The following is a 55,399-nucleotide window of genomic DNA, read 5'->3' on the forward strand; positions in this document are numbered from 1 at the left end:
CCGGCCTCGCCGCGGCCAACCGCCTCGACACCCTCGCCCGCGCCCAGCGCAGGACCGACCCCGAAGAGGCCCGCACCCTGCCCCAGCTGCGCGCCGACGCCCTCGCCAACCTCATCCTCACACCCCCCGCCCCCACCCCAACGGCCGCGCCGGTCGTGGCGGAAGCGCCTGAGCCCTCGGCCGAGATCGTCGTGCACATTCCCGCCGCGACCCTGCTCGGGGCCGGCGAGGAGCCCGCGACCCTCGAGGGGTACGGCCCGATCGACGCCGGCACCGCCCGCGCCCTCGCCGCCGCGGCCCCGACCTGGCAGCGCCTCTTCACCGGCACCGACGGCGTGCCCCTCGCACTCGGGCGCACCGCCTACCGCCCGCCCAAGGGCCTGCGACGCTACATCGAATACCGCGACGGGACCTGCCAGTTCCCCGGCTGCGCCCGCCCCGCCCGCACCGCCGAGCTCGACCACCTCATCGAATGGCAGGACGGCGGCACCACCGACGCCCAGAACCTCCACGCCCTGTGCACCAAGCACCACGCCCTCAAAAGCCTGCGACTGTGGAACCCCGCCCGCCTTCCCGCCGGCCCCGACGACGCCATCGCCGACACCCTCTGGATCTCGCCCCTGGGCACCCGGACCGTCACCGGACCAACCGGCCACCAACTCCACCCCCCGCCCTCGGACCCACAACCTCTCGAACCACCAGCGGTCGAGCTCCCACCGCCACACCGCGGTGCGCCACCCGAAATTCGGGTGGGCGGCAGCCATGCCGCCAGCCCACAATGCGCCTCGCGGGACAGCAGCCCACCACCAGACCCCGGCCACCCGGTCGGTAGCCCGCCACCCGAGCCTGGTCCGCGGGACACTTCGGGTGATCGATCGGGCGACACTCCATTGGACAGCCGCTCGCCTGAAAGCGACCCAACCGCACACGGGTGCGAAGCGGGGCAGATGCCGAGTGAAATCGAGTCGCCGCCTTTTTGATCCCGTCTGGGGTCGGACCCAGCGCAGCCCAGCGCAGCCCTGCCCAGGCGCGCGCCTCACCTCACGCCGTCAGGCGCGCGCCTCACCCCACGCCGTCAGGCGCGGTCGCCGAGCTCGCTCGTCTCCCGCACCGGGTGCCGCACGTGCGGGACGTAGCGCGGGATGTAGCGCCGAAGTATCCCCGCGCCGAGGAGCGCGAGAACGCCGATCGTCCCCGCCGCGACAGGCAGCGAGGCGGCGGCGGTGAGGACGGAGACGAGCACCGGTGCGGCGGCTTGGCCGCCGTCGCCCGCGAAGCGCCATGCGCTGAGGAACGGCGCGGGCCGGCCCCGCGGCGCGAGGTCCGCGCCCAGCGTCATGATGATGCCACTCCCGAGCCCGTTGGCGAGAGAGAGGAAGAGGACGACGGCGACGAACCACCCCTCCCGCTGAGGGACGTCGTGCAGGAACGCGAGCAGCACGAAGCCCGTGCCGAGGCCCAGCATGCACGGCATGACGCTCCACAGCCGGCCCCACCGGTCCATGACGTGCCCGCTCGTGTAGAAGAGCGCGAACTCGACCCCGCCCGCGATGCCGATGACGAGCGCGGTGTTCGCCTCGCCGAGCCCGATGCTGAGCGCCCATAGCGGCAGGAGCGTGATGCGCGCCGACCTCGCCGCGCCGACGAGTGCCGCGCCGCTCCCCATCCGCAGCAGGACGGTGCGGTGCGCCCAGATGGCGCCGAAGAGTCCGTGCGCGCGGTGAGCGCCGTCGTCGTCCGCCTGCCCGCGCCCGGGCGAGCCCGTGCCGTGAGAGCCCGTGCCGTGCGGGGACGATCCGGTCCCGCGGACGGCGGCCCGGTGCCCGCGCTCGGGGTCCGGCAGCGCGATGAGCGAGATCGCGGCGAGGACGCACGCCACGGCGAAGATCCAGAACGCGGACTGCGGCGTCCCCGTTGCGGTGATGACTGCGGACGCGATGAGCGGACCGATGAACCAGCCGCCCCGGAACACGCCCCCGAGCGTCGAGAGCGCCCGCGCGCGGTAGCGAAGCGGAACGTGCGTGGTCATGAACGCGTGCCGCGCGAGCGCGAAGACGGCCGTCGCGAGGCCCTCGAGGAAGACACCGACCAGCAGGACCCAGGGATTCGGCGCGAGGAGGCTCACGAGAATCCCCGCCAGTGCGACGAACGACGCGACGATCATCGATGTGCGCTCGCCGATCCGCGAGACGATCCAGCCGCTCGGGATATCGCCTGCGAGCGTGCCGACCGTGACCATCGAGGACACGAATCCGGCCAGCGCGAGCGTCGCGCCGAGATTGTGCGCGGCAATCGGGATGATCGGCAGGATGGCGCCCTCGCCCGTCGAGAACAGGAGCGCCGGAAGGAAGACGGGCAGAGCGACCGAGCGGAAGGAGAAGGGCTTGTCGTCTGCTGTCATCGCCTTCCTACCCTACGCCTCCAATCCGACTCTTCCGCCGCTCCGAATTCCTCCTGCAGGCGGGCAACAACCGTGCCGGCGAGCGGAGCTTTGTGACGGAGGGCCATGGGTGGACGTGAGACAGTTGTCTACATGCCAGACCGTGACGCCGGGGGTACCCCGGGCCCGGACATCGATGAGCTCATGGCGCGCGTGGCGCGCGGCGACCAGGGCGCCTTCGGGAGCCTCTACGATGCGCTGGCTCCGCTGGTCCATGGGCTCGTCCTCCGGGTCGTGAGGGATCCGGCTCAGAGCGAAGAGGTCACGCAAGAGGTATTCCTCGAGGTGTGGCAGCAGGCCAAGCGCTTCGACGCCGATCGGGGCCGCGCGCGGGCGTGGATCACCGTCATGGCCCACCGCCGAGCGGTGGACCGGGTCCGTGCCGCGCAGGCCGCTGCCGACCGGGACCTCCGCGAGGGCATCAAGGAGTTCCGCGAGAGCTACGACGACGTCGAGCACCGGGTCGAGGTTGCCCTCGAGAGCGAGCGGGTGCACAGGGCACTCGAATCGCTCACCGAGGTGCAGCGGCAGGCGATCCGTCTCGCCTATTACGGCGGCTACACCTACGGCGAAGTCGCCGACGCCCTGGGCCTGCCCCTAGGGACTGTGAAGACCAGAATTCGCGACGGAATGATCCGTCTGAGAGACGTGTTGGGAGTGAGCCATGGATGATCAGCTGCACCTGCTGACGGGTGCCTATGCGCTCAACGCGCTCGACGACGATGAGCGGCACCGCTTCGAGCGTGCCCTCCCGTTCGGCCACCCGGTCGCCGAGGAGGCGCGCGAGCTGAGCGAGACCGCGGCCCTGCTCGCCGCGGGCGCCACGCCCGTCGCCCCGCCGCCCGGCCTCAAGGCGCGGCTCATGGCGCAGGTCGCCGTGACGCCTCAACTCGAGGTTGCGCCACAGCCGGAGGTCGCGCCACGACTCGAGGTCGTGCCGCAGCCTGAGGCCGAGAGCCCCGCGAGCAGGCCGGCCGGGAGTGCCACCGAGGTTTCGCGCGAGGAGGTCTCGCCCGTCGAGACCGCGCCCGCCGAGGGCCCAGCCGGGCCCCTCGCCAGCGTGGAATCAGGACGCTTCGGCGAGCGTCGTCGTCGTGCGTTTTCCGTCGGCAGCCGGTGGCTCGCCGCGGCCGCCGCGGTCCTCCTTGTTGCGGCAGGCGGGGCCGGACTGTGGGGCCTGCGCGCCCAGCAGCAGCGGGACGATGCCGTGCGTGCGCTGGCCGCTGCGCAGTCGGGGAGGTCGGCGGTCATGGACCGGATCCTGTCCGCCCCGGACGCGAAGATCCAGGAGGTGGCCGTCCCAGGGGGTGCGACGATGCTCATCGCGCGCTCGAAGGAGGCCCAGCTCGCCGGAGTCGTGACGATCGGGATGTCGGCGGCGCCTCAGGACAAGGACTACGAGCTGTGGCTCATCGATGCGGGCGGGACGGCGAAGGCCGCCGGGCTCGTTGCGGCCGGCGACGGTTCCACGTGGAACGAGCTTTCCGGCGGGATCGACGGGGCGTCCTACCTCGGGGTGACAGTCGAGCCCAAGGGCGGCTCCCGTCAGCCCACCACGAAGCCGATCCTGCTCCAATCCCTCGCCTGAGACCGCTTTCGAATCGGGTCCAATCCGGTTCAGCGGCGGCTCCGAAGTGTCGGTGCGGGCACACCGCACCGACACGGTCGGAAGCTCCGGCAAGGCGTGGGACCTGGCTCCCTGGGACTGGCTCCTCTGGGACTGGCCTCGAAGGCGTCAGCCGGAAGACAAGTTAGGAGCAGTCATGTCCACCAACGCCATCACGCATCGCGCCCCAGTCCAGCTCGCCGCCATGGTGGTAGGCGCCGTCTTCCTCTTGGTGGGGATCCTGGGCTTCATTCCCGGCATCACCTCAGGGGGCATCGGATTCGCCGGGCTCGGCTCGCACGCCATGCTCTTGGGCCTCTTCCAGGTCTCCGTGCTCCACAACATCGTCCACCTGCTCTTCGGCATCGCGGGCATCGCGCTGGGCCGCACGGCTGGCGGCGCGAAGGGGTTCCTGACGTGGGGTGGCGCGATCTACCTGGTCCTCTTCGTCTACGGGCTCGTCTTCGGTGGCGATTCCGCGGGCAACTTCGTGCCGGTCAACATGGCCGACAACATCCTGCACCTGCTGCTGGGCGTCGGCATGCTCGTGGTCGGCCTCGCGCTCGGTCGCGGCGTCGCGGCAGCGCGCCGCTGACGGGAAGAAGCGCGCCGCCGAGGGAACCAACCCGCGGCTGACGAAAGAAAGCGGGCTCCGTTCAGAACCTGAACTGAGCCCGCTTTCGGCGTGCCGTCCGGTCACTGGGTCGGCAGCAGTTGCGGCATCGGCGGGGCCTTGGGGTCTCGCAGCCACGTCTGGAAGAAGGCGGTCAGATCCGAGTTGGCCACCGACTCGGCGGCGTGGATGAAGTCGTCCGTCGTGGCATTGCCGTAGCGGTGCGCGGCCGCGTAAGTGCTCAGGATCCGGAAGAACGCGGCGTCGCCCACGCGCAGTCGCAACGCCTGAAGGGCCATCGCGCCCCGGTTGTACACGCCGCCCGTGAAGAGGTCCGACGCCGGCGGCGAGATCGGTGCTGAGGACCGAGCGTCCTCGAGGTAGCTCGTCGCGTCGGCCGAGCCAGGCTTCACGCCGAGCAGCCCCAGCGCCTTGGCGGACGTGAGCCCGCTCGCTGAGCTGAGGCCCATGGCGGAGAGGATCTGCGCGTCGGGCACGGGGTGGCCGTCGGGCTGGAACAGTCGGCGAAGGATCGGCAGGATCTGTTCCGGCGGCAGGTCCGAGTGGTTGAGCAGCGTCGCGTAGTCGGGCGCGTTGAGCTCGTAGCCGTACTGCGTGGTCATGAGGCCCGTGAGGAAGTCGCGCTGGCCGGAGTGCTCGAGCCACAGCCAGCTCAGGTACGTCGCGAAGCCTTCGTTGAGCCAGATGTCGCTCCAGTTGCTCGGGGTCACGGAGTCGCCGAACCACTGGTGGGCGAGCTCATGCGAGATGCCCTCGGCCGCCGTCTCCTGGTTCATCGTCAGCACTTGGCTCCCGTACACAGGGCGGGTCTGCGTCTCGAGCGACCACCGGAAGCCCGGGCTGACCACGATGGCCCCCGCCGTGTCGAACGGGTACGGGCCGAGGAGGCTCTCGAAATACGAGATCATGTCCGGCAGCTGCGCGAACCGTTCCCGCGCGCTCGCCGCGAGGTCAGGCGGCGCGTACACGGTGATCGGCAGCCCGTGGGGCCCGCTCGCGTCGATCGCGACGAAGCGCCCCACATCGACGGTGGCGACATAGCTCGCCACCGGCGCCGTGGCCTCCCACGCGAACGTGCTCCCCGAGCCGTGGGGCGTTTGGCCGCGCAGCGTCCCGTTGGCCACGGCCGTGTAGCCGGCGGGCACCGTGAGGGCGAACGAGTACGTGGCCTTGTTCCTCGGGGTGTCATTGACCGGGTACCACGTCCGTGCCCCGGAGACCTCGCTCGCCACGTACACCTCGTCCCCGTCGTGATGCCATCCGACCTTGTCGGCGCCCGTTCGGTTCCCGCTCGCGTCGGCCATGGGCTGCGGCGTCCCGCTGTACGTCACCGCGACGGTGAAGTGCGCTCCCGACGAGACCGGGCGGGCCGGCACAACCACAAGTTTGTTCCCCTGCCGGCTCTGCGTCGCAACCTGGCCGCCGACAGTCACCCCCTGGACGTCGAGGCCCACGAGGTCCAGCGAGAATTTCGGCAGGTCCGCGGTCGCGCGGGCGTCGATCGTGGCGGTTCCCGAGAGCGAGCCGCGGACCGGGTCGATGTCGAGGCTGAGCGCGTAGTGATCGGCCTCGTAGCCCGCGTTGCCGAGGTCCGGGTAGTAGGAGTCGCCGGCGCCCGGCATCGTCGGCGTGGCGCTGACGCCTGTTCCAGGACTGCACGCCGAGAGGGCCAGCACCGCAGCGAGCGCCGCACCGCCGACCGTGAGCCACGGACGACGGCGCGTGCCCGCCGCCGTCCGCAGCCGACGAGGGTTTGCGTCGGCCGCCGCGAGCCACGGACGACGGCGGGTATGGGCTGCCCTGAGCATGGAACCTGCCTCGACGGCTCAAGCGGAACGGACTTCCAGCGTAACCGCGCGGCGCCTGGCGGACGAGGGCACGACGACGCCCCAAGGCCTTGACCATAGCATCGGTAAGTTGTAACTTACTGTTCGTGACAACTTACCGAGGACCGTCGGACGGGCAAGCGAGGGACGTCCGGTCCGAGGACGTGTGGGACGCCATGGGTGATCGCACCCGACGCGCCATCCTCGAACGCCTCGCCGAGCATCCGTGTCCCGTGGGCGAACTCGCCGCGCAGCTCCCGGTCAGCCGGCCGGCGGTCTCCCAGCATCTCAAGGTGCTCAAGGAGACCGGCCTGGTCAGCGACGAAACGGTCGGCACCCGAAGGATCTACCGGCTCAACCCTGCCGGCGTGGAAGCGCTGCGGGACCAGCTCGACATGTTCTGGAATCGTGCGCTGGCCAACTACGGAGCGGCCGTCCGCGAGGACGCCGGGTCGCGTGACGACCAAGGGCACGAGCCCGGGATCGAACCAGAGATTCAATCCGAGAAGCACACGGAGAAGAAGAAGGAGAAGGAGAAGAAATGACCTTGGCTTCAGAAACTGTGGTCCGCAAGGTGATCACCGTCGAGGCCCCCGTGGAGCGGGCTTTCGAGGTCTTCACTCAACGCTTCGACGAGATCAAGCCGCGGGACCACAACTTGCTGACGGTCCCGATCGCCGAGACCGTGTTCGAGGCCCGCGTCGGAGGGCACATCTATGACCGCGGCGAGGACGGGAGCGTGTGCCGCTGGGCCCGCGTCCTCGCCTTCGAACCCCCGGCCCGTCTCGTCTTCAGCTGGGATATCGGGCCCACGTGGCAGCTCGAGGCCGACGAGGCCAATGCGAGCGAGGTTGAGGTGCGCTTCGTCGCCGACGGGCCCGATCGCACGAGGGTCGAGCTCGAGCACCGCAACATCGACCGTCACGGCCCGGGCTGGGAGAGCGTCTACGCGGGCGTCGACAACGAGGGCGGCTGGCCGCTCTACCTCGCGCGCTACGCCCAGCTCGTGAACGCCAGCTAGTCACGCCGGCTAGCGTACGACCAGGCGCCCCAACGGATCAGGCTCGGCCACGCCGGGCCTGGTCCGTTGCTGCGTGGGGCCGAGCGCGGAGGGCACGCCTCAGGCGTGCTCGGCCTCGTAGCGCACCTTGATGGCGCCGCGCTTGACCTTGACGTCGAGGATCCGCACGTTCGCGAGATCGGCGAGTGAACGCACGTGCGTCCCGCCGCACGGCTCGGCGTTGACGCCCTCGATCGTCACGGTGCGGTGGCCGCCGTCGTCAACGGACGCGCTCACGGCACCGCCTCGCGCGAGCGTCGCGTCCATCGCCGCCTGCAGTTCGGCGCGCACCGCCTCGCGGAGCTCGGGAGTCGCGAGCTCGGCCTCGTGCCCCTCGGGGTCGAAGTCGAGCCGAGCCTGTCCGGGGAAGTGGCTGTGGCCCGAGTGCTGCCAGCCGCGGGCCTCGCCCAGGGCGCCGAGAACGTGCCCGGCCGTGTGCAGGGCGGCGTGCAGGCGCCGCTTCGCGGGATCTACCGAACAGACGACGGCGGCCCCCACCTCGAGCGTGGGTACACGGGCGAGGACCACGAGCCCCGCGTCGTCGCGCGCCGGGGTGACAGCAGCGCCGTCGACCGTTCCCTCGTCAGACGGCTGCCCGCCGCCCTTGGGATGGAAGATGTTCGGGGTCACGGCGATCCAAGCCGCGCCGCCGTCGGCCGTGCCGCCCACCTCGCCGTCGGCCGTGCCGCCCGCGGCAATCACGGTTGCGGTGACCTCGGTCAGGTAGGTGTCGCCGTAGTAGGCCTGCTCTTGCTGTGGATGCTGGGCGGGCGCCACGTCAGCCGCGCCAGCGCAGCGTCATGAGGAACCCCACGATCGCGACGCCGAAGCCGATGAGGATGTTCCAGTTGCCCAGGACGGGGACCGGGAACTGGCCCTGCGTGACGTAGAAGACGATGATCCAGAGCAGTCCCACGACCATGAGCGTGAACATCAGGTACTTGTACCACTGGGGAGTCGGACCCGCCTTGGCAGTGCTCCGCTTCTTCTTCAGCGCCTTGCGCTCGGCGGCCCTCGAGGACTTCTTCTTCGAGAGGGTCCTGTCCGCGCTCTTGTGTGCGCGCGCCGTGGTCTCGGGCTTGTCCGGGGATTCGGGCACTGCTCCTCCTTGGGGCCGCCTTCGGCTGCGCGGGGGCCCGCTTGGTATCCTGCAAGCACCGCCGACGCGCCGGGGTGCCGCTGCTTGACTGGTCACTGGTACTGGTAGCCAAGTCTAGCCGCCCGGGGAGTCGGCCCAGCCCACTCCACGATTGGCCGAACCGCACATGAGCACCCGCATCCTCGTCATCGACAACTACGACTCCTTCGTCTACACGCTCGTCGGCTATCTCCAGCAGCTCGGCGCCGAGACGACGGTGGTCAGGAACGACGACGTCTCCCTCGCCGAGGCGGTCGAGCTCGCCGCGGCGCGCGATGGCGTCCTCGTCTCGCCCGGTCCGGGGAACCCCGCCGAGGCCGGCGTGTGCATCGAGCTCATCAAGTGGTGCGGCGAGAACACGAAGCCCATGCTGGGCGTGTGCCTGGGCCACCAGGCCCTCGCGGAGGCGTACGGCGGGGTCGTGACGCATGCGCCCGAGCTCATGCACGGCAAGACGTCGCTCGTGGAGCACGACGGGCGTGGTGTCTTCTCCGGGCTTAAGTCGCCCCTCACCGCGACGCGCTACCACTCGCTGGCCGCCGTCGCGGAGACCATCCCGGACGTCCTCGAGGTCACGGCGCACACGAATTCCGGCGTGGTCATGGGCCTCCAGCACCGCACGGCGCCCCTGTGGGGAGTGCAGTTCCACCCCGAAAGCGTCCTCACCGAGGGCGGCTACCAGATGCTTGGGAACTGGCTCGAGTCGCTCGGCCTCGCGGGCGCGGCGGACAAGGCGTCCACGCTGAGCCCGCTCATCCACGCCGACGCGTAGCGGCTCGCCGGGCTCGTCCTACGGGAAGGTGATCCCGTTCCCGTTGCCGTTCCCCTTCTTGTCGGACGAGGACGGGCTCGGCGAGGGGCTTGACGTCGCGCTCGGCGACGGCGGGGGCGGCGGGGCCTGGGCGACCGTGAGTACCACGGTCCCGCCCTGATCGATGAGCCCGTTCGCCGCGACGTTCTGGTCGGTCACGGTGCCTGCCGGAGCGGTCGTCGATACTGCTTGGCTCACCTGCGCCCCGAGGCCGAGGGCGGCAAGGGCCGCCTTGGCGTCGTCGACCGTGCGGCCGCGGAGGTCGGGCACCGCGACCTTGCCCGTCGAGATGGTCAGCGTGACCTGCGAGCCGATCGGCACGGTCTGGCCGACGTCCGGCGAGACGCTGATGACGTGCCCGGCGGGCACGGTGGCGCTGTTGGCGGACTTCGACTGGTCAGCAGGCACGAGCCCGAGCGAGCGCAGCGTGTCCCGCGCGCCCGCCTCCGTATTGCCGAGGATGCTCTGCGGGATGACGGCCGTGGACGGGCCGCTCGAGATCTCGATGACGATCTTCGAGTTCTTCGGGAGCTGCGACCCGGCCGCCGGAAGCGTGTCGATCGCGAGGCCCTTCGAGATGTCGGCACTCGGCTTCTGTGAGAACTCCGGCTGGAGGCCGAGCTGCGTGAGCTTGGTGAACGCGTCGGTGTCCTTCATGGACGCGACGTTCGGCACGCCCACGTACACGATCGCGGGCGGCTGGTTGAGGAACGTGTAGAGCCAGTACCCGCCGCCGCCCAGGACGAGGAGCGCCATGAGCAGGAGGATGGCCATCCAGCCGCGGTGCCGGCGCGGGCGCTCGTCCTCGGCCTCGTCCGCTGCGTCGAACCCGAGCAGTTCTTCCGCGTCCGACGGCGGGACCGCCGGGAATTCGCCCGTGTCGCCGAGGTGGGAGTCGGCTGCATGCTTGCCCTCGCCGTGGCCGCCATGCGCGTCCGCTGCCGCGACGAGGCCGGCCCCGGCAGCGGCGACGGCCAGCGCCTCGGTCGCGTCCCCGCCGTCGTTCGCAGCCCCCGCCGAGGGGAGCGCGCGCCCGGCGCCCGCCGCCCGCAGCGCGCGCCGGAACGCGCCCGCATCCTGGAAGCGCCTGTCCGGGTCCTTCTGGAGGGCGCGGTCGAGGACGCTCTGCACGGCGTCCGTGACGTCGGGGTTGAACTCGCGGGCCTTGGGGGCCTCGACCTGAACGTGCTGATACGCCACGGAGACCGCGGACTCCCCGAGGAACGGCGGTCGGCCCGTGAGGAGTTCGTACAGGAGGCAGCCGGTCGAGTACAGGTCGCTGCGCGAGTCTACAGTGAGGCCCTGCGCCTGCTCGGGCGAGAGGTACTGGGCCGTGCCGACCACGGCCTGCGTCTGGGTCATCGTGGCCCCGGACTCGGCCGCGGCGCGCGCGATCCCGAAGTCCATGACCTTCACGGTCCCGGTCTCGCTGACCACCATGACGTTGGCGGGCTTGATGTCGCGGTGCACGATCCCCGCGCGGTGGCTGTACTCGAGCGCCGAGAGCACGCCCTGGACGTACTCGAGGGCCTTCTCCTGCGTGACCGAGCCCTCATGCACGAACTCGCGGAGGGTCCTGCCCTCCACGAGCTCCATCACCATGAACGGCACCTCGACGGATGCCGGATTCAAGGGGTCTGGACCGCGCTCCCCGGTGTCGTACACCGCCACGATATTCGGATGGTTGAGCGCCGCGACCGCCTGCCCCTCGCGCTCGAACCGCACGCGCAGCTGCCGGTCGCGGGCCATGTCCGGCCGCAGCATCTTGACTGCGACTGTGCGGCCCAGGCGCGTGTCCTGGGCCTCGAAGACGTCCGCCATGCCACCCCGGCCGAGAAGCCGCCCCAGCACGTAGCGGCCCGAGAGCACGACGGGCTGTGGCATGGGCTCGTCCTCTCGTTCCAGCGACGTATGGGTTGGGTGCGTCATGTCCTCACTTCCGGGCCGTGTTATCCAAGTGTGGCCCTACTTGGAGGCAGAAGGCGTGGAGGTGGGCCCTCTTGAGGGTGTCGCGGCTTGGGTCGGCGTCGGGGTCGGCGTGGGCGGGTTCACCACGGCGTACGTGACGGTCACCGCAGTGCCCAACGGGAGGCGTCCCGTGGGGGACAGCGAGAGGACGGAGCCCATGATGCCCTGCGACTGCTGGACCGGGTTGAGCTGGACCTGGAGCCCCAGATTCTCGAGCTCCTGCTGGACTTGGGTGTAGTTGCGGCCCACGTAGTTCGAGGCCACGACGTTGACCGAAGCGGGCGCCTCCGGCGTTGTCTCGGTGGGCGTCGGGGTGGCGCTCGAGGTGGTCGGCGTGGGCGACGGGGTCGAGGACGTGGTGGCGGTCTGCGCCGGCGCCGGGGAGAAGAGGCCCGAGTTGCTGAGCCAGATTCCGAGCAGCACGAAGAGCAGGAGCAGCACGAGGGCGACGAGCGGCCACGTGAGCGCGCTGCGCTTCTTGCGGCGCTGCTCTGGGGCGACCTCCTCTTCCTCGTCGACCCCGGCGTACCAGGGCGAACCGCCATCGGGGTGGTCGCCCTGGATGGACGAGGCGCCGTGGCCCAGGACGGGAAGCGCGGCCGTGGAGGGCGACGACGCGTGCGCGGCCTGGGCGCCCGCCGCGGCGGCCCCGAGACCGGCCCCCACGGCGGCACCGCCCACGACGGCGGTCGGCGCGGTCTGCCCGCGCTGCTGGGCGATCGGCTGGGTCGAGTCGAAGTCCTCGTGGAGGAGCATGCCGGGCACCGCAGCCTGGGCGGCGCGGATGTCCCCGCGGCGGATGGCCTCCGACGCCTCGGCGAGCTTGATCGCGTTGGCGGGGCGGTTCCGCGGATCCTTCGCGAGCATCGACATGAGCAGCGCCCGGACCGGGGCAGGGACCTGCTCGGGCAGCGGCGGCGGGGCGTCGTTGACCTGGGCGAGCGCGATCGCGATCTGGCTCTCGCCCGAGAACGGCCGGTGGCCCGTGAGGCATTCGTAGCCGATGACGCCGAGCGAATAGATGTCGCTCGAGCCCGTGGCCTGCTGGCCCGTGGCCTGCTCCGGCGCGAGGTACTGCGCGGTGCCCATGACCTGTCCGGTCTGCGTGAGCGGAACCTGGTCAGCGAGGCGCGCGATGCCGAAGTCCGTGACCTTGACCCGGTTGTCCGGCGTGATGAGCAGGTTGCCGGGCTTGATGTCGCGGTGCACGAGGCCCCGCGCATGGGCCACGGCCAGGGCGCGCGCCGTCTGGGCCATGATGTTGAGCGTGCGGTCGGGGGAGAGCACCTTCTCGCGCTCGAGGATCGAGCTCAGGGGCTCGCCCGGCACGAGTTCCATGACGAGGTAGGCGGAGCCGCTGTCCTCGCCGTAGTCGAACACGTTGGCGATTCCGGGATGGTTGAGCAGCGCGGTGTGCTGGGCCTCGTTGCGGAACCGCTGGAGGAAACCGGTATCGCCCGCGTACTCCTCCTTGAGGATCTTGATCGCGACGTTCCGTCCCAGCACCTGGTCGCGAGCGTTCCACACTTCGCCCATTCCACCGATGGCGATCCGGCTCTCCAGGTGGTACCTGCCGCCCAAGGTGATGCCCGACGTCGGTCTCACTTCTTCAACACCGCCTCAAAGATCTTGCTCGCGCTTGGACTGGTCAGTTTGGCGCCGGTCGCAACGTCGACGCCTTCCATCACGATGGTCACCTGCACCTGCGGATTGTCTGCCGGGGCAAATCCGGTGAACCAGGAGTTGTTCAGGCCGCTCGTGCCGAGCTCGGCGGTTCCGGTCTTGCCGGCCACCTGCACGCCCGGCACTGCGGCGCCCTTGCCGATGCCGTTCGAGACAACGTCCGTCATCCACTCGGTGATCTGCCGGGAGATGTCAGGCGTCGTGGAGGTTCTGAGCACCTCTGGCTTCGGCTCGTCGACAACCCGGAGATCCGGCGCCCGCACCGTCTTGACGAGGGACGGCTTCATCTGGACGCCGCCGTTCGCGATAGCGGACGTCATGAGCGCGATCTGGAGGGGGGAGGCAGTCGTGTTGAACTGGCCGATTGACGCCTGGGCGAGCTGCGACTGGTCGAGGTTCTTGGGCCAGACGCCGCTCTGGTAGTCGAGGTGCAGGAGATTTCCTGCGTCCTGGCCGAAGCCGTACGCGGCGGCCTGCTTCCCGATCGCGTCCTGACCGAGGTCGAGGGCGATCGAGGCGAACGGCGTGTTGCAGGACTGCTCGAGCGCGAACGCGAAGCTCGCCTGGGTCTGCGTGTAGCAGTTGCCGCCCGCGTAGTTCGGAAGCTTCGCGCTGCTGCCCGGCAGCGCCATCTCGGCCGGGTTCGGCAGGACGCTGTCCTTGTTGTACTTGCCGGAGGCGAGGGCCGCGGTCGTGTCCACGAGCTTGAACACGGACCCCGGCGCAAGAAGCGCGCCCGTGGGGCCGCCCACGCTCTGGTTGAGGTTGATGCCCTGGATGCCCTGGAGCTTGGCCATCGCGGCCTGTGCTGCGGCCTGATCGTGGGTCGCGAGCTGGTTGGGGTCGTAGCTCGGCTTCGAAGCCATTGCGATGATCGCGCCGGTCTTCGGGTTCGTGACCACGATCGAGCCGCGCTGGCCGTCAGGGATGAGGCTGTACGCGAGCTGCTGGATCGCGGGGTCGATCGTGAGCTCGACCGACGCGCCCTGCGGCTGCTGCCCGAGGAAGAGCTGCTTCATGCGGTCGAGGAGGAGCTGGTCCGACTGCCCCGTGAGCGCCGCATTGACGCTCTTCTCGAGCCCCGTGGAGCCGAAGATGTTCGAGTAGTAGCCCGTGAGGCCCGCGTAGAGCTGCGGCTGGAGGTACTGCCGTTGGAACTTGCAGCTCTCGGAGCCCGTCGGCACGGACTGGACGATCGGCTGGCCGCCCACCACGATCGTGCCGCGGTCCTGGCAGAACGTCTGCAGGATCGCGCGGTTGTTCCACTGGTTCGACGTGAGCTCGTCGGCGCCCACCACCTGGACGTAGCTGATCGAGCCCAGGATGAGGGCGAACATGGCGGCGATGGCCACCCATGCGTTTCTGATGGCCTGATTCACTGCTGCTTCACCACCTGGGTCTTGGTCGTCTCCGCCGGGCCGCCGCGGTGGGCCGAGGGCGCGGACGACGGCGGAATGGCCGCGGGCGTCTCGTCAGGCCCGAGCGGCGTCGTGTCGATGGGCCGGCGCGCGGCGTTCGAGATCACGAGGATGAGCGCCGCGATGATCCAGTTGGCGAGGAGGGACGAGCCGCCGGCCGCGAGGAACGGCGTCGTGAGGCCCGTAAGCGGGATGAGCCGGGTCACGCCGCCCATCACCACGAAGCACTGGAGGCCGATCCCGGCGGAGAGCCCGCACGCGAGAAGCTTCCCGAAGGCGTCCCGGGCGCCGATCGCCGCGCGCATGCCGCGCGTCACGAGGAGCGCGTACAGGACGACGATCGCGAACAGGCCCACGAGCCCGAGCTCCTCGCCGAAGGCAGCGATGATCATGTCCGAATGCGCGAACGGGACCAGATCCGGGCGGCCCTGGCCCATGCCCGTTCCAATGAGGCCGCCGTTGGCCATGCCGAACAGGCCCTGCACAATCTGGTAGCTGCCGCCGTACTGGCGGCCGAACACCTCCGGGTCGAAGGCGTTGATCCATCCGTCGATCCGGAGGCGGATGTGCGGGAAGATCTCGCTCGAGGCCATGGCGCCCAAGAACATGAGCACGATGCCGAGGATCGCCCAGCTCGCGCGGCTCGTGGCCACGTAGATCATCGAGATGAAGATCCCGAAGAAGAGGATCGACATGCCGAGGTCGTGCTGGAAGATGAGGATCCCGATGCTCGCGAGCCACGCGACGATCATGGGGCCGAGGTCGCGGAACCGCGGGAGCTGGAGCTTCCCGAGCCGGCGCCCGGCGAGCAGGATGAGGTCGCGGTTGGTCGAGAGGTAGCCCGCGAAGAAGATGCCGATCGTGATCTTCGCGACCTCGCCCGGCTGGAACGAGGCGGGGCCGATGCGGATCCACACCTGGGCGCCGTTGACGTCGCCGGCGGTGATGCCCGGGACCAACGGGAGGACGAGCAGCACGGCGCTGAGGATGAGCGAGATGTACGTGAACCGCCGCAGCATCCGGTGGTCCTTGAGGAACAGGATCACGCCGATCGCGAGCGCCATGCCCACCACCGTCCAGCGCGCCTGCACGTCGCCGTAGTCCGCCACCGGGGTGCTCGCCGTGTCGAGCCGGTGGATCATGGCGACCCCGAGACCGTTGAGCGCTACGACGATGGGCAGGATGAGCGGGTCCGCGTACTTTGCGCGGAAGCGCAGCGCGATGTGGACCGCGAGGGACGCGACGGCCATGATCGCGGACTGCATCCAGAAGTCGTTTCCGAGGCTCAGGCCCTGGTTGATCGACGTCATGGCGTTCGCGCCGATGCCCACGACGAGCGCGAGGACCAGGAGGACGAGCTCGATGTTGCGCCGCGGCCGGGCGGCGGCTTCGACAGCGCTCACTACTGGCCTCCCAGGCACGGGTTGGTGGGCGAGGGGCTGCTCGACGGCCGCGCGGAGGCGGAGCCCGAGGGTGGCGGGGCGGGGCTCGGCGAAGCCGGCGGGACTGCACTGGGCGACGGGACTGCACTGGGCGACGCGGAGCCTCCCGGCGTCGGAGCGGCCGACGGCGAGTTGAGGCAGCTCTGCGGGTTGCTCTGGAGCAGCGCGACGATCTCCTGGGCCTCCGAGAGACTGTTCACGGGAATGCCTGCACGGAGGCGCTGCTGCTGGAAGTCGGGGAGCGAACTCATGGTGATGTCGGTGGTCGAGGCCACCTTCGAGAGGGCGATCGGCCCGAGCGTCTGGGAGATGCCGTTGTAGATCGCCACCCGGTTGTCGGAGGCGCCCACGTAGTAGCGGGTCTGCGTCCAGGCGTAGCCGAGCCACAGGCCGAGCAGGATCGCGACCGCGACGATGGCGGCGAGGATGAGCCGGACCCAGCGCCGGAACTGGCGGCGCGTTCCTTCCGCCTCGGTCTCCGGCTCCTCGGCCTCGACGTCCGCGGCGGTGGCGCGATGGGTGAGGAGCGCCGCAGCGCGGCGCGCGGCCGTGCGGCTCGCGACGGACGGCAGCGAGCCGCTCTCGGCCGCCGCGGCCGCGGCACCCACGAGCTCGTGCGGGCGGCTGTCCAGTTCGCGGCGCAGCACCTCGGCGGAGAGGTGGGCGCCCAGGTTGGGGTCGGTCGGCATCTCGAGCCGCGGTTCGTCGGGCTCGCCGGGAGGCGTGGGTGGGGCGTCCGCGCCGTCGGCCCCGTCGGCCCCGTCGGCCCCGCCGTCTCCGTGGTCGCCGGAGTCGTCCCCAGCGCCGGGGGACGCGGCCGCGTGCGGCGAGGCCCCGCCGTCGTTCGCGCCATCGCTGCTCCGCGGCGACGGTGCGTCGGACGCCGGCGATTCCGCCCGGGCCGCCGAGGAGACCGGAGTGCGCGCGGCCGCGGAGGCCGTGATCGACGCGGCGGCCGCTGGCGACGCGACTGGCACGTCGTCGTCGCCCGCGTCGGTCGCCATGATGTCCGCGACGACGACCGTCACGTTGTCAGGAGCGCCCGCGGCGAGCGTGAGCGAGATGAGGCGGTCGGCGCATTCGCCGACGTCCTCGATGCCCTTGACCGTCTGCTCGACGATCTCGTGCGGAACGTAGTTGAGGCCGTCCGAGCACAGGAGCCAGCGCTCGCCCTCCTCGACATCGAACGAGGTGAGGTCCAGTTCAGGGCTCGCGTCGACATCGCCCAGGACGCGCATGAGCACGTTCTTGTGGGGGTGGGTCTCCGCCTCCTCCGGGCGGAGCCGACCCTCGCTGATGAGGCGCTGGACGAACGTGTGGTCAACGCTCATCTGCTCGAAGGTCGCGCCGCGCAGGCGGTAGGCACGGGAATCGCCGATATGGGCGAACGCGAGCTTCGAGCCGTTCAGCAGGAGTGCCGTGACCGTGGTGCCCATGCCGGCGAGCTTCGGGTTCGCAGCGACGAGCTCGGAGAGGAGGGAGTTGGCCGTCTGGATCTCGTCCGCGAGGACCGTTCCCGCATCCCCGGCGTAGCCGCCGTGGTCGAGGTGCACCAGATCGAGCACCGTCGACGCGCTCGCGACGTCGCCGCCCGCGTGCCCGCCCATGCCATCCGCGACGACGGCAAGATGACGGCCCGCGTAGGCGGAGTCGTCGTTCTTGGCCCGTAGCCGGCCCACATCGGAGCGAGCCGCGTACCGCAGGATCAGCTGGGTGTCCGGCAAGATCAGGGCCTCAGCTCGATCACGGTCTTGCCGATCCGGATCGGCGCGTTGAGCTCGACGGGCTGGGCGCGCGTGAGCTGACGGTCAGCGAGGTACGTGCCGTTCGTGGAGCCGAGGTCCTCGATGAACCAGCGGCTTCCCTGCGGGAAGAGGCGGGCGTGGCGGCCCGACGCGTAGTCGTCCTCGAGCACGAGGGTGGCCTCCTGCGCGCGCCCCAGCAGGATCGGGCTCTCGCCGAGCGGCATGCTCGTCCCCGCGAGAGGGCCTTCGACCACCACGAGGTGGTGGGCCTGCTGGCGCGCCGGCGGCTCGGCCAGCTCAGGGTTCTTGCGAACCTGACGCGGCGTCGGCGCACCCGTCTTGTTCCGGCGCCCGACGGCGAGGTCCCGGCGCATCGCGCCCACGATGCTGAACACCAGCACCCACATGAGCACGAGGAAACCGAGGCGCAGGAAGGTGAGCGTCAGTTCGTTCACGCAGATCCTCCAAGGGGGGCCGGCAGCATGCGGAACGTGATGCGCGTGCGGCCCATGCTGATCACCGAGCCGTCCAGCAGCTCGGCGGAGCCGTCCACGCGCTCGCCGTTGACGTAGCTTCCATTGGTCGACCCGAGGTCCACCGCGTAGAAGCGGCCCTGGCTCCGCCGGACCTCGACGTGCCGGCGCGAGACGCCGGTGTCGTCGACCACGATGTCCGACTCGGAGGAGCGGCCCAGCACGATCGAATCGGCGTTGAGCGAATAGCGCTGGCCGTCGATCTCGAGGACCGGGTGCAGGTGCACGGGCTGGCGGGTCGGCGCCGCTGGGACTCGGGGCCGGCCTGGCGCTGCGGCGGCGGATTCCCCCTTCTCCGAGCGCGCGGCGACCTCGAAGGCGCCGGGCTTGAGTTCGCCGTCGTGCTTGAAGGAGAAGCGCACTGGGCCCTGGAGCGTGTAGCCCTGGGAGCGCGCGTGCTGGACGGCGACGTCGCACAGCTCCTCGGCGAGGGGCTGGCCCCACTGCTGGACGCGATCGAAGTCGGTGTCGCCGAGGCGGGCCTCGAAGACGTTCGGGGCGAGAGTGCGCCCTTGGGAAATGGAAATGGCCTGGTTGTCCATGACGCGGCGCAGCCGGCTCGCGATCTCGACGGGCTGGACTTGGGCATTGGAGCCCCTCGAGAAGACGCCGTGCACGGCCTTCTCGATGCCAAGCTCGAGGCGGTCGAGCAGTCCCATGGCCGTCCTCCTCTCTCGGGTAGCCGTCCGGCAGGGGGCGCGGCGCTGCACGCCTGATTGGCACGCACACGTGCGACGCTTCTCCGATACTACTGGTCGGGTTCCAAAAACCTGCCCTCGGGTTTTCGCGAGGCTCCGTATGCCTCCGTATCGATTTCATATCCGTGATGCGCTCGGCTATGCTTGTTCTCGCTGCCTTCGCGGGTTTGGGCGTTGTTCCGGGCCTGTCGAGCGGGTAAGCGCGAGTGGCGGAACGGCAGACGCGCTGGCTTCAGGTGCCAGTGTCCGAAAGGGCGTGCGGGTTCAAATCCCGCCTCGCGCACGGTGCAGGTCCCGGAACCGATGAGGTTCCGGGACCTTTTTCGTTCTCCCTCGCCGACGCCCTCGCGGCCTCCCTCGCTGGGCGCCCGTCCCACCTACCGCACGGCCCCCTTCACCGCGGGCCAGTCCCGCCTACCGCACGTCCTTGAGCTGCACCGGCCGGATGAGCACGCGCAGCGGCGTCACGACCCAGCGCTCGCGCGTGTCGCGGAACTGCTCGCGGGTCGAGAACTCGTAGAGCGCGTTCCGCACGCGCACCCACCGCGGTGGCGCGCCGTCGAACGGGTCCGCGCGCAGCAGGCGAAGCGTCGCCGGGTCGGCGTCGAGGAGCTTGAACAGGAACGCGTAGAACCACTCCTCGTGGACCGTGCGGAGGGGGAGGAACCACATGAGCCAGTCGAGCCGCAGGTGGTACGGCGCCCACTGCCGCGGCAGCCGGCCCGGCTCGCCGGGTTTGCCCTTGAAGCGGTATTCGCGCCATTCGGCTTCGTCGGTCGGGACCTCGTCGAGCGTGCCCTCCACGACGATCTCGACGCGCCGCTTCGTGACGGAGCCGAACGCGCCGTACGTGTTGCCGAGCTGCCAGCGGTTGAAGCTCGCGTTCATGAGCTGCCGTTCCGAGAGCAGGTTCCTGGCGGGCCGGTATCCGAGCACCGCGAGCAGCACCGCGGCGGCGAGGGCGACGGCGGACCACGCCCACGCGAAGACGTCCCCCGGGTAGCCGGTCGGCTCGCCGAGCCCGCCGGCGAAGAGCCCGCCAGACCACACGGCGTGGTTCTCCGCAGCCGCATCCGCCCAGGACGCCGAGGTGTAGCGGAGCGGCATGAACGGCAGGAGGGCGTGCACGGCCCGATCGCCGACCGCGCAGAACGCGAGCACGATCGCGGACCAGTTGAGCCACGCGAAGTTCCCTGAGAGCACGAGCCACAGCTGGGTGATGATGATGAGCCCCGCGGCAATGGTCGCGAGCGGCTGCGGCGCGAAGAGGAAGAACGGGACCACGAGCTGGGCGAAGTGGTTCCCCACGACCTCGGCGCGGTGCAGCGGCTTCGGCAGGAGGTGGAACTGGCGGCTCAGCGGCCCGGGCATGGGCTGCGTCTCGTGGTGGTAGTACAGCGCCGTGAGGTTGCGCCACTCCTCCCCGCCGCGGATCTTGATCATCCCCGCGCCGAACTCGAGCCGGAACACGAGCCACGCCGTGAGCAGGAGCATCGCGGTGGGCGGCGGGCTCTGGTCGGAGCCCAGGAACGCGACCGTGAACCCGGCTTCGAGCAGCAGCATCTCCCAGCCGAAGCCGTAGAAAGTCTGTCCCACGTTCACGATCGACATGTAGAGCACCCACAGCAGGAGGAACCCCACGAGCGGCACCCAGGGCGGCCCGAGCTGGGGGACGCCCAGCACGGTGAGGCCCGAGACCGTCAGGCCCACGCCGCACAGCCAGCGGAACCGGCGGTCGGTATAGCCCCAGCGGAACAGCGTGGGCCGGCGCAGGCGGTGGAACGCGCCGAGCAGTTCGGGAACGGGCAGGAGTCCGCGCTCGCCGAGGAGCGCGGGGAACTGGTTGAGGCTCGAGAGGAACGCGACGAAGAACAGGGCGGCGACGCCCCGCTGCAGCACGATGCGCGCCAATTGGTAGTCCGGCGCGCTGAACCAGAGCAGCCAGTCCATGCGTCCACGCTACGCCGGGGCGCGGGAGCGCGGTACGAACCGCGATGCCGTGTGCGCGGCTGCTTGCCTGGTCCCGCCGTGTCGGAGAGGCTGTGCGCATGAAGCGGTTGATCTTCGTGGGGGCGCGCTTCTTCTTCGCGGCCCTGACCTTCGCAGCAGTCGGCACCCAGTTCGTGGTCGGCGTGGTCGGTAAGGGCTTCGACGCCGGCCACTACTTCAGCTACTTCACCAACCTCTCTAACCTGTTCGCCGCCGTCGTCCTCTCCGTGAGTGCCTACCGGGTGTTCGCGCGGCGCCCGCCCACCGAGGCCGACGACGTCGCGAGGGGCAGCGCGGTCGTCGCCATGGCCGTCGTCGGACTCGTGTTCGGGGTCCTCCTCGCCGACCAGGACCTCGGCGGCCTGCTTCCGTGGGTCAATACCGTCACCCACATCGTCATGCCGCTGGTCATGGTCGCGGACTGGCTGGTCCAGCCGCCGCTGGCGCGCCTGCGGGCCGTCCACGTCTGGTGGTGGCTCCTGTATCCGATGGCCTATCTCGCCTACAGCCTCATCCGCGGCGCGATCGTCGCGTGGTATCCGTACTGGTTCATCAACCCCGCGCTCGCGGGCGGCTGGGGCGGGGTGGCCGTCTTCGCCGTCGCGATCTCGGTGGGCTTCGTTGTAGTGAGCCTCGCGATGGTGTGGCTCGGGAACCGGCTGCCGCGGAGGGTGGACTTCGGGCAGGCCGGGCCGGTTAGCGTGGTGCCATGAGTGCAGACAGGCCCTTCCAGAACGTCACGTTCCCGTCCGCGGGCCGGGAGGCCCACGGCTATCTGGCCCGCCCGGCGTCGGGCTCGGGGCCCGGTGTCATCGTCATCCAGGAGTGGTGGGGGCTCGTCGACCACATCCGCGACATCGCCGACCGCCTCGCCGCAGAAGGCTTCGTGGCCCTCGCGCCGGACCTCTTCGGCGGGCGCGTGGCGCATGACGGCGCCGAGGCCGCCCGCATCATGCGGGACCTCCCGGAGCAGGAGGGCGCGCGGCTGCTGGCCGGCGCTGTGGACTACCTCCTGAGCCTGCCCGAGGTCACGAGCTCGACCGTGGGCACGATCGGCTTCTGCATGGGCGGCGGCTTCGTGCTGCAGCTCGCGGCCCAGCAGGGCGAGCGCGTGAGCGCCGCGGTTCCGTTCTACGGCGTGGGGCAGGGCGTCCCGAACGACTTCTCCGGCGTCCGCGCCGCCATCCAAGGGCACTACGGCAAGCACGACCGTGGCTATCCCGTCGCGGAGGCGCGCAAGCAGGAGGAGCAGATCCGGCGCGAGTCCGGCGCCGAGGTCGAGTTCTTCTACTACGACGCCGGGCACGCCTTCGCCAACGACTCCAACCCTCAGGGCAACTACCGCCCCGAGGCGGCGAAGCTCGCGTGGTCCCGCGCGGTCGAGTTCCTCAAGCACAAGGTGCGCTGATCCTGGCCCTGCCCGGAGTTCACCTCGCGCGCGGGACGAGGGCGCGGCGGACGACGGCGGCGGCCACCAGCATGAGCACCGCGCCGATCGCCGCGGTCACCCCGACGCCCGAGTCGAACGCGTGGCGCGCGGAGTCCACCAGCCCCGCGGCCGCTGGCCCGGGAAGGAGGGTGGCGGCGTCGACCGCTCCGCCAAGCGTCTCGCGCGCCCGGGCGGCAGCCTCTGCGGGGAGTCCTCCCGGGACGACGACGTTGAGCCGGTACGCCGCGCCCAGCACGCTCCCGAGGATCGCCGTGCCGAGGACCGCCCCGAGTTCATAGGCTGTCTCCGAGATCGCGGAGGCGGCGCCGGCCTTCGCGGGCGGCACGCTCGCGATGATGAGGTCGTTCGAGAGCGTCTCGGCGAGGCCCACTCCCGCGCCGACCACGGCGAATCCAGTGAGCAGGGTCGGCAACGAGCCGTCGCGGCCGAACGCGAGCACGGTGCCGTAGCCCAGGGCGTTGAGCAGGAGGCCGGCGACCATCACGGTCGGCGCCGAGAACCGGGCGGCGAGCCGCACGGCCGCGAGGCCGGTCAGGATCGTGAGCCCGAGGCCCGGCAGCATGAGGAGGCCCGAGCGGAGCGGCGATTCCCCCGCGACGAGCTGGAGGTGCTGCGAAAGGAACAGCACGAAGCCGACGAGCGAGAAGATGCTCAGCAGGTTCGTGACGAGGCCCGCGCTGAACGCCGGCGTCCGGAAGAGCCGCACGTCGAGCATGGGTTGACCGCGCCGCAGCTGCCTCCGCACGAAGGCCCACCCGGCCACGAGCCCAACGGCGAGGACGACCGCGGCGGGGGCGCCGCCGTCGTGCGCGAGCTCCTTGACCCCGTAGACCACCGCCGTCGCTGCCGCGATGACGAGGAGGATGCTTGGCGCGTCCACGGGCGACGGCGCGGCGTCGCGCGATTCGGGCACGAGGAACGGGGCGAGCACGAGGAGCGGGACGAGCGCCGGCACCGCGAGGAGGAAGACCGAGCCCCACGCGAAGTGCTCGAGCAGCGCGCCGCCCACGAGCGGCCCCAGCGCGGCGCCGCCCGAATACGCCGCGGCCCAGATCGCGATCGCGAGGCGGCGCTCGGCGGCGTCCGCGAAGATGTTCCGGATGAGCGAGAGCGTGGCAGGCATGATCATCGAGCCGAAGACGCCGATGAGCGCGCGGGCCGCGATGAGCTGGCCCGCGCTCGTGGCGAACGCCGCGGCCGCGGAGACGAGGGCGAAGCCCGTGGCGCCGATGAGCAGCATGCGCCGGCGGCCGAAGCGGTCCCCGAGGCTGCCCATCGGTACGAGGAGGCCGGCGAGGACGAGGGCGTAGACGTCGACGATCCACAGGAGCTCCGTGCCGCTCGGCTGGAGAGCGAGCGAGATGGCGGGCAGTGCGAACGCGAGCACGGTGTTGTCGACGGCGATGAGCAGCACCGGGAACATGAGCGCGGTGAGCGCGAGCCAGCGGCGCGCGGCGGTGGATGCCAGCGGATGGGCGGCGAGGGTCTGTGAGGTCTGGACCATGGTGGTTCCTGCTCTCGGAGGGGTTTTCAAGATAACTGTACCGTCTGGACGGTTTAGTATCAACGCCGCGTACAGTGGCCCTATGCCCAGACCGCCCAAGGCCCGCGAGGCCCTTCTTGCCGCGTACCGAGACCTCCTCGTGTCCGAGGGGGAGCGCGCGGCGACCATGGACGCCGTCGCGGCCAAGGCGGGAGTCTCGAAGGGTGGGCTGCTGTACCACTTCAAGAGCAAGGACGCTCTCGCCGAGGCGCTGCTGGGGGCGCTGCGGGCCGCCGCGGGGGACGATCGGGAGCGGATGGCGGCGGATCCGGAGGGGCCCTCACGGTACTTCGTGCGCACGTCCGTCAACTCGGGTACGGACATGGACGCCCTCTTCGTCGCGACGGTTCGGCTGGCGCAGTCCGGGCATCCCGACGCGCTCGCCGTGCTCGAAGAGCTCGACGCCGCCTGGCTCGAGCTCATCCGTCGCGAGATTGACGACCCGGCCGTCGCGACCGCCGTCATGCTCATGGGCGAGGGGCTGTACCACTACTCGTCGCTGGCCGGGACGTGGCCCGAGCAGTCGTTCGGAACGTCGCTCGGGGAGCTCCTCGCGGTCGTGGACCGGCTGAGCGGCCGCGCGACCGGCTAGGCCGGCCGATTCCGACCGGGACTGGCCGCGGTTCGACGGCGTGTCGTGAGGACACGCCGCGGCCGAGGCGAATCTGGCGGCAGAGCTGGTCGGAATCTCCGGCCCGGGATGCACAGCTAGATTGGCTGGCCCCTTGACCTTGACGCTGCGTCAACTTCTACGCTCTAAGAAGCAAGGAGGGAACGCATGGACTGGAGCATCCAGGAGGTCGCCAAGTTCGCCGGCACCACGAGCAGGACGCTGCGCCACTACGGCACGATCGGCCTGCTCGAACCGAGCCGCGTGGGCCACAACGGCTACCGCTACTACGACGAGGAGTCGCTCGTGCGGCTCCAGCGCATCCTCCTACTCCGCGAGCTCGGGCTTGGCCTGCCGGCCGTCGCGGAGGTCCTCGAGAACCAACGGGACCAAGCCGCCGCGCTGCGCACGCACCTCGCGTGGCTGCGGCAGGAGCAGGAGAGGCTCGCGCGCCAGGCGCGGGCCGTCGAGTCGACGATTCAGCAATTGGAAGGAGGCGGCCAACTCATGGCACAGGACATGTTCGATGGGTTCGACCACACGCAGTACAAGGAAGAGGTCGAGGCCCGCTGGGGCGCAAAGGCCTACGCCGACAGCGACAAGTGGTGGCGTGGGCTCGGCACCGAGGGCCAGCAGGAGTGGAAGGGGCGCGTCGCGCGTCTTATGGACGACTGGCGCGCCGCCGCCGCGAGCGGCGCCTCGCCCGAGAGCGACACGGCCCAGACCCTCGCCGCCCGACACGTCGAATGGCTCGGCTCCATCCCGGGCACACCGGGCTACCCCGAGGGCACCGCGAAGGCCTACGTGCTCGGCCTCGCCGACATGTACGTCGCGGACGAGCGCTTCGCCGCCAACTACGGAGGCGCCGACGGTGCGGCGTACGTGCGGGACGCCCTCCACGCGTACGCCGAGCGCGAGCTCTAGGCCGCCCGGGGCGCGAGGCGGGCGCACGAGGCGGGGGGGTCACGCGGCACGGGGCCGGTTGCGCGGACGACGGCGGGTGGGCGGACGACGGCGGGTGAGCGGACGACGGCGGGTGAGCGGACGACGGCGGGTGAGCACCCGCCGTCGTCCGCGGTCTGCTCGCCCAACCCAGCCGCATTCAGGGAAGCGGCGCTACACTCGCCGCAGATCCTGGAGGAGAAGTGACGAGTGCTGACGCGACCGATACGCCGGAGTCCGCACCGGAGGGCGGCTCGCGGAGCGGGGCTGGCGTCGCCGGAAACGAAAGGCTGACGGCGCTGACTGGTGCGGTCCTGCTCGTGCTGTTCGCGGTGGAGATCGTCACGCTGATCCAGTTGCGCGGCCTCATGCCGCTGCACTTCTTCGTCGGAGTGCTCCTGATCGGCCCGGTTGCGGTCAAGACGGCGTCGACCGGGTGGCGGTTCGTGCGCTACTACGCACGGCATCCCGCGTATCGGCGCAAGGGCCCGCCGAACCCCGTGATGCGCGTGCTCTCTCCGCTTCTGCTGCTGTTCACGGTCGCCGTCATCGGGAGCGGGGTTGCGCTCGCGTTCACCGGCCCGGCGCCACCCGTCCTGTTGAAGCTGCACGTGGTGAGCTTCCTCGGGTGGCTTGCGCTCATCCTCGTCCACGTCGCGGTGTACGTTTCGCGCGTTCCCCGGCTGATCGCCGAGGACTGGCGCACCCGCCGCCGTCCGGGCACCCCGCCGGAGGGCAGGGCCGCCAGGCTCGGGGCCAACGCAGCCGCTCTCGTGGCCGCGGCCATCCCGGCGGCGCTCCTGCTGCCCGCCGCCACGGTGTGGGCCGGCTGGCTAGAGCAGCCTGTGACGGGGCCGGGGGTCGTGGCGATCACGCTGAGCGTCATCCTGGCGCTGGCGCTCGCGTTCCGGCGAGGGCGCCGCCGGTGAGCGGACGACGGCGGGTGCGCGCCCGCCGTCGTCCGCTGTCCTAGCGACCCCAGAGAACCCTGCCTAGGCTGGGCGCATGCGAGTCAAGATGTGCAGCATTCACGTGACCGATCCCGCCGCCGCCCACAGCTTCTACACCGAGACCCTCGGCTTCGACACGCTCATGGCGATGCCGGAGATCAACCTGTTCATCGTGTCTTCGCCCGGCACGCCGGGGCTCGGGCTCCTGCTCGAGCCGAGCGACAACCCCGTGGCCGAGGCCTACCGCAGCGGGGTCTACGCCCAGGGGCTGCCCGCCATCATCTTCGGCTCGGCCGACGTGCGCGCAGACTACGAGCGGCTCACGACCGCGGGTGTCGCCTTCCAGAGCGAGCCCGCCGAGGGCCCGGCGGGCCTCACGGCCGTCTTCGACGACACGTTCGGCAACTTCGTCCAGCTCCACCAGGACTGAGCTCCGGCCAAGACGCGACCCCATGGTTGTGGGGTCCCGTCCCGGCGGTTGTGGGGTCTCGTCCCGACCATTGTGGGGTCCCTGCCAACCCGTCACGGAGTCTGTGGTCAGGCGGCGCGCCGGATCTTCCACCAGCGGGGGGCCGCGGCAATCGCGAGCCCGGCCATCGCGACGGCCGTGCTCAGTCCGAGGCCGGGGCGGAAGACGTCGAGCATGGCCGCCGCCGACGCCTGGCCGTGTCCGTCGGCCCCGGCGCCGCCCGAGCCGACGATGGCCGTGGTCACCGCGAGCACGACCGCCGCGCCCACCTGGGTGCTCGTCTGGATGAGGCCCGCGGCGAGGCCCTGCTCGTTGTCGTGGATCCCGGCCGTCGCCTGCACGTTGATGGACGGGAACCCGAGCGCGAAGCCGACGCCCAGAAGCAGGACGGACGGGAGGATGTCCGTCGCGTACACGGGCTGCGTGCCGATCCGGAGGAACAGAAGGTAGCCCAGCGAGAGCGAGAGCAGCCCCGCGATCACGAGCCGGGTCGCCCCGAAGCGGTCGATGAGCCGGCTCGCGAACGGCGCGCTGCCCGCCACCATGAGCCCCGCGGGGAGCAGCGCGAGGGCCATCGCGAGCGGTGCCCAGCCGAGAACTGACTGCAGGTACAGCGTCACGATGAATTGGAAGCTCAGGTAGGAGCCGAAGAGGGCCACGGCCGCGAGATTGGCGCGCGCCACCCAGCCCTCGCGCAAAATTCCGAAGCGGATGAGCGGGTGCTTGGCCCGCGTCTCGATCCAGGCGAACGCCGCGAGGACGGCGGCCGACGCCGCGAAGCCGCCGATTGTCCGCGCCGAACCCCAGCCTGCGTCGGGCGCCGAGACAAGAGTGAAGACGAGCCCGAGCATGCCCAGCGCAAGGGTGACGGCACCCCAGACGTCGTGCCCGCCGTCGTCCGCGGGGCGGTCCCGCGGGATGAAACGGAGGCCGAGGACGACTGCCGCCACGGCAAACGGCACGGAGAAGAGGAACGTCCAGCGCCAGCTGAGCGCCGTCATGAGGCCGCCGACCACGAGGCCGAGCGAGAACCCGCTGGCCCCGAACGTCGTGTAGATGGAGATCGCGCGATTGCGCTCGCGGCCTTCCGCGAAGTTGGTCGTGATGATCGAGAAGCCGGTCGGCGCCGTGAACGCAGCCGCGAGGCCCTTGATGAAGCGCGTGGCGATGAGCAGGGTCGGGTCGCTGACGAGGCCGCCGAAGAGCGACGCGGCCGCGAAGACAGTGAGCGCGGCGAGGAAGATCCGTCGGCGCCCCATGATGTCGGCCATGCGCCCGCCGAGGAGCAGGAGGGAACCGTACCCGAGCACGTAGCCGGAGACGATCCATTGAAGCGATTCTGTGCCAAGGCCGAGCTCGCGGCCGATCGAGGGGAGGGCCACTCCGACCATCGAGACGTCGAGGCCGTCCAGGGCGAGCACGACGCAGAGGGTCACGAGGAGGAGCCACTGGGCGCGCGTCCACTGGGCCGCGGGGATCCCGGCACCGGGCGCGGAACCGATCGCGGCACCGGTCGCGGCGGTGTTCGTCGCGGAGGTCTGAGGGGTGGCCAAGTCGGGAAGGGTGGTCAGCTCTTGTGCCATGGCCTCGACGTTACATGACCCTTCATTCAATGACAAGGAAAAAGATGAACTGGAATTTAAATCGAAGTGGCGATACACTCGGAACATGTCTACGGAGGCACTACCCCAGCTCGTAGAACAGTGGCGAGCCATCCAGTCCGCCTATCTCAAGACCTCCAATGCGCTCGATCGCGAACTTTCCGCGCGCCACGGGATCGGGCTCAACGAGTTCGAGACGCTCGATCTCCTCTCCGAGCAGAGCGCCGACGGGTGCCGCATGAAGGACCTCAACGCCATCTCGCCGATGACCCAGAGCGCGCTCTCGAAGATCGTCGACCGGCTCGAGAAGGCCGGATATGTGCGGCGCGCCGCGTGCGCAGAGGATCGGCGCTCGCTCTATCTCGAGCTTACCGATGCCGGCGCCCGGCTCCATGGCGAGGCTGCGGCCACGCACCGCGATCTCCTCATGGCGAATCTCCCGAGCTGAGCCCCCGCACATCTTGGCCTTCGCCTCCCGCGCGCTACGACCCTTCCGTGTCCTGCGAACCGGCGCAGCCCTCCGCTGCGCCGGGGCCGCGCTGGGCGCGCTCCTGGTCCTCGCGCTCGGGGGTGCGGCCGTCCCGTCGCTTCCGACTCCACTCGCGCACACCTCGGAGCCCCCCGCCCTGGGTGCCGACATCTCGTACCCCCAGTGCCGCGCGCTCCCGCCGTCGAACGTTGCCTTCGGTGTGGTCGGGGTAAACCACGGCACCTCGACGACGACCAACCCGTGCCTCGCCGCGGAGCTCGCGTGGGCCAACGGGACGGCGGGCGGGACCGCGCAGCCGAAGCTCCAGCTCTACATCAACACGAGCAATCCGGGCGAGCCAGGGCCCGCCCCGGCGCCTGCGGGCTGGCCGAAGTCTGGATCGACGCCCTACGGGACGTGCTCCGGCCAGTCCACGTCAGCGTGCGCGTGGCAGTTCGGCTGGGACCGCGCGGCCGAGGACGTCGCCGAACGCCTCGCGCCGGCCGCCCGCTCGGCCGGCCTGCCGACCGGGGCCAACAGCTACACATGGTGGCTCGACGTCGAGACCGCCAACACGTGGCAGCCGGACACGACCGCGAACCGCGCCGTGCTCGAGGGCATGACGGCCTCGCTTGCGGCGCAGGGCGCGCGGATCGGCCTGTATTCGACGGCGCGGCAGTGGGGGCGCATCGTCGGAAGCGCGCCCAGCACGAGCCCGCTCGCGGCCCTGCCGGAGTGGCTGGCAGGGGCGACGACGGCGGACGGCGCCAAGGAGCTGTGCTCGCAGGCCCCGCTGACGAGCCGCGGGCGCGTCGAGCTTGCCCAATACATGGCAGCGGTCGACGGCGACTACCCCTGCCCAGGCTGATCCCGCGACTCGCCTGCGTCGGCGCGGCCGCCGCGAGTGACGGGACCCCGCAAGGGTTGGGACGGGACCCCGCAAGGGTTGGGACGGGACCCCGCAACGGTGGGGACGGGACCCCGCAACCTCTGTCAGTGGTAGTGGCGCGGGTCCGCCTTGATCTTCTTCTGCGACTTGGCCGCTGCGGCGTCGCGGATGCGCTTCTGCTCCTCGCGGACAGCCGCCATGTTGGCGCGCTCGTCGACGAGCCACTGGGGGCGGTTCTGCAGGAGGTCGCCGATCTCGGCGGTCGTGAGCGCGTCGGTCACGCCACCGCGGGCGAGGCCGCTGACCGACACGTTGAGCTTCTGGGCGACGACGGGCCGCGGGTGCGGGCCGTTGCGCCGCAGCTCCGCGAGCCACTCCGGGGGATTGGCGGTGAGCTCGTCGAGCTGCTCGCGAGTCACCTCGCCGTCCTGGAACTCCGCTGGCGTCGCGGGCAGGTAGATGCCCAGCTTCTTCGCGGCGGTGGCCGGCTTCATGGTCTGGGGCTTGCGGGAAGTCATGGGTTAAGCGTAGCCGGGCTACGGTTGACCTCATGAGTTCCGAGCACGTGCCCCCGGCCGGCCTGCGCGTTGCCTTCGTGGCGGGCGTCTCGCCGGGCAAGTGGTTCCACCGCTGGGAGGAGCGCTTCCCGGGCGTGCCCCTCACCTCGGAGATGGTCGACGACGCCGAGCAGCTCGCCGTGATCCACGACGGACGGGCGGACGTCGCCTTCGTGCGCCTCCCCGTGGACCGCGAGGGGCTCCACGTCATCCCGCTCTACGACGAGATCCCCGTGGTCGTGGCGCCGAAGGGCCACGAGATCCAGGCGTTCGAGGAGGTGCCCCTTGCGGAGATCGAGGACGAGCTCTTCGAGTACGACGGCGGCCCCTCCGAGCGCCTTGACCTCGTGGAGGGCGGCGCGGGCCTCGCCATCCTGCCGATGAGTGTGGTCCGCCACTTCAACCGCAAGGAGCTCCGGTACCGCCCCGTCACCGGCGTTCCGGAGTACGCGGTGGGCATCGCGTGGCTGCAGGACAACGAGAGCGACGAGATCCAGGAGTTCATCGGCGTGGTCCGGGGCCGCTCGGCGAGCAGCTCGCGCCAGTCCTCGGTGCAGCGGGATCAGCAGGAGGCCGCGAAGCAGCGTCGGGTGGACCGGGCCGCCTCGCAGTCGGCCGATGCGAAGGCGCGCAACGACGCGAGCCGCGCCGCCAAGGCAGCCCGCTCGGGACGCGGCACGGGGAAGGGCGGGAGGCCGGGCGGGGCCGGCAAGCCGGGCACGGCGGGCGGCAAGGGGCGCCGCCCGGGCGCGGGCCGCCGTCGTCCGCGCTGAGCCCGCCCCCGGCGCCCGAGCGTGAACCCGCCACCCGGCGCGCGAGCGTCAACGCCGCGCGTCAGGTCGCGGGGTCGTGGGGCACCGAGCGTCGCGTGAGCGTCCAGAGGTTGGCTCCGTCGCGCCGCTCGCACGTGATTGTGGTGAGCAGCTGTCGGGCCAGCGCGAGGCCACGGCCGGCCTCCGCCTCGGGGTCGGGCATCTCGCCCGCGCCCTCGGGAATGTTGACCGGCTGGGCGCCGAGCTCGAAGAGCCGCGCGAGCAGCAGATCGGGCTGCACCTCGACCTCGAGGTCGAGCTGGACCTCGCCTCCGGGGGGCTTCGCATGCCGGACGGCATTGGTGACGACCTCGACGACGGCCAGCTCAAACGGGAGCCGGTCCTCTGGGCCGATGACGAGCGCGTTGTCCCACAGGCGCACGAGCTCGTCCTGCACTGCCTCGACGATGGGAGGGGTCGCGGGACCGCGCACATGCCCCTCAGCAAGTACCTCAGGCATTCCGGTACGCGTCCTCGACGTCGCCGTATGGTGTCAGGATCCGGTCCATGCTGGTCAGCTTGAGCACCATCTGCACCTGCTCTCTCACGTTGGCTATTCGGAGATCGCCGCCAGCCTGCCGCGCGGCCTTGAGGCACCCCACGAGCGCCCCGAGGCCCGAGGAGTCCATGAACTCCGTCTCGCCGAGATTCAGGACTATACGGCGGTGCCCCAGCTCAATCGCCCTCGACACCTCGGCCTTGAGCATGGGGGCGCTGATCATGTTGAGCCGTCCGTGTGCGGACACCTCAGTGAAGCCGTTCCGCTCCAGGACGGCGAATTTCATACTTCCTCCTTGTCCGCGACGGCACGCGGTTCGTAACCCTGATATCGTGCAGCACCGACGAGAACGCTCAGCAGGACGACGTCGAAGATCGCCCAGACGATGTTCACCACGGTACCGAGCCCTTGGCTGAGGCCGAAGCCCCATCGGATGACACCCGTCACACAGCCCACGATGAGCAGCACCGCGAGGATGGCCTGAGGCCAGACCAGCGGCAGAGCGCGGCGGCGCTCGCCCCGCGACTTCGGCGTCACGGCAAACCCCAGGGGGCGCCCGAACCACACGTTCGCGGCGGCCGAGGTGCACGCGCGGATCCACGTGGGGAACAGGGCCAAGCTGTACTGCTGTCCGCGCCACGTCTTGGCGCCCTGCGCCACGAGGACGAACAGGATCTGATTGAGCACCATGAACGGCACGAAGCGCTCGAAGAACGCCGTGCTGAGCGCGTGGACCGGGAGGACGCCGAACAGGAGGTACGCGAGCGGGCCGGCGAAATACACGACCGCGGCGAAGCCCGAGAGGTAGCTCCACATCGTCGCGAAATACATGAGCCGCTGCGGCCACGAGAGGCCGCGCATGTTCAGCGGGTTCTCGCGCAGCATGACCTGGACGGTGCCCTGCGCCCAGCGGAGGCGCTGCGTGAGCATCGACGGCAGATCCTCCGGCGCGAGGCCCACGGCGAGGATCTCGTGGTGGTACACGCTGCGCCAGCCGGACGCGTGAAGCCGCATCGACGTCGACATGTCCTCCGTCACGGAGATGGTCGAGAGCGGCATGATCGGCTGCGCCTCGTGCAGCCGCTCGACGCTCACCGCGTCCAGGAGTGCGCGCACCGATTCCAGCGCGCCGAGCGGCGAGAGGTCGCGGGCCACCAGGCGGTCGACGGCGGCGTCCAGCTCCGCGGGATCGTCGCCGAGGGCTTCGTCCTCGAATTCTGCCAATTCTGCGCGGAGGGCCGCCGCGTCCGCCGAGGCGGCCTCGAGGTCGCGGGCCACGAGCGTGCGGACCGCGGCGTCGACGTCGGCCTGGACGAAATAGGTCGCGTCGCCGAACGAGTCCCCTGAATCGAGGCGCCTCGAACCCTCGGCGAGGGCCGCCTCGACCCGAGCGAGCAGCGCGGCGACGTTGGGATCGCGGGCCTCGGGCCGCCGTCGTGCGGTGCGCAGAACCCGGCGGCCAGCCGTCAGTGCCCGGCTGACCCGCCGCTCGGTGTCCTCGACATAGCCCGCGAGGCCCAGCTGCATGAGGGCCTCCCGGCGCAGCACGGCGTTGGAGCCGCAGAAGAACGCCGCGTTCCAGCCGTCCTTGCCCTGCTGGATCGGGCCGTAGAACAGGGGAGCCTGGCTCCCGAGGGGATCGTTCTCCGGAACATTGCCGAACCACTGGGGCGTCTGCACGAAGGCCACGCGGCGGTTGTTGAAGTAGCCCAGGGTCTGGTCGAGGATCTCGGGCCGCGGGATCTGGTCGGCGTCCAGGATCAGCACGAACTCGCCCTGGGTCTCGTGGAGCGCATTGTTGAGGTTGCCGGCCTTCGCGTGGCGCGGCTTGCCCTGCCACTCCGACCCCCGTGAGACGTAGCCCGCGCCGAGACGCTCCGCGGCGGCACGCATCTCAGGGCGCGCGCCGTCGTCGAGCACCCACGTGGTGTGGGGGTAGCGGATCGCGAGGGCCGCGCGCGTCGTCTCGAGGACGAGCTCGGGGTCCTCGTTGTACGTCGTGATGAAGACGTCCACGGTGAGGCCCTGCGGGGCAGTTGGGGCGACCTCGCGGTTCGACATGCGCCAGATGGTGAGCGAGAAGAGGGCGACGTCGATGAGGGAGTACGTCTCCGCGGCCACGAGCGGGAGGGCGATCCACCACGCGTCCCAATTGAGGGACGCCGTCCAGCGCCACGTGATGTAGATGAGGCCCATGACAACGGTGAGGGCCGCGACGATGCGGATGGCATGGATGCTCATCATCTGACGGCGGCTCCGTTGGCGAGGCCAGGGACGCGTTCGCGCTTGACCACGATGGCCGTCGTATCGTCCTGGCCCGTCGAATCGAGGCCGATGACGTTGCGGACTGCCGTGTCCGCGTCCGGGGCGGCGAGGATGGCGGCCGCGGCGGCGTCGAGCGCGTCGTCGACCCGCGGGAACGCCTCGAGGAGCCCGTCGCTCAGTGCCACGAGCGCGCCGCCGGGCTCGAGATTGCCGTCGTGGGCAGTTCACTCGGCGCCCTGGAGGAGGCCGATGGGCGGCCCGGACGTCGTGAGCCGCTCCCACACGCCGTCGGGGTGGATGAGGAGGCCCAGGCCGTGGCCCGCGTCGACGTACGTGAAGTCCCCGCTCGCGGCGTCGAGCCGCGTGTGGAGGAGCGTCACGAAGGAGCCAAGACGCAGCAGGTCAGGCTCGAGGGCGCGCGCGGCGGTGCCGACGAGTGCGCCCGGGCCCTGCTCGAGGCGTCCCGGGCGGAGCACGGCGCGTGCGGTCGCCGCGACGAGCGCGGCGCCCATGCCCTTGCCCATGGCGTCCGCGAGAGTGAACGCGAGGGACATCCCGTCCGTCTCCCAGTCGAAGAAGTCCCCGCCCACGCTCCGGGACGGGTGGCACGCGCCCGCGACGTCGTAGCCGCGCACGTTGGGTGCCCGGTCGGGCAGGAGGCCCTGCTGGACGCGTGCGGCGGTCTGCAGATCGGTCTCCTGGACCGAGGCCGCGCGGGGCCGGCGGAACAGTGCCTCGATGCGGGCCTGGAGCTCGCGGGGGCTGAACGGCTTGGCGAGCACGTCGTCGGCTCCGCGGTCGAGCGCGTCGAGCCGATCCGCCTCCGCTGCGCGCGCGGTCACCACGAGGATGTACGCGTTGCTGAACATCCGGAGCGTGCGGCAGACCTCGAGGCCGTCGAGGTCGGGGAGGCCCAGGTCCAGCGTGATGAGGTCCGGGGCGTCCCGCCGGGCAGCCTCGAGGGCGGGATAGCCGGCGCCGGCACTCGTTGCCTCAAAGCCCTGGCGGCTCAGCGTCGCTTCGAGGAGCCTACGGATGTCCGGATTGTCCTCAATAATCAGCGCTCGGCGAGTCATCATTCTCCCTTCCACGCCAACTCAATCACTTCTGACCATCCGTGTCACAGACTTGTCAGTGGGATTATCACGCATGACTTGGAGGACCTGTGGATAAGCTTCTCGACGTCCTACTGTTGGGCAGGCGTCGTTTCCGCGCGCTCGGCCCGCGGGGGACTGCCGTATTGAGCCAGCTGCCGCTCAATCTGACCCTGCTCCTTGTCGCTGCCACCCTCGTGTTCGCCGACCCGCAGGCGCTGACGCTCCCGACGTTCGTTGCGGGCCAGGTCGCGGCGCTGATCATCCTGCTCCTGTGCGCCGCGGTGCCGTGGGGGCGGCTGCCCGACTGGTGGGTGCTCGTGATTCCGCTCCTCGACTTCGTCGCGGTGGGACTCGTCCGGAGCGGCGCGGCCGGAGTCCTCTCGGGGCTCGGGCTCCTCACCGTGTTTCCCGTCATGTGGCTCGCGGGCGCCGGCCGGAGGCCGAGGCTCATCGTGGCCGTCTGCGCCTTCGCCTCGCTGCTCATGGTCTGGACGCCGCTCCTCATCATCGGCGACCACGCGCCGCACACGTTCGTCGCTGAGCTCGTGGTCCCCCTCATGCTCGTGTCCGTCGCCGTCGCGATGTCCGTCCTGACGCTCAGCGGGATCGCCCAGCAGGAGCGCGTCGAGGAGCTTCTGGCCCGGAGCGAGACGCGCCAGCGGCTCCTCGACACGGTGCTCGACACGGTCGACGTGGGCGTGCTCGTGATCGACGACTCCGGCACGGACGTCTTCATGAACTCGCGGCAGCGCCAGCTCTACCTGACGGCGCTTCCGCCCGGCGCGGACCGGGCCACCGAGCCCGAACTCCTGATCTACCGTGACGGCAGTGACGCGCTCGTTCCGGCCGCGGAGCGCCCCCTGGGTCGCGCGATCGCCGGCGAGGAGCTCAACCACGAGGTCTTCCGACTCGGGCGTGGGCCGCAGGCCCGGACGGTCTCCATCTCGGCCCGCGAATTCCGCGACGCCGCAGGCACGCGGGCCGGGGCGGTGCTAGCCTGCACCGACGTCACGGAGGTGGTGGCGGCGGTCCGCGCGCGTGACAGCTTCCTCGCCGCGATGTCCCACGAATTCCGCACGCCCCTCACGAGCCTGCTCGGCTACGCCGAACTCCTGCAGGAGGACGAGTCGCTCAGCGCGGCCGCGCGGTCCGACCTGGTCGTGATGAGCCGCAACGCGCGGCACCTCCGGAAGATGGTCGACGACATCCTGGCCGCCTCCATCGAGGGATCGTCGCCCGACGTCCAGCGCACGAAGCTCGATCTGGCCAGACTCGTGCGGCAGGCGGCCGCCTCGGCCGCGCCGGATGCCGAGAGCCGCGGGATCGCCCTCCGCACCGAGGGCGACGGCGAGCTGCCCGTCAACGGCGACAAGACCGGCGTCGTCCGCGTCCTCGACAACCTCGTCTCGAACGCCCTCAAGTATTCGGAATCGGGGTCCTCGGTGACACTCACTACGGAGAGGGACGGCGAGTGGGCCGTGTGCCGCGTGCAGGACGAGGGGATCGGCATCGCTCCGGAGGACCTCGAGCGGATCTTCACGCGCTTCCAGCGGGGCTCCTCGGCGCTCCGCTCGGGCATTCCCGGCATGGGGCTGGGTCTCGCGCTCGCCCACGAGGTCGCTGCCCTGCACGGCGGCCGGCTCGAATGCACGAGCGAGATCGGGGTGGGCAGCGTCTTCACCCTGCGCCTTCCGCTGGCCGGCAGAGGGCACGACGGTCCGCTGCCCGCAGCCTCGGCGCACGTCGACGCCGTCGAGCGCAGCCATGTCTCCGAGAGGGCGGACGACGGCGCGAGCTGAATCGCGCGGTCGACGGACCGGCCCGGGGCGGCAGGGCTTCGTCCGGCTAGCGGTGCGCGGGCGGGTTGGGCGCTAGCTTCTGGCCAGTTCGAGGCGTCACAGGCCGTGCGCCGCGGCGTAGTCAGCCAGCCCGTCCGCAGCCAAGGCTGCCGCGACCTCAGCGATGCCTGCGTAGTCCGGCACCACGATCGACTGCTGGCCGTCCGGCGAGGTGCCGGTCCCCGCCGTCGGCAGCGTGAAGAACACGGAGGCCGCAGGGTCGGTGCCCCGCAGCGCGTAGGCCACTGTCGCGAGCGTGATCGGGTCGAAGCCCTGGTCGACGGTGAGGACGGACGACGCTAGCCCGACAATGCGGATGGCGCTCGCCGCGTCGTGGACCGTTCCGGAGCTCAGCAGGCGGACCATGAGGGCCCGGACGAACACCTGCTGGTCGCGGACCCTCTGGTAGTCGCCGTCGGCGAAGGCATGGCGTTCGCGCACGAACTGGAGGGAGGCCTCTCCGTCCAGGTGGTTGATTCCCGGCGTGAAGGTGTGTTCGGTGCCGGCGGGCGCGGTGAAGGGAACGGTCGCCGTGAAGGGGATGGGGACGTCCACATCGACTCCGCCGATGGTATCGACGAACGCCTTGATGCCTCCGAAGTCCGTCATGAGGTAATGGTCGATATGCGTATGCAGCAGCGCTTCGACCGTGGCGACAACCAGCTTGGGGCCGGCTAGCTGGAGGCCCGCGTTGATCTTCATCACGCCGTAGCCGGGGATGTTCACCCAGTTGTCGCGCATGATCGAGATCCCGTAGACCTTGTGCCGGTCTGCTGGGATGTGGATCAGCATGATGGTGTCGGCATCCTGCGGGGCCGATGCGCCCGTGGCCTCCTGCTGCTCGGTTGCCTCGCGCGCGCTTCCGGAGATGTCGCTTCCGATGACCAGGATGTTCATCGGAACCGGGGGGAGATCCGGCAGCGAGGGCTGTGGCGGCAGCGGGCTCGGCGTCGGGGTTGGAGTTGGCGAGGGCGTCGCGGACGCGGACGACGACGGCGCGGCGGCCGGAGGGGCCGGATGCTGGGACTGGACAAGAACTCGGGCAAGGACTGCACCGAGTGCGAGGACCACCGCCACGGAGGCTGCGATGAGGACACGCCTCCAAGGGAACCGGCTCCGCCTCGCGTCGTCGGCGCCATGTGGACCAGTGCCGTCGCTCATGACGACACGATGACACACCCGCGGTCACTCGGGGAGGGGCTATGGGCCCCGCCATCAGCCCCGCCCGTCGACCCTCGCCGGCCGCTCGGAACGGCAGCTGCGTTCTCGCCGGCCGATCTTCCTCTGGGGGTCGGGAGGACGCCCCTCCCGACCCCCGGGGCTTGCGCGATGCTCGTGATCTCCGCGGGGTGGCCGGCGCGGGTCGCCTAGCTTCCGATCCTCGGGATCCGCTGGGGCTGGGGGTTGGCCGAGAGGATGCGCAGGGCGTCGCGCGCCCTCGTCTGGTCCGCAGCGTCGAGGAGGGTCCACGATTCGTGTGCAGGCGACTCCAATGCCCCGTGGAGCCGTTGGACGCGAGACCGGTCAGACCCGGCCATCTGAGCACGCATGGCCAGCGGGGCTGCAACGCATGCGGCGAGGACTACGGCGTCGTCGAGATGGCGTCTGCGGTCCCGTGAGTCGCTCCTATATGCCTCGCCTTTCAGGACGAGGGCGCCCAGGACGTTCGGGATGCTCACCAGCACCCCGTCGCCGATCTCCGCATAGACTGTACGTCTGAGCGCCTGGGTGCCGGCTGGCAGTTCGAAGGCGTTCCGGCCGAACAGCCTTCGTTCAACTCTTGGGGAGACATGGTCGGCGACCATGACATCCACCTGCTCCTCCTGCTTCTCCCCACGGACAAAGCGGTGTGCCGAGCTGTCGCTGTCGCTCGGCGGCTGGAATTCGTACCCGAGCGTCAGCAGGGCCGTCGCAACGTCGTTGACGGTTGTGTGGCCGGTTTCGATATGCACGACGACGTCGACGTCCGCCGTCGGGCGGGCGACCGCCAGTCCGGCCCGGGCGGAGTGGAGCTGGACCATAAGGCCGCCGACGAGAGTCCAGTGCTGGGGGCCGACGGCCTTGACCAGCTCGATGCACTGCGGCCACGGTGTCATCCACCCGCCCGGCGGAGGTGCGATGTCCCAGATGGGGCGGCCGTCCTCGTGAGCCCGGTCAGCCATCCGCGAGCCTCTCCTCGAGGTAGCGCAGCCCTGCCGAGCGTTCGCGGGTCGCGGTGGAGTCGGCGAGGTCGAGCGCGACCGCAGGGAGCGGGGCTCCGTTCAGGAGTGCCTCGGTGAACTCCGCCTCTCGGAGGACGACATTCCCTGCGGGGTCTTCGGCAAGGCCGTACGCGTCTGCAATCTGCTGGGCGGCACCGGCCGGCACGTAGCCATCGACGAACCCGGTGCCGCCAGTGAGGCCGAAGGCGGCAGCCACCTCGGGGCTGCGCGCGACGGCGCTGCCCGCTGTTGCTATGACGTGCTCGGCCACGAGCGGCACTGCCTCCGAGGTCGCCCGGTAACGGTGGACGGAGGCGCGGTTGCGGGCCAGCCATGCGATGTCGGCTGCACCGAAGTAGACGAGTGAGTTGCGGAGACGGTGCCGCTCGGCCGGGTTCAGCCAGGTCGCGCGGCCTCCTGCGAGCAGGTCGATCGCCGCCCAGGCCACGCGCGCGGACCATGCGCGCCCTCGGCGCCTCGGCGCCGCGCGCGCGGCGCGCGCGCGGGCCAGCGATGCCGAGGAGATGATGAGGGCGACGCCTTCCATCCCGGGCTCGAGTTCGAGCACCCGCTCCCGGATCATCTTCCGGACGGTCTGCGGCTGAACTCCGAGGGACTCTGCGGCCTGCTTCACACTCACTCCAGCCATATACGTAATAGTAATGTTTCGTTGCCATTGTGTATATGGGCTAGGTGCGTGTGCCTCGGTCCGCTGTCAGCCGCGTATCGGCGAGCGAGTAATCGAGCGAGCCAACGCCCTGTGGTGGATTGACGGGAGTCTCCGGACGCTCCGCGAAGATGACGAAAACCGGATCCCAGCCAGCGAGGTTCACGCGACCGGCTGGAGGCCCGCGAGGATCACACGTGTCAGCTCCGTGTTCGGACATCTGGCTACGCTCGAGGCCCGGCAGTCTTTTCGCTGTTCGTGTCCATCAAACTAGTGGGGGACCAGATGAAGAACGTGAACAATCTCGCAGGCGCACTCGGTCTAGCCATCGCCCTAGTCGCTGGGTCCGGTTCGGCGGCAACGGCCGCGGGGCCGGGAAGTGGAACTCCGGCTGGCGACTCACCTGCCGGAGGGTCCGTGATATCGCTGACGCCTGGTAGTGCAAATGAGCCAACAGGAGAGTTCTTGTCCTCTTCAGCCTGGGTGGGGATCCGGCCGGGCTGTTACGGACAAACAGACACCCCTCATTACGCTTACTCGGAGCCGGGTCTTGCCTCGGCGAAGGGTCGCACGGCGTGTCCTGGGAGCACCCGGACCAGTATCAATCTCTCCGTCGGCTACATTGGCTGGTTCGGAGAGCGCTACCGGACGGTGTCCAAGTTTTCGCAGAACACCCTTCAGTCCGTGAACTCACAGGTCAAAAGCGACTGTCGCGGGACTGGCACTCAGACATGGCGCGCCATCTCTAACCACTCGGCACTCGTCGGCGGCCAGACGAATTTCGGCAGGACGAGTAGCGATGGCCGATTCAGCTGCTAACGACATGCGGTTGACCAGACCTCTTGCCCTTGCGGCCGGGGCGGTACTCGCGTCGTGTGGCGTTCCGGGCGAGGGGGCAGGGCTGGAATCGGAGGGCCCGGTCGTCAGCTTGCGCCCGTATGTTCCGCCACCAGCCGCGCCGCCGAGCGCGAGTATCGGCGAGCGAGTACTCGAGCGAGCCAACGCCCTGTGGTGGATTGACGGGAGTCTCCGGACGCTCCGCGAAGATGACGAAAACCGGATCCCGGTCAGCGAGGTCGACGCGACCGGCTGGAGGCCCGCGAGGATCACCATCCGCCCAGGTGTCCCGCCGTCTTGGCTCAACCTGCGGTACTTTTCTGGATTGAACGAGCGGGGGATTCCAGCCTCGGATACTCCAGACTTTGAGTACGAGTGCAGCTCGGGCGGGCCGTGTCGCTACGCCGTCGGAAACGATGAACTCATTGTTGACATCGAAGCCAGCATCGTCAGGCCCGGCGTGTTCGTCCTTGAAGCGGAGTACGTCAGCGCCGAAAAAGAGCATAACGCGGCCGACGTCGGGCACTTCAGCTGCTCATGGGCCATTCGGGTCAACTAGCCAGGACGGCACTGCGGCCCGCCGAAAGGTTCGGCGGGCCGCAGTGCGAACGGCCCAGTGGGAACGGATTGTTCGTCAGAGCTCGACGGACTGGACCACAGGATTCGGGTTCCCGAAGCGGTGCGCCGTGAGCGAGACCGCCTGTTCGTGCAGGAACGGGAGCAGCTCCACGCGGCCCGCGCCGACTACCGGGTGCGCGTACACCGCGACGTCGGGCGTGCCATTCAGCGCCTCCGCGAGCTCGGTCGCGGCCACCGGGCTCCCGAGGAGCCGGATCCGTCCCGAACCCATGCGGGCCGCCCGTGCGAGCCACGCGGCGCTGTCCTCGACGATCACTACGGCCTCGTGGCGGCGCAGGACGGCGACCGTCTCGCCGGGGAGGTCGACGGCGCTGCTCACCGTCAGGCGCGAGCCCGCCACGAGGCCCGCTGCGACGACGCGCAGGAGCTCGGCGAGGCCGTGCCCCGAGGTCGGACCCTCGAACCTGACGGTCACCGGCAGGTGCCGGTAGCGGAGCACGTTGCGCTCGCTCACCAGCCCGCTCGCGTCCTTCGCGACGCCGAACTCGGACGCCCACGCCGCCGCGTCGGAGCCGAGAGCGGAAGCCAGCCACCCGGCGTCGTCCGCGGGGAGCTCGGGCCGCGCGGCGACGAGCAGTTCGGCCGCCGCCCCGCGCGGAGCGGATCCGGCGCCGCTCACGGGCGCATCCGCCCACGAGCCGAGGCCCACGAGGTAGTTCGGGCCGCCAGCCTTGGTGCCGGCGCCGACCGCGGACTTCTTCCATCCGCCGAACGGCTGCCGCCGCACGATCGCACCGGTGATGCCGCGGTTCACGTACAGGTTTCCGGCCTGGATGTTCTCGGTCCAGTAGGCGATCTCCGCGCCGTCGAGCGAGTGCAGCCCCGACGTGAGGCCGTAGTCCACCTCGTTGACGAGCTTCACGGCGTCCTCGAGCGTCGACGCCGTCATGACGCCGAGCACCGGGCCGAAGTACTCGGTGAGGTGGTACTCGGAGCCCGGCCGGACGCCGGTGCGCAGGCCGGGGCTCCACAGCTTCTTGGAGTCATCGAGCTGACGTGGCTCGAGCACCCAGTGCTCGCCCGCGCCGAGCTGGGTGAGGCCGCGCTCGAGCTTCTCGCCCGGAGGCTCGATCACCGGGCCCATCTGGCTCCGCGCGTCCCAGGGGTAGCCGACGTGGAGAGACTGCACTGCGTCGAGGAGCTGGTGGTGGAAGCGCTTGGACTTCGCGACCGAGCCGACGAGCACCACGAGCGAGGCCGCGGAGCACTTCTGCCCCGCGTGCCCGAACGCGGACTGCGCTACGTCACGCGCCGCGAGGTCCAGGTCCGCGCTCGGCGTCACGATGATCGCGTTCTTTCCGGACGTCTCCGCGAGAAGCGGCAGGTCCTTGCGGAACGAGCGGAATAGCTGGGCGGTCTCGTAGCCGCCCGTGAGGATCACGCGGTCCACGTCGGGGTGCGCCACGAGCCGCTGCCCGAGCGCGCGCTCCTCGAGCTGCACGTACTGGAGGACGTCGCGCGAGATGCCAGCGGCGTCGAGCGCCTCCCAGATCGCGGCGACCATGACGGCGCCGGAGCGCCGCGCCTGCTTCGCGGGCTTGATGACGACGGCGGAGCCCGCCGCGAGTGCCGCGAGCGTCGAGCCCGCCGGGATCGCCACCGGGAAGTTCCACGGCGGGGTCACGACGATGAGCCGGCTCGGGACGAAGCGCGCGCCGTCGACCGTGTCGAGCTCCCGGGCGAGCGTCGCGTAGTAGTGGGCGAAGTCGATCGCCTCGGAGACCTCGGGATCGCCCTGGTCGAGCGTCTTGCCGCATTCGCTCGCCATCGCCTCGAGCAGGTCGGCGCGATGCCGTTCGAGCGAGCGGCCGGCCTCATCGAGGACGGCGGCCCGCTCGGCGCCCGTGAGCGCGCCCCACGCCTCGCCGGCGACGACGGCGGCGCCCACTGTCGCGTCCACCTCGCCTTCCGTGGCGAGCGTGTGCCGCTCGACCGTGTCGCTGCCGATCGTGGAGTGCTCGGCGCGCGCGAGGATGGCCCGGCCCCAGACCCGGTTGCCCGGGAGGTCGGGGTCGGTGTCGGGGGTGTTGGCGAAGGCGGGAGCCTTCGCGCGGGTGCCGTGGGCGCTCGAGGAGGCTGCGCCGTCGTTCGCCTCCTGCCGGCGATCCTGGATTCGATGCGGCTCGGGGACGGCGCCGGCGAAGGGCGGGCGGTCCAGTGCTTCGAGCGAGGCGAGGAAGCGCTTCTTCTCGCGCTCGAAGAGGACCTCGTTGGCGTCGAGCTCGAAGACCGCGCTCATGAAGTTGTCCTGGCTCGCGCCCTCCTCGAGGCGGCGGATGAGGTAGGCGATCGCAACGTCGAACTCGCCCGGGTGGACCACCGGCGTGTAGAGCAGGAGGTGGCCGACGTCGGCGAGGACCGCCTGCGCCTGCGCCGACGCCATGCCAAGGAGCATCTCGAATTCGATGAGGCCTGATCCGGCGCGCACGCCCGTGTCGACGCCGCGAGCCTTCGCAAGGAGCCACGCGAGCGCGACGTCGAAGAGGTTGTGCCCAGCGACGCCGACGCGGACGTTCGCGAGCCGCTCGGGATGGAGCGCAAAGTCGAGGACGGCCTTGTAGGACGTGTCGCTCTCGCGCTTCGAGCCCCACGTCGCCACGGGCCAGCCGTGGATCTCGGCGTCGACGTGTTCCATGGGAAGGTTCGCGCCCTTCACCACCCGGACCTTGATCGGCGCGCCGCCGTTCGCGGTGCGGTTCGCGGCCCACTCCTGCAGGCGGATCATCGCGCCGAGCGCATCCGGGAGGTAGGCCTGCAGCACGATCCCGGCCTCGAGGCCGCGGAACTCCTCGCGGTCGAGCAGGCGCGTGAAGACCTCGATCGTGAGCCCGAGGTCCTTGTACTCCTCCATGTCGAGGTTGATGAACTTCGGCTTGCCCGCCCGGGTGCTCTCGCTCGCGAGGCGGTACAGCGGCGCGAGGGACTCGACGATGTCCCCGACCGCCTCGTCGAACGCCCAGTGGTTGTGCGGCGCGACGGTTGCCGAGACCTTGATCGACGCGTAGTCCACGTCGTCGCGCTCGAGGAGGCGGCGGGTGCCCTCGAGGCGGCGTGCAGCCTCGCCCTGGCCCAGGATCGCCTCGCCGAGGAGGTTCATGTTTAGCCGGATTCCGGGCTTGCGGATCTTCTGGATCGCGGGGCCGAGCCGCGCGTCGGACGCGTCGACGATGAGGTGCCCCACCATCTCGCGGAGCACGCGCCGCGCCACGGGGACGACGACGCCGGGCGCCACCGGAGCGAGCGAGCCGCCCAGGCGCACGGCCTGCTTGAGGGCCCACGGGAGGAACGCGGGGGCCTTCGGCGCGAGATCGCGGAGGTTGCGTGCCGCGACGGTCAGGTCCTCCGGGCGGACCACGCCATCCACGAAGCCGACCGTGAACTCGAGGCCGTTCGGGTCCTTGAGGACGCCCGCGAGCTGCGCCGCCGCGGGATCGACGGGGAGCTTCGCGGCGGCGTCGAGCCAGCGGCGCACCTGGGCAACCGCTTCGTCGGCGAGGTCCTGCGGGCGCACGTCGGCGGCGCTCGCAGAGTCGGGCTGGGCTCCGGCCGCTGCGGTGCGGGAGGGAGACGGGTGAGCTGGCTGGGAACCGTGGCTCGGCGTGGTCATGGTGCGTTGGTCCTGTCCGTCGTGTGGAGGGCTCCGATCCGGCTCGCTGCAGGGTCTCTGGCAGCACCGGGTGTCGGGTCTCCAGACAGTATCGGTCGCGGATTACAGAAGTAGAAGTGATTGTTTCTGACGCATAATCATGGGTAAACCCGAACAATTGGAGTCCCTGCCATGCTCGAGATCCGACGCCTCCGGCTGCTCCGCGAACTGAGTATTCGCGGGACGCTCGCCGAGGTCGCCGACGCACTGGCCTACAGCCCCTCGTCGGTGTCCCAGCAGCTCGCGCTCCTCGAGAAGGAGGTGGGCGCGGAGCTGCTTCGCAAGTCCGGGCGGCGCGTGGTCCTGACGCCGCAGGCGCTCGTGCTCGTCGAGCACACGAGCGGGCTCCTCGACGCGCTCGAGCGGACCGAGGCTGCGCTCGCCGCGAGTCAGAGCGAGGTCAGCGGCACGGTGCGGCTTGCTGTCTTCCAGACGGCCGCGCTTGCGCTCATGCCGGTGGCGCTCCGGACCCTGCGGGAGAGACACCCGGCGCTGCGCGTCGAGATGGTGCAGCACGAGCCTGAGACGGCGCTGCATGAGACGTGGGCCCGCGACTTCGACGTTGTCGTGGCCGAGCAGTACCCGAACCACGCGGCGCCCCACTACCCCGGCCTGGACCGCGAGCACCTGACCCGAGACGCGATTCGGCTCGCCATCCCGCCCTCCGGCGCGGGCAGCGCGTTCGACGGCGTCGCGCGCCTGCCGGACGCCGCGCCCCTTCCGTGGGTCATGGAGCCGCACGGGGCCGCTTCGCGGCATTGGGCCGAGCAAGCGTGCCGGTCGGCGGGCTTCGAGCCGGACGTCCGCTACGAGACGGCCGACCTCCAGGCCCACGTGCGGCTCGTCGAGTCCGGAAACGCCGTCGCGCTCCTGCCCGACCTCGTGTGGGTGGATCGAACGCCGGCCGCCCGGCTCCTCGACCTCGAGGGCGCCCCGCACCGCACCCTGTTCACTTCGATGCGCGCCTCGAGCGCCGGGCACCCCGTCATGCAGGCGGTCCGCAGAGTCCTCGAGGAGACGGCACGGTCGCTGCTGCCGTGAGCCCCCGAGAACTCCGCGATTCAGCCATTGACCGGCCCAGATCGGCGGGCTTACGCTCCGGCCGTCGGCAGACGTGGTCGCAAACGGGGAGTCGTGCCCGGCGTCAAAGGTCACGCTGATCAGGAGGTCGCCCCCATGTATCGACTTCGTTCCGTCTCTATCGTCCAGTACGGAAAATTCCGCGAATTCGCCGGCCTTGTGAAGAGGCTCGGGGACGTCTGCGAGGCGAAAGGCTGGGCCAAGCCCAGATTCCTCGTGCCGACGGCCGGCCCTAACAACGAGGCCGTCATCGAATTCGAATATCCCGACCTCGCGACGCTCCAGGCCGAGAACCGGGCCCAGATGACAGATCCCGAATTCATGGGCCCGTTCCGTGAATCCGCGCAGTATGTCTATCCCCAGACCTCGCGCACCGAAATCTACGAGGACGCATTCGACATCGCGTGAACCCGCGGAGCGCGGGACGCGGAACGCAGAACGCAGAACGCAGAACGCGGAACGCCGAACGCCGCAGGGCCCCGGAATCCCGGGGCCCTGCGGCGTTTGTCGAGTCGCTTCCCGCGGGAGCGAGCGGCTCAGGGGGTCGTGGTCTTGGCCTTCTCGGCCGAGACCATCCATGAGAGCTTCTCGAGCTGGAGGAGGATCTGGTTGAGGATGTCCGTCGTGGCGGCATCATCCTTCTCGACCGCCGCGTACACGCCGCGCACGGTCGTGCACGTCGTGTCGAGGGCGGTGACCACCGCGTCGACGGCGTCCGTCGTCGTGATGAGGCCCTCGGCGGGCTCCGTAAGGGCGGTCGTCTTCGCGATGGTCGACGTGCGCCCGTCCGGCACGGCGTGCAGGGCGCGAAGCCGCTCTGCGACCTCGTCGGCGTGGAGGCGGGCCGCGGCCACGATCTCGTCGAGCTGCAGGTGCAGGTCGCGGAAGTTCGGCCCCACGATGTTCCAGTGGGCCTGCTTGCCCTCCAGGGAAAGCTCGATGAGATCCACGAGGATGGCCTGGAGTCCGTGGGCAAGTTCGTCGGAAGCCTTCATGACTTCGGTCCCCTTTCGCTCGGCTGGTGGTGTGTGCCTACCCGACCAGCCCAGCACATAAACAGCGCTGGGGGAAGGCGCCGCCGGCCCACCGGGCCCAGGAGAATCGCCGGTCGGTCAGGGCTCAGCCCGCCGCGAGCGGTCCGTCAGCGGACTCACCCTTCGCCGGCGCCAGCCTCGGCTCGCACCGGCCGCCGAGCGAGCCACGCGGCCACGATCGCGCCGGAGACGTTGTGCCACACGGAGAACGCGGCGGACGGCAGCGCGGCGAGCGGGCTGAAGTGCGCGGCGGCGAGCGTCGCGGCGAGGCCCGAGTTCTGCATCCCGACCTCGAACGCGAGCGCGCGGCGCGCCTTGTGGTCCAGGCGGCCGAGCTTCCCTGCGAGGTAGCCGAGCCCGAGCCCGAAGCCGTTGTGGAGGACGACGGCGAGGAACACAATGCCTCCCGCGGCGGCGAGCTTCGTGGCCGAGCCCGCGACGACGATCGCGACGATGGCCGCGATGACCACGGCCGAGATCCACGGCAGCGCCGGCAGCACCGCCGCGACGGCCTTCTTGAGGAACAGCCGCACGGCGAGGCCCAGGACTACGGGGATGAGGACGGTCTTGACGATGTCGAGGACCATGCCGCCCGCGTCGACGTTGAGGAACGAGCCCGCAAGCAGGAGCGTCAGCGCGGGGGTCACGAGCGGCGCGACGAGCGTCGAGACCGTGGCCACCGCGACCGAGAGGGCGACGTCGCCCTTCGCGAGGTACGCCATGACGTTCGAGGCCGTGCCCGAGGGCGCGCAGCCCACGAGGATCACGCCCACCGCGAGCTCGGGCGGGAGGTGAAGCGCCATCGCGATCGCCCATCCCGCGGCCGGCATGATGACGTAGTGCGCCAGCAGGCCGAGCGCCACGGCCCAGGGGCGCCGCACGACCGACGAGAAGTCCAGCGGCGTGAGCGTGAGGCCCATGCAGAACATGATGACGCCCAGCAGATACGGGACCCACGGCGCGGCCGGCTTGATCGCGTCCGGGACGAGGAAGCCGACCAGCCCCGCGATGATCACGAGGATCGGGAACACCGTGACCGCGATGCGCGCGTCGCGATCTGCCGCGGCGGGCGCGGCCGTCTGGATGGATTCGGAGGTCTGGGCGGGATTCACGCGCTCATGGTTGCATCAGGCAACAAGGGGCTGCGAATCGGTCCGAACAGCGGACGACGGCGCGGGTCGCCCTGCGCTCAGGCGAGCCGGAAGCGCTCGATCTGCTTGAGCCGCCGCTGGAGGCTGTCGCGCCGCGGATGGGGGGCGGCGTCGGCCGGTTCTGCGGTGAGTTCGATGTGGTCGCGGCCGAAGCGCCAGAGCAGGAGGTCGTCGAGGAGCCGGTCGGGGCCGGGGGAGTACCGGTGGTCGAGCGCCTTGCGCACCTCGGTGATCCGCTCGGCGTCGAGCAGCTCGACGAGCTGCCACGTCTCGGTGAGCCCGTGGGCGGCGACGAGTTCGGCCGCCCAGCCCCAGTCGTCGTCGATCTTGCGGTCAACGTGGGGGAGCAGCGTCTGCCAGACGTCCCGGATCCGGTCCGGGTTGAGCGGCTGTGCGCCCTCGCCGGACTCGTCCCAGAAGCTGCGGACCTTCTCGTAGCGCTCGTGGAGCTCGGCGAACTCCTTCTCCACGACCTCGAGCATGGCGGCGGTGGCCGTGAACTGGCGGTCGAACTGGGGGCTCCACGCGCGCGGGTCCTGGCTCTTGAAACGGATGTCGTGCTCGATCTCGCTCCACGCGTGGGCGAAGATCGTGCGGATCTGGCACTCGAAGAAGTAGCTGCCATTCGCGGGAAGCTCGGGGTTGAAGACCGCCTGGTATTCCTTGACGGCGTCGTTCTGCAGCGTGCGCAGGATAAGGTGGCGGCTTGAATAGCCGTACGTCCCCGACTCGATCGAGCCGATGGCCTTCTCGCGGTCGCCACGGCAGTCGAAGGTGTCGCGCTGGCGCTTGATGAGATTCGCGACAACGCCGTTGTCCCCGGGGAGCTTCGTGATGACGCGCAGTCCCACCATGTCGTTGAGCGTGCGGAACGGGTCCGGGAACTTGAGCGCGGGGGACTCGCCGGGTTCGGCGGGAGGATCGAGGCGCGAGATCTTCTCGCGGAACGATTCGACCGTCTTGGTGCGGCCCGTGATGAAAAGCGGGTCCACCTCGGCGCTCTCGTTGAAGATCCGCCGAAGCGTGGACAGGACGTCATTCGTGACGCCCTTGAGGGCGGGCCGCACGCGGGCGTACGTCTCGACGGACGCGTCGACGAGGGCGCGCTGCCCGGCATCCAGCCGGTCGTAGTTGCTGGCCATGGAATCACGGTAGCAATGGGTGCCGACACTGGGGTGCAGGCCCAGGCCAAGCCCAGACTCAGGAGGACGCGACGAGGCCCTTCGCCACCATGCTCCTGCCGGCTCCGACAACCGCCTCCTGCCACGGCCGCGGCGCGAAGCCGAGGAGGCGCCGGGCCTTCTCGGAGGAGACCTTCTTGCGGTAGCCGAGTTCGGCGGCCATGGGACGCATGGCCGGGTTCGACGCTGCGGCGGCCCGGACGGCGTCGTCGGGGAGAACGGCGGACGGAACCTTTGCGGCGTCGTCGCCGAGCCCATTCCGAAGCGCCGCGCCGACCTCGGCGAGCGGGACGGCGTCCTCCTGCGCCGCGAGGATGAACCGCTCACCGGTGGCCCCCTCGGCGCCAATCGCCGCGACATGGGCGGCGGCGACGTCGCGGACATCGACGAACGGCACGGCGAAGTCGGGGTAGCCGGGCATCTGGCCGTCGAGGATGCGGTGCACCAAGTGGTTCGCGCCGGAGAGCCAGGAGCCGAGCGGGGGGCCGACGACCGCGACCGGGAGCATCGCCGTGAGGCTCGTGGTGCCGCCCTCCGCAGCAATGAAGTCCCACGCGGCCCGTTCGGCGAGCACCTTGCTGCGTCCATAGGCGTCCATCCCCGGCCCGTCGAGGACGGACCAGTCGTCTTCGGTGAACGGGCGGGCCAGCGGCGGGTGGCCGAAGCCGACCGCGTGGAACGCTGAGGTGAGGACGACGCGCGGGACGCCGGCGTCGCGGGCAGCGCGCAGGGCGCGGAGCGTGCCCTCGCGCGCGGGTTCGATCACTTCGTTCTCGTCGGAGACCGGTCCGAGGTGAACGGGGGATGCCACGTGCAGGAGGGCATCGATGCCCGCGACGGCCTCGGGCCACCCGGCATCCGAGAGGAGATCGGCCTCGACGAATTCGAGCCGGTCGTCGCCGGCGAGGCCTGCGGCCGCGAGCGCGGCACGCGTGGAGGCCTCTCGGTCGAGGGACCTGACCGTGGTGCGCACGCGATGGCCCTGGTCGAGGAGTTGGAGGATGATGTGGCCCGCAATGAAGCCGGAGCCGCCGGTCACGAGGACGTTCTGGGTGGTCATGTTCTTCCTTCGAGCTCGTTGGACCCTCCGATTCTTTCGGGCCGTCCGGGTGCCAGCCAGCCCTCTGCCGGTACTGGTAGTGGCAGGGTCACCCACGCCCCTGCAGCGGCCCCCTGCGGTGTGGGTACCGTGGGGGAGTGAGCGATGAAGGCAATCTCCTGGGCGAGTTCCTGCGCGCCCGCCGCGAGCTTGTCTCGCCGGGCACTGTCGGCATCCCGATCCAGCGCAACCGCCGCGTCGCGGGACTGCGACGAGAAGAGGTCGCCATGCTGGCGGGGGTGAGCGCGGAGTACTACCTCAGGCTGGAGCAGGGCCGCGACCGCAACCCTTCGGCGCAGGTGCTCGCATCGATTGCGCGGGTGCTGCAGCTCGACGAGGAAGCCACCGCCCACCTCATGGGGCTCGCCTCTGCCGACCAGACGCGGCGCAGGCCGCGCCGATCCCGCCCCGAAACGCTGCCCGCGAGCCTCGAAGCGCTCGTTCCGCAGCTTCCCTTCCCGGCCTTTGTCGAGGGTCGCTATCTCGACGTGCTGGCAGCCAACGGCCTTGCGCAGGCCCTCTCGCCCCGGCTCGTGGCCGGCCGCAACCGCCTGCGGGACGTGTTCCTCGATCCCGCGGAACAGGCGCTCTTCCCCGACTGGGAGGCAGCGGCCGCAGCCCTCATCGCGGGCTTCCGCCGATCCGTCGGGGCCAGCGTCCACGACGCGCGCGTCGTGGAACTCGTGGGCGAGCTTTCGGTCGCGAGCCCCACGTTCAGCCGGCTGTGGGCGCGTCACGACGTCCGCGAACGCCAAGGTGCCACGCTGACCTTCGAGCATCCCCAGCTTGGCGAGCTCATGGTGCACCGGGAGAAGCTCATGGTGACGGCAACTGACGGCCTGGTCCTGGTCCTCTACCACGGGGCCCGCTCGTCCGACCGGGAGAAGCTGGCGCTGGCCGGTGCGATGGCGGCCAGGGCGACGGTGTCGGGCGGCCGGTGCGACGGTGACCGGGGAGAACGGGCCGATGACCACGCCCCAACCTGACGACGCCCACGGCGGCGGTACCGGCAGAATGCCCCTGTGAACCATGCCGCTGTGAACCATGCCTCTGTGAACCGCGAACGCATCCCCTACGGACCGCATCCCGACCAGTGGGGCGAGCTGTTCCTCCCAGACGGTGCCGGGGCGGGCATGCCGCTCCGAGGCACGGTCGTGGTGATCCACGGCGGCTACTGGCGCAAGGCGTACACCGCTGAGCTGGGCGTCCCCGAAGCACTTGACCTCGCCGAGCATGGCTTCGCGGCGTGGAACCTCGAGTACCGCCGGGCCGGTGCAGGCGCCGGTACGGGGGGTCCTGGTGGGAGGGCGGCCCCCACGGACGACGGCGGGTGGCCCGCCACGTTCCGCGACGTCGCCATGGGCATCGATCACCTCGCGCACGTCGCAGACCACACGGGCGTCGGCCTGGATCCCGCCCGCGTCGTCGCGCTCGGCCACTCGGCGGGCGGCCACCTTGCCGTCTGGGCCGCCGGCCGGGCCGCCTACGCAGCCCGCACGGGAGGCGAGGCGCCCGCGGTGCCGCTGGCCGGCGTCGTCAGTCAGGCCGGGATCCTGGACCTCGCCGCGGCCCACCGCCTGCGGCTCAGCAACGACGCGGTCGCAAACCTCATGGGCGGCCCCGAGTCCGAGCGCCCCGCCGAGTACGCGCTCGCGGACCCGATGCGCCGCCTGCCGATCGGCGTCCCGGTCCACGCCGTGCACTCGCGCGCCGACGAGGACGCCCCGTTCGAGCTCTCGCGGCGCTACGTCGAGGCCGCCCGCGAGGCCGGTGATCCCGCGGAATTGCACGAGACCGCGGGCGATCACTTCGCGCTCATTACGCCCGGCGAGGAGGCCTACGAAACCTGCCGCGCCCTTGTCGCCAGACTGCTACCGTAGGGCCCATGCTGACTGTCATCGGCGAGGGCCTCATTGACGTTGTCCACAAGCCGAACGGCACGGAATCGCATCCGGGAGGCAGCCCCCTCAACGTCGCGATCGGCCTCGCGCGCCTCGACCACCCGGTCCAGTTCGTGGGCCGCTACGGAGACGACGCCAACGGGCGCCTCCTGACCGAGCACCTCAAGGCCTCCGGGGTGGTGGTTCCGCTCCCGCCGGACGGTTCGCCCACGTCCGTCGCGATCGCCGAGCTCGACCACAGGGGCGCGGCGACCTATACGTTCGACCTCGACTGGCACCTCCCCGACCTCCGCGAGCGGTTCTCGACCCTCCTCGGCGCCACCACGCTGCTCCACACCGGCTCGATCGCGACCGTCCTCGAGCCGGGCGCCGCCCAGGTGCTCTCCGCCGTCGAACGCGCCCGCCCGCGCGCGACCATCGGCTTCGATCCCAACTGCCGCCCCACCATCACGACCGACCGCGAGGCCGTCCGTGGGCTCGTCGAGCGCTTCGTGGCGCTCGCGGACGTGGTCAAGGCCTCGGACGAGGACCTCGCGTGGCTGTATCCCGCCGTCGACCCGCTCGAATCGGCGCGCCGCTGGAAGGCGCTCGGCGCACCGGAGGGACCCGCGATCGTCGTCGTGACGCGCGGCGCGGACGGCCCGTGGGGCATCTGCGCGGACGGCGAGGCGCACGTGCCCGCCGCGAAGGTCCACGTCGCGGACACCGTCGGGGCCGGAGACTCCTTCATGTCCGCGCTCCTGAGCGGCGTCGTGGACCGCGAGCTCGACGGCGCCCAGCGCCGCGACGAGCTGCGGCGCGTTGACGCCGACGAGCTGCGGCGAATCCTCGACTTCGCGGCCCGCGCGGCCGCCGTGACCGTCTCCCGCCCGGGGGCCAATCCGCCCACTCGGGCCGAACTGAGGGAAGCCCTCGCTCCGTAGCAAGCCGGGCGCACGCAGCCGCCCCTTCCCGCACTGACCGCGCACACACCCCAGGAGGAGCACTCATGGCCAAGCACAACCCGTACAGCGACCTTCCCGAGGTCGAGCCGTTCGCGGTGACGTCGGCGGACATCAGCGACGGCGGGACGCTCAGCGCGAACCAGGTGAGCGGCTTCTTCCAGGTCCCCGGCGGAAAGGACCTCTCGCCGCAGCTTGCGTGGTCCGGCGCCCCCGAAGGCACCAAGAGCTACTGCGTCACCGTTCTCGATCCGGATGCGCCGACCGGAAGCGGCTTCTGGCACTGGGCCGTCGCGAACCTGCCCGCGACCGTGGACGAGCTGCCCGAGGGCGCGGGCGGCAGCCCCGACGGGATGGGACCCGCAGACTCGGACGCGAGCCTCCCCGAGGGCGCGTTCGAGCTCAGGAACGACGCCGGGTACGCGGGCTTCGTGGGCGCCGCACCGCCGCAGGGCCACGGCCCGCACCGCTACATCGTGACGGTGCACGCGGTCGACGTCGAGCGGCTCGACGTCGGCCCGGATGCCTCGCCCGCGCTCCTCGGCTTCAACCTCTTCTTCCACACCCTCGGCCGGGCGCAGCTCACCGGCTACTTCGAGATCCCGTGAGGCTCGTCGCCAGCGACATCGACGGCACGATCCTGAGCCGCGAGGGCCTCATCTCCCAGCGGACGGTCCGGGCGTTCGAGGCGTGCGAGGCGGCCGGCGTCGCGGTCGTGTTCGTCACGGGCCGCCCGGCGCGGTGGCTCACCCCGCTGAGCGAGCAGCTTGAGCACACGGGGACGGTCATCTGCTCGAACGGCGCGCTCGTGTTCGACCTCGCGACGATGTCGGTGGTCTCGTCCCGCGCGATCTCGCGCTCAACGGTGCTCGAGGTGCGCGACATCGTGCGGGGCCTGTTCCCGGAGTCGGTCTTCGCGGCCGAGACCCCCGCGGAGTTCTTCATGGAACCCGGCTTCGTGGAGGCCCGGCGCGAGCATCAGCTCGAGCACGTCCGCCAGGGGGAGATCGAGGACCTCGTCGCGGGCGACGACGTGGTCAAGTTCATGGCGAAGATCGAGGGCCTTTCGGCTGAGGACTACTTCCGCGCGGTCGCGCCGCACATCGCGCACCTCGTGTCGGTGACCCACTCGGCGCTGGACGTCACGATGCTCGAGATCGCGCCGCTCGGCGTCAACAAGGCGGTCACGCTGGCCGAGTACGCGCACGCGCTCGGCGTTCCCCCGGAGGACGTCGTCGCCTTCGGGGACATGCCGAACGACGTCGAGATGCTGACCTGGGCGGGCGAGGGCTACGCGATGCAGTCGGGCCATCCGCGCGCCTTGGCCGCGACGACGCTCCACGCTCCGGGGATCGAGGACGACGGCGTCGCCCAGGTTCTCGAGCGGAAGCTCGCCGAGGTGCGGCGGGCCGGCTGAGCCCGGGGGCGGTTCACCCGGTCGGTGGATTCCGACCACGATCGAGCCGTGAGGCGGTTCATCCGGCCTCGGGATTCCGACCACGATCGAGCCGTGAGGAGGCGGATTCGGCGGCGCGTCGCGAAGACACGCCGCCGAAGCTGTCTCAGTCCCGGTCGGAATCTGCGCGGGGTTCGGGCCTAGGCAGTCGCCGAGGTCAGGCCTTCGCCAGAACCGTGTCGACCGACGCCTTCACGTCGTCGAGCTCGGTCATGAGCGCGTCGTGGACGCCGGGGACCCGGAGGAGCTCGACGGTGACGTTGCCGCCGTCGATCGTGTACTCGACGATGCCGAGCTGCTGCGTGACCGGGTCGCCGAGGCCAAGATCGCCTGCGCCGGCCATGAACGCCGTGCTCGGGGCCCAGACCTCGAGCGCGCCGCCGCGCTGCTTCGTCCGGAAGCAGTGGAGGTGGCCGGTGCCCACGGACTTGAGGTTCACGCGCTCGAGGTGCTCCAGGAGGAGCGCGCCGGACTCGCGGATGTCGAGGTTGTGGTCGCTGTTCTCCACGACGGTCCAGAGCGGCTTGTGCTGGAAGAGCAGGACCGGGCGCTCAGAGCCGATGCCGCTTACGGTCTCCTCGATC

The 55,399-nt window shown here is 70.6% G+C and carries 54 protein-coding genes and 1 tRNA gene (1 of these 55 cut by a window edge); 26 read left to right on the forward strand and 29 right to left on the reverse strand.

Going from position 1 to position 55,399, the window contains the following annotated elements; translation table 11 throughout:
* A partial coding sequence (locus E6A26_RS13305; RefSeq protein ID WP_136611690.1) for an HNH endonuclease signature motif containing protein occupies positions 1-980 on the forward strand: 980 nt, incomplete at its 5' end.
* 95 nt (positions 981-1,075) lie between these two features.
* Here E6A26_RS13305 and E6A26_RS13310 read toward each other — a convergent pair.
* Positions 1,076-2,401, reverse strand: coding sequence for an MFS transporter (locus E6A26_RS13310; protein WP_136611691.1), 1,326 nt, complete (start codon positions 2,399-2,401; stop codon positions 1,076-1,078).
* Positions 2,402-2,533: 132 nt separating this feature from the next.
* On the opposite strand from E6A26_RS13310, the gene sigK reads away from it, so the two are divergent.
* The 3 genes from sigK to E6A26_RS13325 all read left to right on the forward strand — a co-directional run bounded on the left by sigK (position 2,534) and on the right by E6A26_RS13325 (position 4,641).
* Positions 2,534-3,112, forward strand: coding sequence for an ECF RNA polymerase sigma factor SigK (sigK, locus tag E6A26_RS13315; protein WP_136611692.1), 579 nt, complete (start codon positions 2,534-2,536; stop codon positions 3,110-3,112).
* Positions 3,105-4,028, forward strand: coding sequence for an anti-sigma factor domain-containing protein (locus tag E6A26_RS13320; RefSeq protein ID WP_136611693.1), 924 nt, complete (start codon positions 3,105-3,107; stop codon positions 4,026-4,028). Before sigK ends, E6A26_RS13320 begins: the two co-directional genes overlap by 8 nt.
* A gap of 175 nt (positions 4,029-4,203) precedes the next feature.
* A complete protein-coding gene (locus E6A26_RS13325) occupies positions 4,204-4,641 on the forward strand; it encodes a DUF4383 domain-containing protein (protein ID WP_136611694.1) in 438 nt (145 codons plus the stop codon).
* Positions 4,642-4,742: 101 nt separating this feature from the next.
* Here E6A26_RS13325 and E6A26_RS13330 read toward each other — a convergent pair whose 3' ends face one another.
* Positions 4,743-6,488: a M1 family metallopeptidase gene (locus E6A26_RS13330; protein ID WP_136611695.1), complete on the reverse strand. Its 1,746-nt coding sequence runs from the start codon at positions 6,486-6,488 to the stop codon at positions 4,743-4,745.
* Between the two features lie 125 nt (positions 6,489-6,613).
* On the opposite strand from E6A26_RS13330, the gene E6A26_RS13335 reads away from it, so the two are divergent.
* Both E6A26_RS13335 and E6A26_RS13340 read left to right on the forward strand, forming a co-directional pair.
* Entirely contained in the window at positions 6,614-7,051 is a 438-nt protein-coding gene (locus E6A26_RS13335; protein ID WP_234865489.1) for an ArsR/SmtB family transcription factor, read from the forward strand.
* A complete protein-coding gene (locus E6A26_RS13340; protein WP_136611696.1) occupies positions 7,048-7,527 on the forward strand; it encodes an SRPBCC family protein in 480 nt (159 codons plus the stop codon). Before E6A26_RS13335 ends, E6A26_RS13340 begins: the two co-directional genes overlap by 4 nt.
* 99 nt (positions 7,528-7,626) lie before the next feature.
* On the opposite strand, the gene E6A26_RS13345 is transcribed toward E6A26_RS13340, so the two are convergent.
* Complete coding sequence (locus E6A26_RS13345) at positions 7,627-8,343, reverse strand: alanyl-tRNA editing protein (RefSeq protein WP_136611697.1); 717 nt, start codon at positions 8,341-8,343, stop codon at positions 7,627-7,629.
* Between the two features lies 1 nt (position 8,344).
* Positions 8,345-8,665, reverse strand: coding sequence for a cell division protein CrgA (locus E6A26_RS13350; RefSeq protein ID WP_136611698.1), 321 nt, complete (start codon positions 8,663-8,665; stop codon positions 8,345-8,347).
* 166 nt (positions 8,666-8,831) lie between these two features.
* Between E6A26_RS13350 and E6A26_RS13355 the strand changes: the two genes are divergently transcribed.
* On the forward strand, positions 8,832-9,476 hold the full coding sequence (locus E6A26_RS13355) for an aminodeoxychorismate/anthranilate synthase component II (RefSeq protein ID WP_136611699.1): 645 nt from the start codon (positions 8,832-8,834) through the stop codon (positions 9,474-9,476).
* Between the two features lie 18 nt (positions 9,477-9,494).
* Here the strand turns inward: E6A26_RS13355 and pknB are convergent, their stop codons facing one another.
* The 7 genes from pknB to E6A26_RS13390 form a co-directional block, all read right to left on the reverse strand.
* Positions 9,495-11,399, reverse strand: a complete 1,905-nt coding sequence (gene pknB, locus E6A26_RS13360) for a Stk1 family PASTA domain-containing Ser/Thr kinase (protein ID WP_136611700.1) — start codon at positions 11,397-11,399, stop codon at positions 9,495-9,497.
* Positions 11,400-11,480: 81 nt separating this feature from the next.
* A complete protein-coding gene (locus tag E6A26_RS13365; RefSeq protein WP_136611701.1) occupies positions 11,481-13,088 on the reverse strand; it encodes a serine/threonine-protein kinase in 1,608 nt (535 codons plus the stop codon).
* On the reverse strand, positions 13,085-14,545 hold the full coding sequence (locus E6A26_RS13370) for a peptidoglycan D,D-transpeptidase FtsI family protein (RefSeq protein ID WP_136611702.1): 1,461 nt from the start codon (positions 14,543-14,545) through the stop codon (positions 13,085-13,087). The genes E6A26_RS13365 and E6A26_RS13370 overlap by 4 nt, the downstream gene beginning before the upstream one ends.
* The gene (locus E6A26_RS13375; protein WP_136611703.1) at positions 14,542-15,987 is read right to left on the reverse strand and encodes an FtsW/RodA/SpoVE family cell cycle protein; all 1,446 of its coding nucleotides are present in this window, start codon (positions 15,985-15,987) and stop codon (positions 14,542-14,544) included. The genes E6A26_RS13370 and E6A26_RS13375 overlap by 4 nt, the downstream gene beginning before the upstream one ends.
* Entirely contained in the window at positions 15,987-17,750 is a 1,764-nt protein-coding gene (locus tag E6A26_RS13380; RefSeq protein ID WP_234865491.1) for a PP2C family protein-serine/threonine phosphatase, read from the reverse strand. The genes E6A26_RS13375 and E6A26_RS13380 overlap by 1 nt, the downstream gene beginning before the upstream one ends.
* Before the next feature lie 2 nt (positions 17,751-17,752).
* Entirely contained in the window at positions 17,753-18,226 is a 474-nt protein-coding gene (locus tag E6A26_RS13385) for an FHA domain-containing protein FhaB/FipA (protein ID WP_136611704.1), read from the reverse strand.
* Positions 18,223-18,963: an FhaA domain-containing protein gene (locus tag E6A26_RS13390; RefSeq protein WP_136611705.1), complete on the reverse strand. Its 741-nt coding sequence runs from the start codon at positions 18,961-18,963 to the stop codon at positions 18,223-18,225. The genes E6A26_RS13385 and E6A26_RS13390 overlap by 4 nt, the downstream gene beginning before the upstream one ends.
* 239 nt (positions 18,964-19,202) lie before the next feature.
* Between E6A26_RS13390 and E6A26_RS13395 the strand changes: the two genes are divergently transcribed.
* Positions 19,203-19,285: transfer RNA gene (locus E6A26_RS13395), tRNA-Leu, on the forward strand.
* Positions 19,286-19,416: 131 nt separating this feature from the next.
* On the opposite strand, the gene E6A26_RS13400 is transcribed toward E6A26_RS13395, so the two are convergent.
* Positions 19,417-20,952, reverse strand: coding sequence for a lipase maturation factor family protein (locus tag E6A26_RS13400; protein ID WP_136611706.1), 1,536 nt, complete (start codon positions 20,950-20,952; stop codon positions 19,417-19,419).
* 98 nt (positions 20,953-21,050) lie between these two features.
* On the opposite strand from E6A26_RS13400, the gene E6A26_RS13405 reads away from it, so the two are divergent.
* Both E6A26_RS13405 and E6A26_RS13410 read left to right on the forward strand, forming a co-directional pair.
* Entirely contained in the window at positions 21,051-21,704 is a 654-nt protein-coding gene (locus tag E6A26_RS13405) for a Pr6Pr family membrane protein (RefSeq protein ID WP_136611707.1), read from the forward strand.
* On the forward strand, positions 21,701-22,399 hold the full coding sequence (locus E6A26_RS13410; RefSeq protein WP_136611708.1) for a dienelactone hydrolase family protein: 699 nt from the start codon (positions 21,701-21,703) through the stop codon (positions 22,397-22,399). The genes E6A26_RS13405 and E6A26_RS13410 overlap by 4 nt, the downstream gene beginning before the upstream one ends.
* A gap of 19 nt (positions 22,400-22,418) precedes the next feature.
* Here the strand turns inward: E6A26_RS13410 and E6A26_RS13415 are convergent, their stop codons facing one another.
* Entirely contained in the window at positions 22,419-23,945 is a 1,527-nt protein-coding gene (locus tag E6A26_RS13415) for an MFS transporter (protein WP_136611709.1), read from the reverse strand.
* Positions 23,946-24,027: 82 nt separating this feature from the next.
* On the opposite strand from E6A26_RS13415, the gene E6A26_RS13420 reads away from it, so the two are divergent.
* The 4 genes from E6A26_RS13420 to E6A26_RS13435 all read left to right on the forward strand — a co-directional run bounded on the left by E6A26_RS13420 (position 24,028) and on the right by E6A26_RS13435 (position 26,916).
* Positions 24,028-24,576, forward strand: a complete 549-nt coding sequence (locus E6A26_RS13420; RefSeq protein WP_136611710.1) for a TetR/AcrR family transcriptional regulator — start codon at positions 24,028-24,030, stop codon at positions 24,574-24,576.
* A gap of 186 nt (positions 24,577-24,762) precedes the next feature.
* A complete protein-coding gene (locus E6A26_RS13425; RefSeq protein ID WP_136611711.1) occupies positions 24,763-25,518 on the forward strand; it encodes a MerR family transcriptional regulator in 756 nt (251 codons plus the stop codon).
* Between the two features lie 221 nt (positions 25,519-25,739).
* Complete coding sequence (locus tag E6A26_RS13430; protein WP_136611712.1) at positions 25,740-26,465, forward strand: hypothetical protein; 726 nt, start codon at positions 25,740-25,742, stop codon at positions 26,463-26,465.
* Positions 26,466-26,541: 76 nt separating this feature from the next.
* Entirely contained in the window at positions 26,542-26,916 is a 375-nt protein-coding gene (locus tag E6A26_RS13435) for a VOC family protein (RefSeq protein ID WP_136611713.1), read from the forward strand.
* A 107-nt stretch (positions 26,917-27,023) separates the two neighbouring features.
* Here E6A26_RS13435 and E6A26_RS13440 read toward each other — a convergent pair whose 3' ends face one another.
* A complete protein-coding gene (locus E6A26_RS13440) occupies positions 27,024-28,538 on the reverse strand; it encodes an MFS transporter (RefSeq protein ID WP_136611714.1) in 1,515 nt (504 codons plus the stop codon).
* Between the two features lie 85 nt (positions 28,539-28,623).
* Here E6A26_RS13440 and E6A26_RS13445 point away from each other — a divergent pair, with 85 nt between their 5' ends.
* Both E6A26_RS13445 and E6A26_RS13450 read left to right on the forward strand, forming a co-directional pair.
* Entirely contained in the window at positions 28,624-29,004 is a 381-nt protein-coding gene (locus E6A26_RS13445; protein ID WP_136611715.1) for a MarR family winged helix-turn-helix transcriptional regulator, read from the forward strand.
* A 13-nt stretch (positions 29,005-29,017) separates the two neighbouring features.
* On the forward strand, positions 29,018-29,893 hold the full coding sequence (locus tag E6A26_RS13450; RefSeq protein WP_234865493.1) for a glycoside hydrolase family 25 domain-containing protein: 876 nt from the start codon (positions 29,018-29,020) through the stop codon (positions 29,891-29,893).
* 125 nt (positions 29,894-30,018) lie between these two features.
* Here E6A26_RS13450 and E6A26_RS13455 read toward each other — a convergent pair whose 3' ends face one another.
* On the reverse strand, positions 30,019-30,432 hold the full coding sequence (locus tag E6A26_RS13455; protein WP_136611716.1) for a DUF5997 family protein: 414 nt from the start codon (positions 30,430-30,432) through the stop codon (positions 30,019-30,021).
* A 32-nt stretch (positions 30,433-30,464) separates the two neighbouring features.
* Between E6A26_RS13455 and E6A26_RS13460 the strand changes: the two genes are divergently transcribed.
* Complete coding sequence (locus tag E6A26_RS13460) at positions 30,465-31,244, forward strand: LysR family substrate-binding domain-containing protein (protein ID WP_136611717.1); 780 nt, start codon at positions 30,465-30,467, stop codon at positions 31,242-31,244.
* Between the two features lie 61 nt (positions 31,245-31,305).
* On the opposite strand, the gene E6A26_RS13465 is transcribed toward E6A26_RS13460, so the two are convergent.
* The 5 genes from E6A26_RS13465 to E6A26_RS13480 are packed head-to-tail and all read right to left on the reverse strand — an operon-like array spanning position 31,306 to position 35,126.
* Positions 31,306-31,743, reverse strand: coding sequence for an ATP-binding protein (locus E6A26_RS13465; protein ID WP_136611718.1), 438 nt, complete (start codon positions 31,741-31,743; stop codon positions 31,306-31,308).
* Positions 31,736-32,068 carry an STAS domain-containing protein gene (locus E6A26_RS13470; RefSeq protein WP_136611719.1) on the reverse strand — a complete coding sequence of 111 codons (333 nt, stop codon included), beginning with the start codon at positions 32,066-32,068 and terminating at the stop codon, positions 31,736-31,738. Before E6A26_RS13470 ends, E6A26_RS13465 begins: the two co-directional genes overlap by 8 nt.
* Complete coding sequence (locus tag E6A26_RS13475) at positions 32,065-34,023, reverse strand: glycosyltransferase (protein WP_136611816.1); 1,959 nt, start codon at positions 34,021-34,023, stop codon at positions 32,065-32,067. The genes E6A26_RS13470 and E6A26_RS13475 overlap by 4 nt, the downstream gene beginning before the upstream one ends.
* Positions 34,023-34,232, reverse strand: a complete 210-nt coding sequence (locus E6A26_RS18105) for a hypothetical protein (RefSeq protein ID WP_327407663.1) — start codon at positions 34,230-34,232, stop codon at positions 34,023-34,025. Before E6A26_RS18105 ends, E6A26_RS13475 begins: the two co-directional genes overlap by 1 nt.
* Positions 34,233-34,271: 39 nt before the next feature.
* On the reverse strand, positions 34,272-35,126 hold the full coding sequence (locus E6A26_RS13480) for a response regulator (protein ID WP_327407664.1): 855 nt from the start codon (positions 35,124-35,126) through the stop codon (positions 34,272-34,274).
* Between the two features lie 161 nt (positions 35,127-35,287).
* On the opposite strand from E6A26_RS13480, the gene E6A26_RS13485 reads away from it, so the two are divergent.
* Positions 35,288-36,943, forward strand: coding sequence for a sensor histidine kinase (locus E6A26_RS13485; RefSeq protein ID WP_136611720.1), 1,656 nt, complete (start codon positions 35,288-35,290; stop codon positions 36,941-36,943).
* A gap of 96 nt (positions 36,944-37,039) precedes the next feature.
* On the opposite strand, the gene E6A26_RS13490 is transcribed toward E6A26_RS13485, so the two are convergent.
* The 3 genes from E6A26_RS13490 to E6A26_RS13500 form a co-directional block, all read right to left on the reverse strand.
* Positions 37,040-38,143, reverse strand: a complete 1,104-nt coding sequence (locus E6A26_RS13490) for an LCP family protein (protein ID WP_136611721.1) — start codon at positions 38,141-38,143, stop codon at positions 37,040-37,042.
* A gap of 206 nt (positions 38,144-38,349) precedes the next feature.
* Complete coding sequence (locus E6A26_RS13495) at positions 38,350-39,144, reverse strand: GrpB family protein (RefSeq protein ID WP_136611722.1); 795 nt, start codon at positions 39,142-39,144, stop codon at positions 38,350-38,352.
* Entirely contained in the window at positions 39,137-39,832 is a 696-nt protein-coding gene (locus E6A26_RS13500; RefSeq protein ID WP_136611723.1) for a DNA-binding protein, read from the reverse strand. The genes E6A26_RS13495 and E6A26_RS13500 overlap by 8 nt, the downstream gene beginning before the upstream one ends.
* An 817-nt stretch (positions 39,833-40,649) precedes the next feature.
* Here E6A26_RS13500 and E6A26_RS13505 point away from each other — a divergent pair.
* Complete coding sequence (locus E6A26_RS13505) at positions 40,650-41,246, forward strand: hypothetical protein (protein ID WP_136611724.1); 597 nt, start codon at positions 40,650-40,652, stop codon at positions 41,244-41,246.
* Positions 41,247-41,321: 75 nt separating this feature from the next.
* Here E6A26_RS13505 and E6A26_RS13510 read toward each other — a convergent pair whose 3' ends face one another.
* Positions 41,322-44,933 (reverse strand): proline dehydrogenase family protein, encoded by a 3,612-nt coding sequence (locus E6A26_RS13510; RefSeq protein WP_136611725.1) that lies wholly within the window; start codon positions 44,931-44,933, stop codon positions 41,322-41,324.
* Positions 44,934-45,104: 171 nt separating this feature from the next.
* On the opposite strand from E6A26_RS13510, the gene E6A26_RS13515 reads away from it, so the two are divergent.
* On the forward strand, positions 45,105-46,013 hold the full coding sequence (locus E6A26_RS13515; RefSeq protein WP_136611726.1) for a LysR substrate-binding domain-containing protein: 909 nt from the start codon (positions 45,105-45,107) through the stop codon (positions 46,011-46,013).
* A 93-nt stretch (positions 46,014-46,106) separates the two neighbouring features.
* A complete protein-coding gene (locus tag E6A26_RS13520) occupies positions 46,107-46,460 on the forward strand; it encodes a hypothetical protein (RefSeq protein WP_136611727.1) in 354 nt (117 codons plus the stop codon).
* 128 nt (positions 46,461-46,588) lie between these two features.
* Here the strand turns inward: E6A26_RS13520 and E6A26_RS13530 are convergent, their stop codons facing one another.
* From E6A26_RS13530 to E6A26_RS13545, 4 genes are all read right to left on the reverse strand, one after another.
* Complete coding sequence (locus E6A26_RS13530) at positions 46,589-47,047, reverse strand: Dps family protein (RefSeq protein ID WP_136611729.1); 459 nt, start codon at positions 47,045-47,047, stop codon at positions 46,589-46,591.
* Between the two features lie 155 nt (positions 47,048-47,202).
* Entirely contained in the window at positions 47,203-48,198 is a 996-nt protein-coding gene (locus E6A26_RS13535) for a bile acid:sodium symporter family protein (RefSeq protein WP_136611730.1), read from the reverse strand.
* Between the two features lie 77 nt (positions 48,199-48,275).
* On the reverse strand, positions 48,276-49,379 hold the full coding sequence (locus E6A26_RS13540) for a GTP pyrophosphokinase (RefSeq protein WP_136611731.1): 1,104 nt from the start codon (positions 49,377-49,379) through the stop codon (positions 48,276-48,278).
* Between the two features lie 58 nt (positions 49,380-49,437).
* Positions 49,438-50,478: an NAD-dependent epimerase/dehydratase family protein gene (locus tag E6A26_RS13545; RefSeq protein WP_136611732.1), complete on the reverse strand. Its 1,041-nt coding sequence runs from the start codon at positions 50,476-50,478 to the stop codon at positions 49,438-49,440.
* Between the two features lie 137 nt (positions 50,479-50,615).
* On the opposite strand from E6A26_RS13545, the gene E6A26_RS13550 reads away from it, so the two are divergent.
* The 5 genes from E6A26_RS13550 to E6A26_RS13570 all read left to right on the forward strand — a co-directional run bounded on the left by E6A26_RS13550 (position 50,616) and on the right by E6A26_RS13570 (position 54,776).
* Positions 50,616-51,503 (forward strand): helix-turn-helix domain-containing protein, encoded by an 888-nt coding sequence (locus E6A26_RS13550; RefSeq protein WP_136611733.1) that lies wholly within the window; start codon positions 50,616-50,618, stop codon positions 51,501-51,503.
* 36 nt (positions 51,504-51,539) lie between these two features.
* A complete protein-coding gene (locus tag E6A26_RS13555; RefSeq protein ID WP_407695387.1) occupies positions 51,540-52,397 on the forward strand; it encodes an alpha/beta hydrolase in 858 nt (285 codons plus the stop codon).
* A gap of 5 nt (positions 52,398-52,402) precedes the next feature.
* The gene (locus E6A26_RS13560) at positions 52,403-53,341 is read left to right on the forward strand and encodes a carbohydrate kinase family protein (protein WP_136611734.1); all 939 of its coding nucleotides are present in this window, start codon (positions 52,403-52,405) and stop codon (positions 53,339-53,341) included.
* A gap of 65 nt (positions 53,342-53,406) precedes the next feature.
* The gene (locus E6A26_RS13565) at positions 53,407-53,967 is read left to right on the forward strand and encodes a YbhB/YbcL family Raf kinase inhibitor-like protein (RefSeq protein ID WP_136611735.1); all 561 of its coding nucleotides are present in this window, start codon (positions 53,407-53,409) and stop codon (positions 53,965-53,967) included.
* Complete coding sequence (locus E6A26_RS13570) at positions 53,964-54,776, forward strand: HAD family hydrolase (protein WP_136611736.1); 813 nt, start codon at positions 53,964-53,966, stop codon at positions 54,774-54,776. Before E6A26_RS13565 ends, E6A26_RS13570 begins: the two co-directional genes overlap by 4 nt.
* 196 nt (positions 54,777-54,972) lie before the next feature.
* On the opposite strand, the gene E6A26_RS13575 is transcribed toward E6A26_RS13570, so the two are convergent.
* Positions 54,973-55,399 carry the 3' portion of a metallophosphoesterase family protein gene (locus E6A26_RS13575; RefSeq protein WP_136611737.1) on the reverse strand. The gene runs 413 nt beyond the window's last position, so only the last 427 of its 840 coding nucleotides appear in the window; its start codon lies beyond the right edge, outside the window; its stop codon occupies positions 54,973-54,975.

This window comes from Sinomonas albida, assembly GCF_004919045.1.
GTDB lineage: Bacteria > Actinomycetota > Actinomycetes > Actinomycetales > Micrococcaceae > Sinomonas > Sinomonas albida.

What these genes read in the sequence shown, in the direction of transcription:
- E6A26_RS13540 (WP_136611731.1), bottom strand. Translation starts at nt 49,379, where the DNA reads ATGGCCAGCAACTACGACCGGCTGGATGCCGGGCAGCGCGCCCTCGTC.
- E6A26_RS13505 (WP_136611724.1), top strand. Translation starts at nt 40,650, where the DNA reads ATGGCCGATTCAGCTGCTAACGACATGCGGTTGACCAGACCTCTTGCC.
- E6A26_RS13565 (WP_136611735.1), top strand. Translation starts at nt 53,407, where the DNA reads ATGGCCAAGCACAACCCGTACAGCGACCTTCCCGAGGTCGAGCCGTTC.
- E6A26_RS13475 (WP_136611816.1), bottom strand. Translation starts at nt 34,023, where the DNA reads ATGAGCATCCATGCCATCCGCATCGTCGCGGCCCTCACCGTTGTCATG.
- E6A26_RS13320 (WP_136611693.1), top strand. Translation starts at nt 3,105, where the DNA reads ATGGATGATCAGCTGCACCTGCTGACGGGTGCCTATGCGCTCAACGCG.
- E6A26_RS13355 (WP_136611699.1), top strand. Translation starts at nt 8,832, where the DNA reads ATGAGCACCCGCATCCTCGTCATCGACAACTACGACTCCTTCGTCTAC.
- E6A26_RS13440 (WP_136611714.1), bottom strand. Translation starts at nt 28,538, where the DNA reads ATGGCACAAGAGCTGACCACCCTTCCCGACTTGGCCACCCCTCAGACC.
- E6A26_RS13400 (WP_136611706.1), bottom strand. Translation starts at nt 20,952, where the DNA reads ATGGACTGGCTGCTCTGGTTCAGCGCGCCGGACTACCAATTGGCGCGC.
- E6A26_RS13490 (WP_136611721.1), bottom strand. Translation starts at nt 38,143, where the DNA reads ATGAGCGACGGCACTGGTCCACATGGCGCCGACGACGCGAGGCGGAGC.
- E6A26_RS13510 (WP_136611725.1), bottom strand. Translation starts at nt 44,933, where the DNA reads ATGACCACGCCGAGCCACGGTTCCCAGCCAGCTCACCCGTCTCCCTCC.
- E6A26_RS13425 (WP_136611711.1), top strand. Translation starts at nt 24,763, where the DNA reads ATGGACTGGAGCATCCAGGAGGTCGCCAAGTTCGCCGGCACCACGAGC.
- E6A26_RS13330 (WP_136611695.1), bottom strand. Translation starts at nt 6,488, where the DNA reads ATGCTCAGGGCAGCCCATACCCGCCGTCGTCCGTGGCTCGCGGCGGCC.
- E6A26_RS13445 (WP_136611715.1), top strand. Translation starts at nt 28,624, where the DNA reads ATGTCTACGGAGGCACTACCCCAGCTCGTAGAACAGTGGCGAGCCATC.
- E6A26_RS13465 (WP_136611718.1), bottom strand. Translation starts at nt 31,743, where the DNA reads ATGCCTGAGGTACTTGCTGAGGGGCATGTGCGCGGTCCCGCGACCCCT.
- E6A26_RS13545 (WP_136611732.1), bottom strand. Translation starts at nt 50,478, where the DNA reads ATGACCACCCAGAACGTCCTCGTGACCGGCGGCTCCGGCTTCATTGCG.
- pknB (WP_136611700.1), bottom strand. Translation starts at nt 11,399, where the DNA reads ATGCCACAGCCCGTCGTGCTCTCGGGCCGCTACGTGCTGGGGCGGCTT.
- E6A26_RS13530 (WP_136611729.1), bottom strand. Translation starts at nt 47,047, where the DNA reads ATGAAGGCTTCCGACGAACTTGCCCACGGACTCCAGGCCATCCTCGTG.
- E6A26_RS13455 (WP_136611716.1), bottom strand. Translation starts at nt 30,432, where the DNA reads ATGACTTCCCGCAAGCCCCAGACCATGAAGCCGGCCACCGCCGCGAAG.
- E6A26_RS13325 (WP_136611694.1), top strand. Translation starts at nt 4,204, where the DNA reads ATGTCCACCAACGCCATCACGCATCGCGCCCCAGTCCAGCTCGCCGCC.
- E6A26_RS13435 (WP_136611713.1), top strand. Translation starts at nt 26,542, where the DNA reads ATGCGAGTCAAGATGTGCAGCATTCACGTGACCGATCCCGCCGCCGCC.
- E6A26_RS13560 (WP_136611734.1), top strand. Translation starts at nt 52,403, where the DNA reads ATGCTGACTGTCATCGGCGAGGGCCTCATTGACGTTGTCCACAAGCCG.
- E6A26_RS13340 (WP_136611696.1), top strand. Translation starts at nt 7,048, where the DNA reads ATGACCTTGGCTTCAGAAACTGTGGTCCGCAAGGTGATCACCGTCGAG.
- E6A26_RS13390 (WP_136611705.1), bottom strand. Translation starts at nt 18,963, where the DNA reads ATGGGACTGCTCGACCGCCTCGAGCTTGGCATCGAGAAGGCCGTGCAC.
- E6A26_RS13480 (WP_327407664.1), bottom strand. Translation starts at nt 35,126, where the DNA reads ATGATGACTCGCCGAGCGCTGATTATTGAGGACAATCCGGACATCCGT.
- E6A26_RS13470 (WP_136611719.1), bottom strand. Translation starts at nt 32,068, where the DNA reads ATGAAATTCGCCGTCCTGGAGCGGAACGGCTTCACTGAGGTGTCCGCA.
- E6A26_RS13310 (WP_136611691.1), bottom strand. Translation starts at nt 2,401, where the DNA reads ATGACAGCAGACGACAAGCCCTTCTCCTTCCGCTCGGTCGCTCTGCCC.
- sigK (WP_136611692.1), top strand. Translation starts at nt 2,534, where the DNA reads ATGCCAGACCGTGACGCCGGGGGTACCCCGGGCCCGGACATCGATGAG.
- E6A26_RS13420 (WP_136611710.1), top strand. Translation starts at nt 24,028, where the DNA reads ATGCCCAGACCGCCCAAGGCCCGCGAGGCCCTTCTTGCCGCGTACCGA.
- E6A26_RS13410 (WP_136611708.1), top strand. Translation starts at nt 21,701, where the DNA reads ATGAGTGCAGACAGGCCCTTCCAGAACGTCACGTTCCCGTCCGCGGGC.
- E6A26_RS13460 (WP_136611717.1), top strand. Translation starts at nt 30,465, where the DNA reads ATGAGTTCCGAGCACGTGCCCCCGGCCGGCCTGCGCGTTGCCTTCGTG.
- E6A26_RS13495 (WP_136611722.1), bottom strand. Translation starts at nt 39,144, where the DNA reads ATGGCTGACCGGGCTCACGAGGACGGCCGCCCCATCTGGGACATCGCA.
- E6A26_RS13405 (WP_136611707.1), top strand. Translation starts at nt 21,051, where the DNA reads ATGAAGCGGTTGATCTTCGTGGGGGCGCGCTTCTTCTTCGCGGCCCTG.
- E6A26_RS13415 (WP_136611709.1), bottom strand. Translation starts at nt 23,945, where the DNA reads ATGGTCCAGACCTCACAGACCCTCGCCGCCCATCCGCTGGCATCCACC.
- E6A26_RS13500 (WP_136611723.1), bottom strand. Translation starts at nt 39,832, where the DNA reads ATGGCTGGAGTGAGTGTGAAGCAGGCCGCAGAGTCCCTCGGAGTTCAG.
- E6A26_RS13515 (WP_136611726.1), top strand. Translation starts at nt 45,105, where the DNA reads ATGCTCGAGATCCGACGCCTCCGGCTGCTCCGCGAACTGAGTATTCGC.